The organism is Sphingomonas phyllosphaerae, assembly GCF_036946485.1.
Lineage (GTDB): Bacteria > Pseudomonadota > Alphaproteobacteria > Sphingomonadales > Sphingomonadaceae > Sphingomonas > Sphingomonas phyllosphaerae_E.
Genome location: NZ_JAQIJA010000005.1, coordinates 1032672 through 1087401 on the forward strand (window position 1 = coordinate 1032672; position 54730 = coordinate 1087401).

Below are 54730 nucleotides of genomic sequence, written 5' to 3' on the forward strand. Positions count from 1 at the left end.
GCAACGACACCTATATCGTCGACAACATCGGCGACCGCGTGATCGAATATAACAGCAACGGGCAGGGGGGCGTGGACACCGTCCTGTCGTCGATCGACTATACGCTGGGCGCAAACGTCGAGAACCTGACGCTGACGGGTACGGCGCTGAATGCGACCGGCAATGCGCTGGACAATATCATCCGCGGCAATGCCAAGGACAATGTCATCACCGGCGGCGCGGGCAACGACACGCTGTACGGCGGTGGCGGTGCGGACCATTTCGTGTTCGCCAAGGGTTCGGGCAAGGACGTGATCGCCGACTTCGGCACGGGCGACCATATCGACCTCGGCGCCTATAACTTCTCGGGTGCGCCCACCGTCACCGACGTGCAGGGCGGGGCGCTGATCGATCTGGGCGGCGGCGACACGATCCTGGTGTCCGGCGTCACCGCCAACCATCTGGTGTTCGCCGACGGCAGCTTCGGCTTCATCTAAGCGGACGGACCATCCGGGCGGGCGGCAATAACCGTCGTCCGCACGGGTGGTTCCCATCGTGAAACACATCGCCGAAAAGCGTCCCGATGTCGGGCAACGTTAACAATAAGCGTTTCTTGTCTATGATATAGCGCCTCTCCATTCTGTTCGCGCAGGTAGCGTAACAGGGATGTAGTGTATGAAGAGGGTCTGGGTGGGCGCCGTCGCGGCGTTGACGATGGCGGCACCGGCCGCGGCGGCACCGACGACGGTGACGGTCACCGGCACGGTGATGAGCGGTATCGATGCCGGCGGTCAGTTCGGCATGGCGGGAGCCAGCCTGGCGGGGCAGCCTTTCAGCGCGATCTTCACGATCGATCAGGCGACCGGCAGCACCGTGATCGAGACGGCCACGTCTTCCTATCTGGCGGGCATGGGTGCGGCCTCGCCGATCAGCGCCGTGCTGACGATCGGTTCGGGCAGCTACCGGTTCGCGGGAACGCACAACGGCCTGGTGCGGACCACCGATGCCGCCGGCAATGGCGGAACGGACTCGACGCAATTCTTCGTCGACGACACCGACCTTTCGCAGAAGCCGAACGACAACACGTTGCTGAGCCTCGGCTTCGATACGTTGCGCAACGTGCTCGCCAGCGCTGAGGTCGGGGCGGTCACGGTCGCCGATCTGTCGCTGGCCGACAACGCCAAGGGCGTGCTGAAGATCGCCAATCGCGACGGCACCAGCGGCGCGTTCGGCACGCCGACCGTGGCCGATCTGTCGATCAATACGATCCGCGCGAGCGTGATGTCGCCGGTGCCGGAGCCGGCGACCTGGGCGATGATGGTAGCGGGCTTCGCGATGGCAGGCGTCGCGCTGCGCCGCCGCCGCGTGGACGCGCGGGTGCGCTTCGCCTAAGTCCGTTCGGGCTTAGGAAAGGTCGTCGGTGCGGTTGTTCGTCTTCGGGCTGGGTTATGCGGCGCGCGCGGTCGTGGAAGCGGCGGGCGCGCCGTTCCTCGCCACGACACGCGACGGGCGCGAGGGCACGATCCGCTTCGACGACGAAGGCGCGGTATTGGCGGGGCTGGCGGCGAGCACGCATGTGCTGTCGTCGGTACCGCCCGACGACGATGGCGATCCGGTATTGGATCGTTACCGCGCGGCGCTCGCCGGGCGATGGCTCGGCTATCTTTCCTCGACCGGCGTCTATGGCGACACCGGTGGCGCATGGGTGGACGAGACGGCCGCCGCCGATCGGGGGCGTCGACTGCGGCGGAACGTCGCCGATGCGGCATGGTGCGCGCTGGACGCGCGGGTGTTCCGGTTGCCGGGCATCTATGGCCCCGGCCGGTCGCCGCTGGAGCGCGTCGCGCGCGGCGAGGCGCATCGCACCGGAATCGCGGGGCAGGTGTTCAGCCGCGTGCATGTCGCGGATCTGGCAGACGGCGTCGTGGCGGGCTTCGACGCGCCCGCGGGCATCTATAATCTGTCGGACGATGAACCCGCCGCGCAGGACGCGGTCGTCAGCTATGCCGCGCAGTTGCTGGGTGTCGCGCCGCCGCCGATCGTGCCGCTGGCGGCACTGTCGCCCGCGGCGCGCGGCTTTCACGCCGAAAACCGGCGGGTGGCGAACGGCAAGGCCCGGCGCGTGCTCGGCTGGCAGCCGCGCTATCCCGATTATCGCGCCGGCCTGCGCGCGCTGAGCGCCACGACCAGCCCGACCGCCGCGAGCCCGGCGCCGGCCGCGGCAAGCGTCGTCCAGCGGTAACCCTCGAACACCGTCGACAGCAGCATCGCGATCACCGGCACGATCACGCCGTTATAGGCCGCCTTCGCCGGCCCAATCGTGCGGATGATGCGGAAATAGAGCGTGAAGGCGAGCGCCGAGGCGACGATGCCGAGGTACAGCACCCCCGCGACGTAACCCGGGCGTCCGTCGAAGACCGGCGCGCCGGTGGTGAACCACGCCCAGCCTGCGTCGATCGCCGCGCCGATCAGCATCGCGGTGGCGAGCGTCGGGATCATCGGATAGCGCGTCGCGGCCTTGGTCGCCTGCATCACGTTGGCGGTGGAGGCGGACAGGATCGCGCAGAGCGTGAACGCGATACCGATCAGCGACTCGGTCGGCCCGCCGGGATCGCTGCGTGCCTCCTTGATGAACAGCAGCGCCACCCCGCTCATCGCGATCGCCGACCCGATCAGCAATTGTCGTCCGAGCCGCTGCCCGAGGAAGATGCGCGCGAACAAGGCATTGGGGACGAGCAACAAGGCGAAGATCACCGCCACCAGCCCGGAGGTGATATGCTCCTCTGCGCGGTAGACGAAGTTGAAGTTGAGCACGAACTGGAACACGCCCAGCAAGCCGGCGAAGCGCCAGAAGCCCGGTTGCGCGAACAAGGCGCGGGTGCCGGGCGCGCGCTGCCACGCCGCCACCGCCGCCAGCGTGAGGCCGGCGACGAGGAAGCGATAGCTGACCGACCAGCTGGCGGGCACCGCGACCGCGCCGCCGTGGAGCTGATCGCGGATCACGATCCAGGTCGAGCCCCAGATCAGGACGACCAGCGCGAACGGCACCAGCACTGCGGCGCGCGTGCTGTTGGGGGGATCGGCGGGGCTCATCCGAGCGCGGCGATCGCGTCGGCGAGCGGACGGATGTCGTCGGCGCGCTGGTTCCAGCTCACCACCAGCCGCGCTTCGCCCGCCCCCCAGTCGTAGAAATCGAACCCGGCGGCGCGCAGGCGGGCGGCCTCTTCGGCGGTGACGCGCAGGAACACCTCGTTCGCCTCGACCGGGTGGAGCAGCCGCTCGCCCGCCGCCTGCGCGAGCAAGGCCGCCCCGGCGTTGGCGCCGCGCGCGCAATCGAGCCACACGTCGTCGTCGAGCATCGCGAGCAACTGCGCGGCGAGATAGCGCCCCTTTGACAGCAAATGCCCGGCACGCTTGCGGCGATAGAGCGTCGCGTCAGCGAGGTCGTGGTCGAAGAACACCAATGCCTCGGCGTTCATCCCGCCGTTCTTGACGAAGCCGAAGCTGAGCGCATCGGCCCCGCCGCGCCACGTCAGGTCGGCGGGCGACGCGCCGGTCGCCACAACGGCATTGGCGAAGCGCGCGCCGTCGATGTGGAAGCCGAGCTTGCGCTCCTTGGCCAGCGCCCCGAGCGCCGCGACCTCCGCGGGCGTGTAGACGCGGCCATATTCGGTGGCGTTGGTGATCGATAGCGCGTGCGGGCGCTGTTGGTGGACGTCGTAGCGCTGCCGATCGAGCACCGCCGCGGCGGTCGCGGGGGTCAGCTTCGCGCCCTCGCCCTCGGCGAGCAACAGCTTGGCGCCATGCGTGTAGAATTCCGGCGCGCCGCATTCGTCGTTCTGGATATGCGCCTCGCGGTGGCAGACCACCGAGCCGTGCGGCGGGCACAAGGCGGCGAGCGCGAGGCAATTGGCGGCGGTGCCGCTCGGCACCCACAGCACGCGCACCGCGGTTTCGAACAAGGTCGAGAAACGCTCATCGAGCGCCTTCGACCAGCGATCGCCGTCATAGGCGGTGTCGAGCGTGTCGGCCGCGGCGATCGCGCGCAGCACGGCGGGGTGGACGGGGGCGGCGTTGTCGGAAAAGAAGCGCATGGTCCGTGCCTTCGGACAGCGACGCGGGTGGGTCAATATCCCGTTCGGCGCCCGCGGCCAGGTCCGGGAGTTGCGGGCCGGCAAGCGGACGACCGGCTGATGTCGATCATCCATTTTGCGTTCGCGGCGCGAATATGGCGGAGCGTTGCCAGACGGCAAAAACCCCACCGATCCGGGAAGGATGGTGGGGTTTTAGATGGTGGGCGTGGCAAGGATTGAACTTGCGACCCCTGCGATGTCAACACAGTGCTCTACCACTGAGCTACACGCCCTCCGTAGGGGTGCGCCTCTAACGACTGGGTCGGAGGGGCGCAAGCGGCTTTTTACGCTTTTGTTGCCGCGGCGGTCAGATCAGCTCGTTCGCGGTGCCGGTATCGAACAGCCGGTCGACCTCCAGCACCAGATCGCGCAGGTGGAACGGCTTCGACAGGACGCGTGCCTGCGGCATTGCATTGCCGGCCTTCAGCGTGACCGCCGCGAAGCCGGTGATGAACATCACGCGCATCCCCGGCGCCAGTTCCTGCGCCTTTTGCGCCAGCTCGATCCCGTCCATCTCGGGCATGACGATATCGGTGAGCAGCAGATCGAACCGCTCGCTTTCCAGCAGCGGCAGCGCGGCGGTGCCGCGATCGACCGATGTGACGTGATAGCCCGAACGCTCGAGCGCGCGCCCGAGATATTCGCGCATCACCGCATCGTCTTCGGCCAGCAGAATCCGTATCATCGCAACCACAACTCCCAATCGCGAGATAATATGCCCGAGGGACGTTGATTTTTCCACCAGCGGAGATGGTGAACGACTGCACCACGACGACACGTTGCGGTGGCGCGACGGCTTCCATAGGGTAGGCGGGAATGACGCGCTCCTTCCGCATGTTCGGCGAAATGCTGCCCGAGAGCCCGGTGGTGCTGTCGGTGCCGCATGCCGGGCGCGACTATCCCGCGACACTGCGGATGGCATTGCGCGCGCCACTCGCCAGTCTGGCGGCGCTGGAGGACCGGCATGTCGATGCGATCGCGCTGGCGGCGCGCGCGCACGAGACGCTGTTGCTCCAGACGCTGCCGCGGGCATGGATCGACCTGAACCGCGCCGAGCATGAGCGCGATCCGTTGCTCGACGAAGGCGCGTGCCGCGGTGCCGGGGCATCTGCCAAGGTGCGCGCCGGCATCGGCCTGGTGCCGCGGCGGACCGCGGCGGCGGGGGAGCTGTGGCGATGCCGGCTGAGCGCTGCCGAAGTGGAAGCGCGAATCGCCGCCGATCATCGGCCGTACCACGAGACGCTGGCGCAGGTGCTGGCGGCGGCGCGCGCGCGGTTCGGGTGCGCGGTGCTGCTCGACGTCCATTCGATGCCGCCGATCGCGGGCGGGCGCGCGCGGTTGGTGATCGGCGACCGGTTCGGGCGCGCGGCGGCCGCACGGTTCGTCGCGCGGGTCGAGGAGGCGCTGGGCCGCGAGGGGTTGCACCACCTGCTCAACACGCCGTACGCGGGCGGACATATCCTGGAGCGCCATGCCGCGCCGCAGATCGGCATCCATGCGATCCAGCTCGAGATCGATCGCGCGCTCTATCTCGACCGGCGGCTCGACCAGCCGGGTGCGGGCGCGGCGGCAACGGTGCGGATGCTGCGCGCGGTGATCGACGCCTTGACCGAGCAGGCGCTGAGCGAGGGCGCGGAAGCGCCGCCGATCGCGGACGCCGCCGAATAAGCGCGGCACACAAAAAACCACCGGATGCACGCACCCGGTGGCCAAGGTTCAGGGAGGAGACACGCCGAAGCGTGTCATACGGGCCCGCGAAAGGGGGGACACGAGCGCCGTACATGCTTAACTTAGGCAGTCCGCTTTTGGTTGCAAGGGGCGGGCTGTAAAAGGTTGGCGCGGTGCGATGAATTGACGCGCGGTGCGGCGCTGGACTCGGCGGCGGCCGCATCGAGGCGGCGGTGTCGGCGAAATCGGCAGACATGGCCCCTGCCTGCGCAGGGACGACGGTGACTTAGCGGGCGCCGCGAGGGAGCATTCGCAGCAGCACCGAATCGCGCAGGATCAGGTGATGGCGCAACGCGGCGGCGACGTGGAGCACGACCAGCGCGAGCATCAGCCAGCCGAGGATCTCATGCACCTCGTGACCCGCGCTCGCCCCGGTGGCGTCGACGGGGAGATAGGGCAGATCGGCGATGCCGAACCAGCTGAGCGGACGACGGCCTTCGGGGCCGGAGACCATCGCCCAGCCCGACAGCGGCATCAGCAGCAGGAGCGCATAGAGCGTCCAGTGCGTCGCATGGGCGACCCCGCGCTCCCAGGCGGGTGTGAAGGCGGGCAGCGGCGGCGGGCGGTGCAGCAGCCGCCAGGCGACCCGCAGCACGGTGAGCGCGAGCACGGTGATGCCGATCGCCTTGTGCCCCGGCATCCATGCGCGAAGCGCCGGGATCGGTTCATGGCCGATCCCGACGATCAGGTTGACGATCACGAGCACGGCGATCGTCCAGTGGAAGGCGATGGCGACCGCGGAATACCGCTCGTTCACGGGCAGTCGGGTGGCCATCGCGTTCCCTTTCGTCAGGCGTTCAGCTGCGGCTGCGGCATCTTGCCGAGCTTGACCTGCCGCGCGAAGATCTCGCGCATCAGCGCCAGCGAGAACAGGTGCGCGTAGAGCAGCGGGAGCATCCCCGACTGCGAGATCTTGCGCAACTGGTCGCCGCGCAGTTCCGACAGCTTCTTCTCGTCGATCATCTGGAAGCCGCGGTACACGAACGGCTGCTCGATCCCGTCCTGCTGGATGGTGACCTCACCCTCCATGAGCAGGTCGAGTTCCTTGATCTCCTTCATGAACTGACCGGTGCGGGCGGCGGCCTGTTCGAAGTTCTCGTTGAACTTGAGGATGTTCTGGGTCAGCTCCGACGGCTGGCCATCGGTGAACAGCGCATCGCCCTCGTCGAACGCGCCGATCGTCGGCGACGACGGGTCGAAGCATAGCGACAGTTCGTCGGCGTCGGGGCGCAGGCGGGCCAGCATATACGGGTAGCGGCGGATATAGGCGGGGACGTAGATCGTTTCGTCGATCAGCCGGCCTTCGTCGGAGATGAAGACGTTGACGCCCTCGTTCAGGCCCATCAGCGCGATCGGGATCGCATCCTCGCCCGACGAGAAGACGATCGGCATATGCCGCTGGATCAGCGGGAATTCCTCGACCGTGACGGGGATCGCATGCTGGTTGACCAGGAACGGCGCGGTGTCGGACGGCTTCACCTTGAAGTTGGCGTGAACCTCGCTCGAAAGCGGTTCGAGGCCGTTGTAGAAGAGCGGAAGTTGCGGCGCGCTGGCCATGGGAATCTCCAGAACGGACGGTATCGTGTGCATTCGCGCAAGGGGACGTCACGTCCTGCCGTCCCCCCGGACCGCGCCGGTGCTATTGAATGGGCGCGTCGGGCGCAAGCGTGACGAGCTTTCCGGGGTTGAACAGCTCGTCGGGATCGAACGCGCGCTTGATCGCGCGCAGCGCCCACAGCCGCGCCGGCGGGCCGAGCCGTTCCAGCTCGCGGCGCTTCATCTGCCCAATGCCATGCTCTGCCGAGATCGATCCGCCCGCCGCGACGACGAGGTCGTGGACGAACGCGGAGACGACCGGCACCTGCTCGGCATACCAATGCGCCGGATCGGCGCCGGGCGCGGCGCGGACGTGGAAATGGACGTTGCCATCGCCGAGATGCCCGAACCCGGAGGCGCGCGTGCCGGGGAAGCGCGCGTGGCACGCCGCCGCCGCCTCGACCATGAAGCGCGGCATCGCCTCTACGGGCACCGAGATGTCGTGCTGCGCGGCCGGGCCGGTCGCGCGCTCGGCATCGGAGATCGATTCGCGGATTCGCCAGAACGCCTCGGCCTGCGCCTCGCTGGCGGCGAGCGTCGCGTCCGCGGCGACGCCGTCCGCGAACGCGGCGGCGAGCACCCGTTCGACCAGCGCGGCAGGGTCGTCGTCCGGCGTGTCGGCGGTGACCTCCAGCAGGACGTGCCACGGGTGGCCGCCCGACAGCGGCGCGCGCGTGCCGGGGATGTGGGTGAGCACCGCACCGAGCGATTCGGCGGGGAGCAGCTCGAAACTCTCCAGCGCCGGGGTGGCGCGCTGGAAGCGGCGCAGCAGCGTCAGCGCGGCGTCGGGCGAGGCGACCCCGACCCATGCCACGCAGCGCGCCGCGACCGCCGGCACCAGCCGCAAGGTCGCGGCGGTGACCACGCCGAGCGTGCCCTCTGCGCCGACCAGCAACTGGTCGAGGTCGTAACCGCGATTGTCCTTCTTCAGTGCGGACAGGCCGTCGTACAGCGAGCCGTCGGGCAGTACCGCCTCGACCCCCGCGACCAAAGCGCGCATCGTCCCGAAGCGTAGCACCTGCGTGCCGCCGGCATTGGTCGAGACCAGCCCGCCGACCGTCGCCACGCCCTTCGCGCCGAGCGACAGCGGGAAACGGCGGCCCTGTGCGAGCGCGGCGCTGTGGAGATCCGACAGGATCACGCCCGCCTCGGCGACTGCCAGCCCGGCATCGGCGTCGAGTGCGCGGAGGCGGTTGAGCCGGCGCAGCGACAGGATCGCGGCACGGCCGTCGCCGGGCGGGGTCGCGCCGCCGACCATCGAACTGTTGCCGCCCTGCGGGACCAACGGCACGCGCTCCGCGCGCGCGGCGACGACGATCGCCTGCACCTCCGCGACCGAGGCGGGGGCGAGCAGCAACGTCGCCGCGCCGTGGAAGCGCCTTCGCCAGTCGGTGAGCAGCGGCGCGATCGTATCCGGGTCGGTGACGATCGTGCGCGCCTCCACCAAAGGCGCGAGGCGGTCGGCGAGGCGGCGAAGCGCAGCGGGATCGGTGGCGGGAGCGGGAGCGGGGGTCATGCGATTTCTCTTGGCTGCCGCGCGATGTGCGTCCAATTCATCAGGTGTTCAACCGTCGATGGTCAGTGCTGCTGCCCCAAGATGACCTTGCGTGACTCGTCCATCCTGCTGCTCGCATCGGCGGCGCCTTTCGTGCTGTCGGCGAGCCCGCCGCAGCTCGATGGCGTCGAATATGCGCAGCTGACGATCCACGAACGCCTCATCATCCGCGTGCCGCGCGTCTCGCCTGCGCCGATGCGCGCGCGCGGCGCGCCGCCGGTCCCGCAGGTGCGCTGGGACGAGAAGAAGGGGCCGGAGTGCGTGGCGATGAACACGCTGACCGGCGCGGCGGTGGAGCGCGAGGGGGAGGTCGATCTGGTTGTGGGCGGCGCGCGGCGCATTCGCGCCAAGCTGGACGACGATTGCCCGACGCTGGATTTCTATCGGGGCTTCTACCTGAAGCCGACCGCCGATGGGCAGTTGTGCGCGCGACGCGACGGCATCCGCTCGCGATCGGGCGCCTATTGCGCGGTGACCCGCTTTCGTGCGCTGACCCCCCGGAAGACCAAGAAATAGTGCTTCGCCGGGCGGCGCGGGTGCAAATTCCTTGACTTTGCGCCGTGGATCGGGAAGCGCGGAGGGCGATGGGAACCGCCACGCCGCGCCACCCGACAGCCCGGACATCCGCATGAGCTTTGCCGACCTCGGCCTTTCCGACGAACTCCTTCGCGCCGTCGGCGACACCGGCTATACCGAGCCGACGCCGATCCAGGCGAGCGCGATCCCGCCGGTGTTGATGATGCGCGACATCATCGGCATCGCGCAGACCGGCACCGGCAAGACCGCCAGCTTCGTGCTGCCGATGATCGACATCCTCGCGCACGGGCGCAGCCGCGCGCGGATGCCGCGCAGCCTGATCCTGGAGCCGACGCGCGAACTGGCCGCGCAGGTCGCCGAGAATTTCGAGACCTATGGCAAATATCACAAGCTGAGCATGGCGCTGCTGATCGGCGGCGTGCAGATGGGCGATCAGGTCAAGGCGCTGGAAAAGGGCGTCGACGTGCTGATCGCCACGCCGGGTCGCCTCATGGACCTGTTCGGGCGCGGCAAGATCCTGCTGACCGGCTGTTCGATGCTGGTGATCGACGAGGCGGACCGGATGCTCGACATGGGGTTCATCCCCGATATCGAGGAAATCTGCACCAAGCTGCCCGCGCAGCGCCAGACGTTGCTGTTCAGCGCGACGATGCCCGCGCCGATCAAGAAGCTGGCCGACCGGTTCCTCAACAATCCCAAGACGATCGAGGTGGCGCGTCCGGCGTCGACCAACATCAACATCACCCAGTGGGTGGTGCCGGTGAAGGGGCCGTCGTTCGAGAAGCGCAAGGCGCTGCGCGCGCTGCTGGGGCAGGAGGAGGTGCGCACCGCGATCATCTTCTGCAACCGCAAGACGACGGTGCGCGAGCTGAACAAGAGCCTGAAGCAACACGGCTTCGCCAGCGGCGAGATCCATGGCGACATGGACCAGCCGGCGCGGCTGGCCGAGCTGGAGCGGTTCAAGAAGGGCGACGTCAACATCCTGGTCGCCAGCGACGTCGCGGCGCGGGGGCTGGACGTGAAGGGCGTGAGCCACGTCTTCAACTATGACGCGCCGTGGCATCCCGACGACTACGTCCACCGCATCGGGCGTACCGGACGCGGCGGCGCGACCGGGGTCGCCTATACGTTCGTCGGGCCGGACGACGCCGAGAATATCGAGAATATCGAGAAGCTGACCGGGCAGAAGATCGCGCGGATCGCCGAGGTGCCCGAGGCGCCGGCCACCGAAGCGCCGCGCCGCGAGCGTGGCGGGCGGCGTCGCGAGCGGAGCGCCGAGGAGACACCGCGGGTCGAAGCGCGCGAGGAAGCGCCGCGGCGTGAACGGCCGCGGCGGGAACGTGACGACCGCCCACGCGAGCGGGTCCGCGAACGCGCCCCGGTGGTGGTCGAGGCGGCAGACGACGGCGGCTGGAACGGGCCGGTGCCGGACTTCCTGCACGTCGGGCTGCGTTATTGATCCGAACGGTCGTCGTATTGTCAGTAGCTTAGCTGTCGGCTGCAAAACGGTTTCGGGTCATTCCGTTGCCGCTTGGTGTTCCGCAATCCGGCGGGCCATTAGGGCTTGAACGAACGGTGCCAACGTCGAAGCCGGATGAGCTATAAATGGGACCTTGCGCGGGCGTGCTGCGGGGTGCTTCCATCATCTGTAAGGAACGACGCGGTTGTTTCGCGCGCCCGATTAATTTTTACAGATTTGCGTTAAAGCGATTTATTTTTTGTAACAGAATGACTTAATGCCTCCGTCGCTTTGGGGGAGGGTGTATGAACAACGAGCATCAGAATGTAAGTGCTGGGTCGCTGACTGTCTACGTGATTGCGGTCGCTGCCGGTCTCGGCGCCGCCGCCGCTAGCTTGGGCTTCATGGTGCGCGTGGGCTGGCAGGCCGCTGGGTCTCTGTTCGGGTAAGCTCACGCTATGGGTGCGGGCACGACGTCAATGTCCCGCATTCAGCCCGCGCAATCGCATGTCGCCGATCCGTGGCAAGCTACGGCAAATCTGCGCAACTCTGGCGATTGCGAAGTGACGGAGTATCCGCTGCCGCTCTCTTCATCGGCGATCGTGCGCGACGCGGAGAAGGGTGCAGCAATGAAGCACGGGTTAGCCGGTCATCCCTGTCACCCGATCCACTCCATCCGCCAGCCGGATTGACCACCCTGCGGCGCTGCGCTATTCGCTGCGACTGCAAAACGGGATTGCAAAGCAATCTTGAGTCACGGCCAGAAAAGCCTGCTTTTCTGCGGTGTTCGCGGGTATAGCACAATGGTAGTGCAGCAGCCTTCCAAGCTGAATACACGGGTTCGATTCCCGTTACCCGCTCCACCTTCGAGCCGCCTTCGTTGGGCGATCCCGATCGATCCTGTTGCTTCGGCGGTTGCTGACCGACCGGCGAAGATCGTCCGTGCGTGGCTCCGGAATGACGTTCAGGGGTGACGACGCCGCTGCGCGGCATGCCGCGGGCAGCTCATGATCGAGCCTCTCTGCCTTGTAAGGGCTTCGCAACGCGGGCAGATGCGCGACATTATCTGATGGATGCGAAAAGGGGGAACGGCGTTGAAGCAGCGGTATCTCGGCAACGTACAAATTCTGCGCGGTGTCGCTGCAGTGATGGTCCTTGTCGCCCATGCGCTGGATCAATTCACCAACCACCCCATCGCCGGAATGACGCCATTGCGCAATCTTCCCGGGATCGTGTGGGGCAATGGGGTGGATATATTCTTCATCGTCAGCGGCTTCATCATGCTGTATCTGGCCAACGGGCATTTCGCCGAGGCTGGCTATCCCGCCGAATTCATGAAACGGCGCATCATCCGGGTCGTGCCGCCCTATTGGGTGATAACGAGCCTGATGGTTATGGCTGCGCTATTCGCATCGGGCGCCGTCAATCATGGCATCCCAAGCTGGGGCTATGTCGTAGCCTCCTACCTGTTCTTTCCCATGGCACGGGCCGACGGGGTGATCCACCCGATCATGAGCCTGGGGTGGACGCTGAACTATGAGTTCTTCTTCTACGCGCTTTTCACCGCCGCGCTGTTCTTCCCGCAACGGAAGGCGCTGATCGGCTTGAGTGCGGTGTTCATCGCGCTGGTGCTCGTCCATCCCTTCATGCCGCACGGCGCGCTGTCGTTCTGGACGAATCCGATCATTCTGAACTTCCTGGTCGGTCTGGGGCTGGCGCAGCTGTTCATCAGGAACGTCGAGATCCCGACGCCGGTCGCGATCCTGTTCGTCGTGCTGTGCGTCGTCTTCTTCGTGACCGATCCGTTCGCTCCGCTGTTCGGCGCGCGATCGGTCATCGTTCCGGCCACGCTGCTGGCGGCGGCGGGTATCCTCGGGAAGTCGGTGAACTGGCCGCGGGTCGCGCTGGCGATCGGCGACGCCTCCTATTCGATCTATCTCACCCATCCCTTCACGCTCAACATCTTGACGATGGTCTGGCGCAAGGCGGGCCTGCCGCTTTCCAGCGTGTTGTATTTCCTTTGCCTGATGCTCGGCTCGCTCGCCGTCGGCTATGTCGCCTTCCTGTGGATGGAGAAGCCGCTGATCAACGGGCTGCGCGCGTGGTTCGAGCCGCGCCGCGAGACGCTCGCCGCCTGACGCGGCGATGGGCGTTGCTGCCCGACGAGGCGAGGGAGAGGCGCCGCAACGACGCCCCCCGACGATGGCGGCCTAGCTGAACCGCTCGGACACGCGGCGTGCGGTGGCGCGCATCGCCGCCTTCGTGCGGCTGTTGGCCAGCCTCGACTCCCACAACAGGAAGACACCCACCAGGAAGTAGATTACCGCGATCAGCCCGAAGGTGTTCCACATATAGCCGGTGGTATAGGTCGCGTAGATCATGCTCATCACCCGGCCGAACAGCAGCGCCGCAAGCCAGCTGGCCTCAGCCAGCGCCGACGCAAGCAGGCGCATGACAAGCGCGTGATATGCCGCGACGATCGAACCGACGATCAGCAGGCCGATCACGCCCATCGAGCGCAGGAAATACGGATAGAGGGAGAACACGAAGCCGGTGCCGCCCTCCTGCGTCCATCCCAGAAGTCGCGAGGCGGTGAACGGCTGCATGACGTAATACAGCCCGAACCGCGTGCCGGCCGTGTCGGTCTTCTGCGCCGCCGGGTTGATCCAGGAGGCCATGTCGGCGCCGATCGCATTCTCTTCCAGATGGAAGAGCCTCAGGTAGTGAAGGTCGGTCTGGTACCAGAGCTGGCCCTGCAGCGCGGCGCGATTGCCGTACCGCTGGACGGCGCCGTCGAAGTCCCGCAGCGCGCCATAGACGATCAGGATGGCGGGGACGGTGACGACGACAAGCGCCGCGCTGATCCCTGCGATGACCCCCACGGGAATCGGGCGTTCGTTGGCGATATGGACCAGACCCGCCGGAATCGCGAAAAGGCTGATGATCATGACGAGCGAGGTGAACTTCTCACCGAAGATGACCGACGTCATGATCAGCCAGACGATGTAGCCGAGTGCGCGGGCGCGATAGCCGGGGGTGGCGAAAAGCGCGCCGACGAACGGGATCAGGACGATCCGGTTGTACATGAATCCGCGATAGATCGGTGAATCGATGAGATCGAGATAGGCAAAGCGATCGATGCCGCTGAACAACGGTGTGCCGTTGTTAATGCCAAGGCGAAGAAGGTACGCACTGATCGCGACGGCGAACGCCACGAGCACGATCCAGATGAATTTCGCCTGCGTCTGCCACCTGGCCGGCGCCACTATGAACTTCTGTCGGAGCCGGGGCCAGCTGGATTCCACGACGGCCGTCGCCACCGCGAAGAAGACGAGATAGATCAGGAGCAGGCGACAAAAGCCCCCCGTCGGGTGCCCGTAGGTGGTGGTTTCCACCATGTACGCGCCGTTCTCGATCGCTGCGCCCGAAAGGAATTCGGTGAGGCGGAGGGCGAGAAGCGGCACGAACAGCAGGAAGGTCGCCGGCGCGACGCGCAGCAGCCCCAGGGCGAACGTCCCGAACAGCAACGTCGCGATATAGGCCCACGCTCCGCTCGGAAAGGCCGCAGCGCCGTACGTGGCGGCGGCCGCCGCGACGAAGTGGAAGGCGAACATCCCCACCACGGAACGCGTTTTCGGGCGTGACGGCCTGGCAGCGCCACCGCCGGGTTGCCGGGATTGCAATGGTCGCGAGCCTACGAGTGCCATACCAAAAATCCTTACGTGCGGCCGGATCCCAGGCGTTGCCCGAGCTTGAGCGCTCCTTACAGGCAACCCGTCGGCTTTAGAAAGGGCACGTTGACGAGTCGAGCGAACCATCGGCCTGGCAGGCAAGATGCGCTTGCGCCTTCGGCGGGTCGCACGGTCGAAGGCGCTTGACAGCGTCACGCTCTTTGTGTACAAAACAGGAACATCGAGATGGTGTGAACGGGCCGGGCGGCTCGGGGCTGCAAGCCCCGGTCGCGCGGCCCGTCTGCGTTTCGGGATGGCGGGGGAATGCGATGCACGGGATCGAGAATGTGGCGGCGAATGAGGCGGAGGGCGCGGCCCGAGCGATACGCGCGCGATCGACGCCGACGGTGCGCTGGACGCGCGACGTGCGCAACCGGTTCTTCGACCTGCTGGCGGTCTCCGGCGACGTGGCGCGCGCGGCGGAGGCGGTGGGGAAGACCGCGCAGTCGGCCTATGCGCTGCGGCGGCGAAGCGCGAGTTTCGCCGCGACGTGGCGCGCGGTGCTGGATGACACGTACGAGCGGCTGGAAGCGGCGCTGGTGCGGCAGGTGCTGGGCGACACCGACACGAAGGTCGACGTCGCGGCGGCGCTGTTGTTGCTGGAGCGTCGTCCGCGCGCGGGACGCAGCGCGCCGACGACGAAGGCGAAGGTGACGGATGAGGCCACGCTGCGCGCGCGAGCGGAGCGGGAATTGCTGCGCAAGCTGAAGGCGCTGTCGCGGCAGCCCGGCGTCAGGGACGGCGCATGAGCGGCGCGGGGACGGAGGCGATCCGCCGGTTGGCAGGGCTGGACGATGCCGCGCGTCAGAAGTTGGTCGGAACGTTGAGTCATTCGGCGGTGATCGAGCTGGAGCGCGCCTGGGAGTGGTGGGCGCATGGCGGACAGATCGCACCACCGGGAGATTGGCGGGTGTGGTTGTTGCAGGCCGGGCGCGGCTTCGGGAAGACGCGCGCGGGCGCCGAATGGGTACGCGCGATGGCGCGGGCGGTGCCCGAGGCGCGGATCGCGCTGGTCGGCGCGACGATCGAGGATGCGCGCAAGGTGATGGTCGAAGGACCGAGCGGGATCGTTGCCGTGACCGACGGCGATGACGGCGTGGTCTGGCGCCCGACGAGCGGCGAGGTGCACTTTGGCAACGGTGCGGTCGCGATCGTCTATTCGGCCGCCGCCCCCGAGAAGCTGCGCGGGCCGGAACATCATTTCGCCTGGGCGGACGAACTGGCGAAGTGGAGCCATGCCTCGGCGTGGGACAATCTGACGCTGGGCTTGCGGCTGGGCGGGTGGCCACGCGTGCTGGCGACGACCACGCCGCGCACGACGCCGTTGATGCGACAGGTGCGAGGCGAGGCGGGCACGGTGGTGACGGGCGGGCGGACGCGCGACAATCAAGCGCTGCCGGCCGCCTTCGTGGCGGCGATGGAGGCGAGCTACGGTGGAACGCGGCTGGGGCGGCAGGAGCTGGACGGCGAGTTGATCGAGGACGTCGCGGGAGCTTTGTGGTCGCGTGCGCTGATCGAGCGGCAACGCGCGGCGATCGTTCCCGAGCTGACGCGTGTCGTGGTGGGGGTCGATCCGCCGGCGGGCATCGGGGGCGATGCATGCGGGATCGTCGCCGCCGGACTGGGGCGCGACGGGCATGGCTATGTGATCGAGGACGCCAGCGTGACCGGCGCGAGCCCCGAGCGCTGGGCGCAGGCGGTGGTGGCGTGCGCGACGCGCGTGTCGGCGGAGCGCGTCGTGGCGGAGGCGAACCAGGGCGGGGCGATGGTCGAGCAGGTGTTGCGCGCGGCGCAGGCGTCGCTGCCGATCCGGCTGGTCCATGCGTCGCGCGGGAAGGCGGCGCGCGCCGAGCCGGTGGCGGCGCTCTATGAGCGCGGGCGGGTGTGGCACGCGCGGGCGTTTCCGGCGCTCGAGGATGAGCTGGCCGGATTGGTCGCAGGCGGCGGGTATGAGGGGCCGGGGCGGTCGCCGGACCGGGCGGATGCGTGCGTGTGGGCGCTGACTGCGCTGATGCTCGACCGGCAGGGTGAGGTGCGGGTGCGCTCGGTTTAGCGGGGCGCGGCTTCGGGGCGTGTGTCGCGCAGTTGTTCGTCATTGCGAGCGTAGCGAAGCAATCCAGGGCGTCCTGGTCCGGCCTTGGATTGCTTCGCTACGCTCGCAATGACGGCGGGGTAGCGGGCGATCGTTGCGCGCCATCAGGTGCTTCGAGACGATGATCGGGTCGGATCGTCCCCCGGACGATCCTGAACATGCCGGGGGCATGTTCACCCGATCATCTCGACTTCGCTCGATGCCTCCTCAGCACGAACGGCATTCTTGAGATATCGGAGAATTCACATGGCTTGGTTCGGATGGAAGTCCGGGCGCGCGGTGGCGCGGCCGGCGTTGGGGCGTGTCGCGGGGGTGGCGCGGCCCATCGGGGAATGGCCGCAAGGGTATGAGGCGCAGGTGCGCGCCGGTTATTGCGCGAATGCGATCGCGCAGCGCGCGGTGAAGCTGGTCGCCGAGGGCGTCGAAGGGGCGCCGCTCGACGCCGACGACGCGCGGCTGCGCGCGCTGGCGGGTGGGCGCGGGTTGCTGGAGTCGGTCACGGCGCAATTGCTGCTGCATGGCAATGCCTTCGTGCAGGTGCTGCGCGATGGCGAGGGGCAGGTGGTGGAGCTGTTCGCGCTGCGCCCCGAGCGGGTGAGCGTCGAGCTGGGCGCGGATGGCTGGCCCGGGGCGTATCTGTACCGCGTCGGGGTGCGGACGACGCGGCTCGACCCGGCCAGCGTGATCCATGTCCGGCGCTTCAATCCGGTCGACGATCATTACGGGCTGGGGTGCCTGAATGCGGCGTCGGCGGCGATCGCGATCCACAATGCGGCGGGCGCGTGGAGCAAGGCGTTGCTCGACAATGCCGCGCGACCCTCGGGGGCGCTGGTCTATGATGCCGGCGACGGATCGGTGCTGAGCCCCGATCAGTTCCGGCGGCTGCGCGAGGAGATGGAACAGGGCTTCGCCGGCGCGGCCAATGCCGGGCGGCCGATGCTGCTGGAGGGCGGGCTGAAGTGGCAGGCGATGAGCCTGACGCCCGCCGACATGGACTTCGCCGGCACCAAGGCGGCGGCGGCGCGCGAGATCGCGCTGGCGTTCGGGGTGCCGCCGATGCTGCTCGGGCTGCCGGGCGACAGCACCCACGCCAATTACAAGGAAGCGAACCGCGCCTTGTGGCGGCTGACGGTGCTGCCGCTGGCGGGCGCGATCCTGTCGGCGCTGCGCGACGGGCTGGCGGCGGACTTCCCGGACGCACGGTTGCAGGTCGATCTCGACCGGGTGCCGGCGCTGGTCGAGGATCGGGCGCAATTGTGGCGGATGGTCGCGGAGGCCGATTTCCTGTCGGCCGACGAGAAGCGGCAGATGGTGGACTGGTCGTGAGCGCAGCAGGGGACAGCGTGCTGGCGCAATTGCTGGCGCAGGGTTGCGACGAGGGCGCGGAGATCGCGACCTTGCGCGCGATCGTCGAGGAGGCGGGCGAGCTGGGCGCGGTGCGCGCGCTGACGCGGCTCGGGCTCGCCGACGCGGGCGCGGCGGGCGATGTCGCGGAATTGCGCGAGCTGTTGCGGGCGTGGCGGGATGCCAAACGCTCGGCGTGGCGCGCGCTGGCGGCGTGGATGGCGCGCGTCGTGCTGGCGTTGCTGCTTGCGGGGATCGCCGTGCGGCTGGGGCTCGACGGGCTGCTGAAGCCGGGGGCGCTCAAGTGAGGATCGCGGGCTATGCCGCGGTGTTCGATGCGGTCGATCGGGCCGGGGATGTCATCCGGCGCGGTGCCTTTGCGAACGCCGGACCGGTGCCGTTGCTGGTGCAGCATCGCGGCGTGCCGGTCGGCACGATCGTGGCGATCGGCGAGGACGCGCGGGGCTTACGCGTCGCGGCGCAGGTCGCGGACGACGAGGTGGCGCGGCTGGTGCGGGCGCGCGCGTTGCCGGGGCTGTCGGTCGGCTATCGGGCGCGGGTGGTGCAGCAGGGTGCGTGGCGCGCGATCCTGCGCGCCGATCTGGTCGAGGTGAGCCTGGTGGCGGTGCCGATGCAGCCCGCCGCGCGGGTCGAGACGATCGGCGACCTTTGAGTTTTGCGGGGCCCGCGGGGGGCCTCTTTCATGGAGAAGAGCATGAGCGATACGGTGGTGGCACGCCCGGTGCTGGATGGCGCGCGCGTGGGTGGCGGCGCGGCGTTCGACGGCTTCGTGCGGTCGGGGATCGTGGTCGAGCAGAAGGCGTTCACCGGCACGACCGGCGATCAGGGCGGCTATGCGATCCCCAAGGAGATCGACGCGCAGATCGATGCGGTGCTCAAGAGCGCCAGCCCGATCCGCAGCATCGCGAACGTCGTGCAGGTCGGTACGGCGGGGTATCGCAAGCTGGTGACGACCGGGGGCACGCCGTCGGGCTGGGCGGCGGAGACCGACGCGCGGCCGGTGACCGCGACGCCGAGCTTCGTCGAGATCGCGCCGCCGATGGGCGAGCTGTACGCGAACCCCTCTGCGAGCCAGGCGATGCTCGACGACGTGCTGTTCGATGTCGAGGGCTGGCTGGCCGGGGAGATCGCCGCGGAGTTCGCCAAGGCGGAGGGCGCGGCGTTCGTCAACGGCAACGGCGTCAATCGCCCGCGCGGCTTCCTGCAGGCGCCGACCGCGGTCACCGGGGATGCGACGCGCGCGTTCGGGACGCTGCAATATGTGCCGACCGGCACCGCCGGCGACTTCGGCGCGAACGGGGCGGAGCGGCTGATTGATCTGGTGCAGGCGTTGCGCGCGCCCTACCGGCAGGGGGCGACGTTCGTGATGAACGCGGCGACCGCGGCGCGCATCCGCAAGTTCAAGACCAGTGACGGGCAGTTCCTGTGGCAGCCGGGCATGGCGGCGGGGCAGCCGGCGAGCCTGCTCGGCTATCCGGTGGTCGAGGCCGAGGACATGCCCGACATCGCGGCGGGGGCACATGCGGTGGCGTTCGGCAATTTCCAGCGCGGCTATCTGATCGCCGAGCGCAGCGAGACCAACGTGCTGCGCGATCCGTACAGCAACAAGCCGTTCGTGACCTTCTATGCGACCAAGCGGGTCGGCGGGTGTGTGTCGAACAGCGAGGCGATCAAGGTTCTTAGATTCGCCGCAAGCTGAGGCTGAACGGCTTTGTGACGGGGCGCAAATCCGTCCTTCGTCGCCCCGGACTTGATCCGGGCCCCGCTTCTTCTGGCGATCGAGGAAGAAGAAGCGGGGCCCGGATCAAGTCCGGGGCGACGAAGAGGGGTGTGCGCAGGGAGGTGGACCCCGGCCGGCGCCGGGGTGACGGGAGTTTCATATGACATTGGTGACGGGAGCGCCCGGCGTGGTGACGCTGGGGGCGGGGGATCGTGCGCTCGCGCTGGCGGCGGTGCGCGCGGAATTGCGGGCGGCGGCGATCGACGACGATGCGCTGGCGCTGGCATTCGTCGAGGCGGCGCTGGGGCTGGCGGAGCAGTTCACCGGCCGCGTGCTGATCGTGCGCGAGCTGGTCGCGGAGTTGGGTGCGGCATCCGGGTGGCAGGCGCTGCCCGCCGCGCCGGTGCGCGCGATCGTCTCGGACGGCGTCGCGGTCGACATCGATGCGCAGGGCGTCGGATGGGTGAAGGGCGAGGGGCCGTTGCGCGTCAGCTTCACTGCGGGGCTGGCGAGCGGCTGGGCGGGGTTGCCCGCCCCGCTGCGGCAGGGCGTGGCGATGCTGGCCGCGCATCTGTTCAGCGGCCGTGCGGGGAGCGCGCCGGTGCCAGCGGCGGTCAGCGCCTTGTGGCGACCGTTCCGCAGCGTCGCGCTCGCGCAGCCGGTGCACGCATGAAGCGCGCGGTGGAGCGACTGCGCGCGCGGGTGGTGACGCGGCTGCGCGACGTGCTGCCCGAGGCGGAGATCGTCGCGCGGGACGAGGGCGTCGAGGTCGGCGCGCGCGGGCTGAAGCGGCGCTGGGTCGAGGACCCGTCACTGGCGTGGTGGCGGCACTGATGCGCGCCGCGGTGCTGGCGCAGCTGCGTGAGCGGGTGGCGGTGACGCGGGTGTTCGAGAGCGCGGCGGAGAAAGGGACGGTGCCGTTCCTGACGCTGCGCGAATGGAGCGAGAGCGACTGGGGAACCAAGGACCGTGCCGGGCGCGAGCTGCGCATCGGCGTGGCGGTGCGCGACGCGGGCGAGAGCGGGGCGCGCGCTGTGGCGCTGGCGGCGGAGGCGCAGGCCGCGCTGCTGTCGCTGCCCGGCGTCGCAGGGTGGCGGGTGGTGACGGCGGTGCCGGTGCGCAGCGTGCTGGTGAGCGAGAGCGCGGGGCGCTGGACGGCGCTGGTCGACGTGCGGGTGCGGATCATGGCGGAGGATTGAGATGGCGGCGGAAAAGGGCAGTGCGTTCCTGCTGAAGGTCGGCGATGGCGCGACCCCGGTGACGTACCGGACGGTGGCGGGGCTGCGCACGACGCAGCTGAGCGTCAACGGCGAGGCGGTGGCGATCACCAGCAAGGATTCGGGCGGGTGGCGCGACCTGCTGTCGGGCGCGGGCGTGCGCTCGGTGAGCGTCGCCGCCGCTGGGGTGTTCACCGGATCGGCGGCGGAGCAGCGCGTTAGGGCGAGCGCGCTGGCGGGGACGCTCGACGATTACCGGCTGACGTTCGAGAGCGGCGAGATGATGACCGGGCGGTTCCTCGTCACGCGGCTCGACTATGCCGGCGATTACAACGGCGAGCGCAGCTACACGCTCGCGCTGGAAAGCTCCGGCGCGGTGGTGAGCGCGTGAACCCGGTGCGGGGCGAGGCGGCGCTGCGCGTCGCGGGGGAGATGCTGGTGCTGCGCCCGACCTTCGCGGCGCTGGTGGCGGCCGAGCAGGAACTGGGGCCGCTGTTCGCATTGGTCGAGCGGGCGGCGGAGGGGCTGCTGCGGTTGGAGGAGCTGGTGGGGTTGTTCTGGCATTGCCGGCACGACGCACCACCGGCGCTGACGCGCGAGGCGCTGGGCGAGGCGGTGGTCGCGGCGGGCGTGAGCGCGTCGACCCCGGCGCTGAAGGTGCTGTTGACGCAGATCCTGGCGGGGCGATGACGACCTTCGCCGAAGCGGCGCGGCGGCTGGCCGGGCTGGCGGGGGCGGTGTTCGGGTGGCGGCCCGACGATTTCTGGCGCGCGACGCCCGAGGAACTGGCGGCGCTGGTGCGCGCGTGTGCGCCTGAGGCGGCGACGCCCCCCGATGCCGCGACGATCGCGGCGATGCAGGAGGCTTTTCCCGATGGATGACGAGATCGAGCGGCTGGTGATCGGCGTGCGCGCCGACACCGGCGGGTTCGCGCGCGACGTGGCGGCGATGCGCGCCACGCTGGAAGGCGGGCTGGGCAACGGGGCCGAGCGCGCCGGGCGTGCGGTGGAGACCGCGCTGGCGCGCGCGGTGCGCACCGGCAAACTGGGGTTCGACGATCTCAAGTCCGTGGCGCTGCACGCGCTGGGCGAGATCGCGACCGCGGCGCTCAAGAGGGGACTTACCAGCGTGCTCGGCAATGGCGGGGGCGGGCTGGCGGGCGTGTTGACGGGATTGTTGGGGCTGCCGGGGCGCGCGACGGGCGGGCCGGTGAGCCCGGGACGTGCCTATCTGGTCGGCGAGCGCGGCCCGGAGGTGTTCGTGCCGACGTCCAGCGGGCAGGTGGCGGTGCCTGGCGGTGGCGGCGCGCGCGACGTGCGGGTGGCGATCACGATCAATGCCGGTGCGACGGCGGCGCCCGAGGCGATGGCGCGATCGAGCCGGCAGGTGGCGCGCGCGGTGCGCGCCGCGCTGATGGAGGCGGAGTGATGGGGCATTGGCTGACCGCGGCGCGCGCCGGGCAGGCGACGGGCCTGATGACGCGCTTCGACCCGGTGTACTGGACGGTCGATTTCCCGCGGCCGATGATGGCGGCGGTGACGACGATCGCGGCGGATGCGCTGCGCGTCGATGCGGTGTTCTACAATCGTGACGATCTGGCGGGGCTGATCTGGGAGAGTGCGGACCGGCACGACCATCCGCTGCTGGGGTACGAGACGGCGCGCGATTATCGCGGATGCCGCCTGTCGTTCCGCTGGCGGTCGGCGGGGGTGCTGGCGCTCGACGCGGTGAACGGCCCGGTGCTGACGATCGAGGGGCGCGACGAAGCGGGGCGGGCGCGATCGTGGTACGTGCGGCTGTGGAATTACGCGCGCGGGACGCCCGGGGATGCGGAGGTCTCGATCGACTTCGCCGCGGTGGACGGCGGGTTCCTGCTGCCGGCCGAACGCGATCCCGTCTGGGCGGGCGATGTCGACCGGATGTTCGTGTCGCTGGTCGCGCCGGGCTATGACGTGGCGGGCGGGGCGCTGGCAGCGCCGGTCGAGGCGTGGGTCGAGCTGAGCGCGATCGCGTGCGACGGCGTGGGGGCGGCGATCGCCATCGGCGACGCGGTGCTGCCCGAACACGACCTGCGCATCGCGAGCGGATACGATGACAGCTATCACCTGACGCCGGCGCGATTGCTGCGCAATGTGCTGCAGCTCGGCTATCGTGGCGGGATCGTCCATTACGTTGGCATGAGCCACTATTTCCGCCTGCGAGGCGGGATGGTGGACAGCGGGCTGAACGTCGCGTGCGCGGCGTGGCATCGCGACTTTGCCGAGCGCGCGAAAGTGCTGGGCTTCGATGTCATCTGGTCGCTGTCCTACGAATTGTTCGATGCGCACTGCCCGGCGGCGTGGAAGCAGCGCGCCGCGGATGGATCGCCCGCACTGACCGGCTGGGTGCCGCCCTCGAGCTTGCTGTCGCCGAGCAACGCGGCGGCGATGGCGCATCTGCGCGGGGTGGCGCTGGCGTTCGTCGGGATCGGGACCGCGGCGGGGCTGGCGCCGCACTTCCAGATCGGCGAGCCGTGGTGGTGGGTGATGCCGGACGGGCGGCCGTGCCTCTACGACGACAGTGCGACGGCGGCGTTCGCGCCGGTGGCGATCGCGAGCGTGCGCGGTGCCTTGAGCGAGGCGCAGCGCGCGACGCTGGATCGTGCGGGTGCGGCGCTGGCGGGGTCGACCAGCGCTCTGGCGGCGGCGGTGAAGGCGGCGGCACCGGGGTGCACGACGTATCTGCTCGCCTATCTGCCGACGGTGCTGGATGCCGCCGCGCCCGAGGTGATGCGGATGAACCTGCCGCCCGGCTGGGCGATGCCGGCGTTCGATGTGCTGCAGCTCGAGGATTACGACTGGGTGACCGGCGATGACGCGGCGGCGAGCGCGCGCGGCGCGGCGCTGGCGGGGGCGCGGCTCGGCTATCCCGCGGCGGCGCAGGAGTATCTTTCCGGTTTCGTGCTGCGCAGTGCGGATCGTGGGCAATGGCCGGCGATCGTGGCGGCGGCGGGTGCGGCGCAGGCGCGCGGGGTGGCGCGCGTCTACCTGTGGGCGTTGCCGCAGGTGCTGCGTGACGGGCTGGTCTATTGGCAGGAGGAGGACGCGGTGGAGGCGTTCGACGACGTGATGTTCCCGCTGGCGCTGGGGCGCGAGGCGGAGGTGACGCCGACTTTCTCGACCGGCGTGACGACGAGCGCGGGCGGGCGCGAGACGCGCAGCGCCGGCTGGGCGGAGGCACGCACGCGTTACGACGTCGGGCCGGGGGTGCGCAGCGAGGCCGATGTCGCGACGCTGCTCGCGTTCTTCCGTGCACGGATGGGCGCCGCCCGCGGGTTCCGTTTGCGCGATCCGTTCGACTGGCGTGCGACGAACGAGACGATCGGTACCGGCGACGGCGCGACGCGGCAGTTCGCGCTGCTGCGGCGCTATGGCGCGGCGACGCGACGGATCACGCGACCGGTGGCGGGCAGCGTCCGCGTGACGGTAGATGGAAATGCAACCTCGGCCTTCACGTTGGGCGCGCGCGGCGTGGTCCTGCTGGATGCCGCACCGTCGCAGGGCGCGGTGGTGGCGGCGTCGTTCGACTTCGACGTGCCGGTCCGTTTCGCGGAGGACCGGCTGACCGTGACGCGGGCGACGCATCTCGCCGGGGCGGCGCCGTCGGTGCCGTTGATCGAGGTGCGCGAGGCATGAGCGACCGGCTGGTGACGCAGGCATTGTGCTGGCGGGTAGAGCGGCGCGACGGGGTGATGCTGGCGCTGACCGATCACGACCGCGATCTGGTGGTGGGCGGCGTCACCTATCGCGCCGCGCCGGGGATGACGCCGTCCGCGATCGTCCGCGCAGAAGGGCTGGATGCCGACACGATGGAGGTGGCCGGGGCGCTGGGAACCGGCGCTTTCCGCCGCGACGACCTGCTGGCCGGACGCTGGGACGGGGCGCGGGTGGTGATCGGCGCGGTCGACTGGAGCGACCCTGCGCGCACGGCGATCCCGCTTGGCGAGGGGCGGATCGGCCAGGTCGAGCTGGACGAGCAGGGCTTCACCGCCGAACTTCGCGGGACGCAGGCGCAGTTGGAACGACCGGCGAGCGAGGCGACGTCGCCCGCCTGTCGCGCCACGCTGGGCGATGCGCGCTGTCGGGTGGCAATGGCGTCGCGGCGGCGGTTCGCGCGCGTGACGGCATGGGCCGGGGCGAAGGTGACGCTGGACGCGGGCGAGCCGGTCGCCGACGCCTATGGCGAAGGCATGCTGCGCTGGTTCGGTGGCGCGAACGCCGGGCTGACGAGCGCGATCGAGCGGTCCGCCGGGGTGGAGGTGGTGCTGCGCGCGCCGCCGGTGTTCGCGGTTGCCGAGGGGGTGCTGGTCGAGCTGATCGAGGGATGCGATCGACGGCTGGCGACCTGTGCGGCGCGGTTCGGCAATGTCGCGAATTTCCGCGGCGAGCCGCATCTGCCGGGGATCGACCTGCTGACGCGCTATCCCGGCGGGTGACGGGGGGTGAACGGGTGCTCGCCGCCGCGCGAACGCTGGTAGGGGCGCGGTTTCGCTTGCAGGGGCGCGATCCCGCATCGGGGCTGGATTGCGTGGGATTGGTGGCGGTCGCGCTCCGTCGGGCGGGCGCGGACGTGGCGTTGCCGCGCGACTATGCGGTGGCGCGCGGGCGGATGCCGGCGATCGTGATCCCGCCCGGGCTGGTGGCGTGCGACGGCGCGGTGCCCGGCGACGTCCTGCTCTGCCGCGTGGCGGCGACGCAATTGCATCTGGCGATCCGCGCCGCCGACGGGATCATCCATGCCGATGCGCTCGCGCGGCGCGTGGTCGCGCGGCCGGGGGCGGTGCCGTGGCCGATCGAGGGTGCGTGGCGGTGGATGCCGCAAGGAGGGTGACATGGCGACATTGGTGCTGACCGCGGTCGGCAATGCGGTCGGCGGGCCGGTGGGCGGTGCGGTCGGCGCGGTGCTGGGGCAGGTGATCGATCGCCGCGTGCTGGGGCCGGCGCTGACGCGGACGCGCGCGGGGGTGCGGCTGACCGACCTGAAGGTGCAGACCTCCGCTTACGGCACGCCGCTGCCGCGCATCTTCGGCACGATGCGCGTCTCGGGCTGCGTGATCTGGGCGACCGATCTGATCGAGACGCGCAGCGTGATGCGGGGCGGGAAGGGGCGGCCAGGCGTCGAGGGCTATCGCTATGCGGCGTCGTTCGCGGTCGCCTTGTCGGCGCGGCCGATCGCGGGGATCGGCCGGATCTGGGCGGAGGGCAAGCTGCTGCGCGGGGCGGCGGGCGACTGGAAGCAACCGGTGACGATGCGATGGTATCGCGGCGACGAGGCGCAGGTCGCCGATCCGCTGATCGCCGCGCTGGAGGACCACGCGCCGGCCTATCGCGGCACGGCTTATGCCGTGTTCGAGAATTTGTCGCTCGAGGCGTTCGGCAATCGCATTCCGTCGCTCAGTTTCGAGGTGATCGGGGACGCCGCGCCGCCGACGATCGGCGCGGTCGCGCTGGCGCTGGGCGGGGGTGCCGTGGCGGGCGCGGGACCGTCGGCGACGCTGCCCGGCTACGCCACCGGCGCGGAGAGCGTCGCTGCCGCGCTCGAGATGCTGGCGACGATCGCCGGTGGCTGGTGGATCCCTGCGGGCGATACGCTGCGGCTGTCGGAGGCGGGCGGCGCGCCGGAAGCGATCCCGGCCGATGCGGCGATCGGCGAACAACGTCAGACGATCGAGACCGTGCCGCAGCGCGTGCGCGTCTCCTGCTACGACCCGGCGCGCGACTATCAGATCGGGGTGCAGCAGGCGGCGCGGCCCGGTGGCGGATGGCGCGAGGAAGCGCAGGAACTGCCCGCCGCATTGGAGGCGGCGCAGGCGCGCGGGCTGGCGCAGGCGGTGCTGAAGCGTGCCGAGCGGGCACGGGTGACGCGTCGCGTGACGCTGGATGCAAGCGCGATCGGGATCGCGCCCGGCGCGGTGGTGCGCTGCGCGGGCGAAACGGCGACGTGGCGGGTGACGCGTGCCGAAGTGAGCGGGCACGGCGTGACGCTGTCGCTGGCGGCACCTGCGGAGGGATCGCCCGCGCTGCCGGCGGACGCCGGTCGCGTGCTGGCTGCACCGGATCTCGCGACGGCGGCGACGGTGTTGGTCGCCGCCGAACTGCCCGCGCTGGACGACGGTCGCGGCGAGACCTTGCGCATCGCCGTGCTGGCGAACGGCGACGCCCCGGGCTGGAGCGGTGCCGCGCTGATGACGAGCGACGACGACGGCGCGACGTGGGAAGAGGCGGGTAGCACCGCCGCGCCCGCGATCGTCGGACGGCTGGCGATGCCGGTCGCAGCGGGAACGGCGTGGCTGATCGACCGTGCGACGACGCTGGAGGTGATGCTGGCGCATGACGCGCTGACGCTGATGTCGATCGACGATGCGGCGCTGGATCGCGGCGGCAATCTCGCGCTGCTCGGCGAGGAACTGATCCAGTTCCGCGACGCGGAGCAGATCGCGCCGCGTCGCTGGCGACTGTCGACGGTTTTGCGCGGGCGGCGCGGGAGTGTGGCGCAGGCGCAGGCGGCGGGCGTGGCCTTCGCGCTGGTCGAGCGGGGCTGCGTGACCACGATCGCCCTGCCCCGCGCGCGACCGGGCGACACGATCCGTCTGCTGGCGAGCGGTCGTGGCGACGCGGCGCCGGTCGCCACCTCGCTCGTGCCGACCGGTCTGTCGATCGCGCCGCCCGCGCCGGTCCGGCTGCGCGCGACGCGGCGCGCGGATGGCGGCGCGGATGTGCGCTGGGTGCGGCGGAGCCGGCTGGGCTGGCGGTGGGGCGACGATGGCGACGTTCCGCTCGGCGAGGAGCGCGAACGTTACCGCATGACCATCGGCACAGGTGCCGGGGCGCGGGTGATCGAAAGCGACCTGCCCGCCGTCTCGGTACCGGCCGCGCTGATGCCGGCGGGCCAGGTGCGGGTGGAGGTGCGTCAGCTAGGGACGCTGGCTGGCTCCGCCGCCACCATCGGTTGGATCGAAGGAGAATGACGATGACCGACGAGGATAGTGCCCGGCTGGCGCTTCCGCTGCTGGCGGCGGGGCAGGCGCAGAAGGAATTGTGGCATAACGAGGCGCTCGCGCTGCTCGACATCGCGGTGCAGGCGAGCGTCGAGGAGATCGGTCGCGACGCGCCGCCCGCCTCGCCCCAGCCGGGCCAATGCTGGATCGTCGGCACGGCGCCGAGCGGGGCGTGGAGCGGGCAGGCGGGGGCGATCGCCGGGTGGACGGCGGGAGGCTGGCGCTTCGTCGCGCCACGCGCAGGGTTGCGTGCGCAGCACCTGCCGAGCGGGCAGATGGCGTCATGTGACGGAAAGACCTGGCGCATCGGCGAGGTCCGGGCCGCGCGCCTGCTGGTGGACGGCACGCAGGTGGTCGGCGCCCGGGCCGCGGCGATCACCGTGCCGACAAGCGGCGCGACGATTGATGCAGAACTTCGTGCCTGTGTCGAAACGATCTTGATTATGCTGCAAACGCATGGGCTTATCGACGCCTGACCGGCTGAAGCGCGCCGGCTTTGGTGTGGCAATTGCGTCACACTCCCCGGTATTTGTCAGCTTGTTACGAAACCATCCTTCCGATAGTGAGTTTGCGCTGTCCGTAGTGACACCATGGAAAGGGGATTATGATGCGTAAGCTTGCCATGATCATGGCGCTTGCCTCCACCGCCCTCGCCACGCCAGCGCTTGCGCGCGACAAGGCGTGGTATGTCGGCGTTGAAGGCGGTGCGATGATCGTCGAGGACATCGACTGGAGCGTCGTTGGTACCGCGACGAGCCGTAGCGGCACCGCCACTGTCGATCACGACTATGGCTGGGACGTCGACGGCGTCGTTGGTTACGATTTCGGTGCGTTCCGCCTCGAAACCGAAGCCGGCTATCGTCGTGCGACCATCGACAGCCTCCGCACCACCGCGGCCGTTCCGACCAGCGGCACGACGCAGGCGAACCCGGGCACCTATGATGGCGTCGGCGGCCGTACCTCGGCGCTGAGCTTCATGGTCAACGGCCTGCTCGACTTCGGTGAAGACGACGGCCTGCAGGGCTTCGTCGGCGGCGGTGCGGGTGTCGCCCGCGTCCAGGCGCGCGCCTCGGCGCCGAACGCCTATCGCTTCCTCGACGATTCGGACACCGTCTTCGCCTGGCAGGCGCTGGCCGGTATCCGTGCGCCGCTGAGCGAGAACGTCGACGTTTCGCTGAAGTATCGCTTCTTCAACGCCGACAACGTCAAGCTGTTCGATGCGCGTGGCAGCTCGTACGACGGTCGTTTCCGTTCGCACAGCCTGCTGGGTGGCGTGACGTACAACTTCGGTGCGCCGGAAGAAGCGGCTCCGCCGCCGCCGCCCCCGCCGCCCCCGCCGCCTCCGCCCCCGCCGCCGCCGCCTCCGCCGCCGGAAGTGGTCTGCTCGCCGGGTCCGTTCATCGTGTTCTTCGAGTGGAACAAGTCGGACGTCACCCCGGAAGCGGCGTCGATCCTCGACAACGCGGTCACCCAGTACCAGAGCTGCAACAACGCGCAGGTCATGCTGGCTGGCTACACCGACACCTCGGGTTCGGCGAAGTACAACGTGGGCCTGTCCCAGCGTCGTGCGGACTCGGTGAAGGCGTACCTCGCGTCGAAGGGTATCCCGGACGGCGTGATGACGACCGAAGCGTTCGGCGAGACCAAGCTGCGCGTCGAGACCGCCGATGGCGTCCGCGAAGTGCAGAACCGTCGCGTCGAGATCACCTACGGCCCGGGTTCGGGTCAGTAAGGTCGATCACTTCGGTGACCGGAAAGAGGGAGGTCGGCGCAAGCCGGCCTCCTTTTTTGTTGAGCGGTTGGTTGCGGCATATCGGCGGTGGGACTTCGTCGTTGACCTCCGCCGATCTGTCGCCGGGTAGCGGCTTCTATTCCGTCATTGCGAGCATAGCGAAGCAATCCAGAGCCGGATCAAGACGCCCTGTATTTCTTCGCTACGCTCGCAATGACGAGCAGCGGACCCGTTGCTACCTGGCTCCGTCCGCGTCGGCACCGATCGCCGCGGCCAGCCACTCCGGCACGCGCGCCTCGCCGAGCGCATCGACGCGGCGCAGCGTCACCATCAGGCCCAGATCGGGGTAGGTCGACCGCTTGCGCGTGTCGGCCTCGTCGATCGGCGCGACGACCAGACGGCGGCGGACCTTGTCGCGATGGTGCATCCGCGCGGTATTCTCCTGCCCGACGTAGCAACCCTTGGTGAAGCTGACCCCGTGCAACTCGCGGGCGTTCGCCTCCAGCCAGAGCGTCTCGCCCGATCCGAGATCGGCGACCCCCTCCGCGACCCCCAACGTCAGGCGATGCGCGTGCCAGCCGGTCGCCGCAAGGGCGGGGGGCGCGAGCCAGCGTGCGCCGAGCGCCGGCAGCCGCGGGTCGGGAGCATGTTCGTCGCCGTCGCGCGCCCAGTGCACCGCCAAACCTTCCTCCGGTGCGATCGTGATCGCGCGGCGCAGCCGGTACATGGTCAGCCGGCGCGCGATCGCGTCGCGCTGCTCCCGCTCGACATCGAGCAGCACGTCGTCGCCGTCCGCCCAGACGATCATGTCGAACAGCGCCTTGCCCTGCGGTGTCAGCAGCCCGGCCCAAACTGGGAGCGCGCCCGCGACATCGTTGGTCAGCAGGCCCTGAAGGAAGCCGCGCACATCCTCGCCGGACAGCCGCAACAGCGCGCGGTCGGCCAGCATCGTCGCCGGGGTGGTATCGTCCATGACGCCAAGGTAGGGAGAGCGGCGACCCCGCGAAAGAGCCAGAAAGGGCTGACGATGGCGACCTATGATCTCCTGCTGACCGGTGGCACGGTGCACACCCCGGGCGGTCCCGTCGCCGCCGATGTCGGCGTGCGCGACGGGCGGATCGTTGCCATCGGCGCGCGCGGCGACGCCGGGCGGACGATCGACTGCACCGGGCTCGACGTCCTGCCCGGCGTCATCGACACGCAGGTGCATTTCCGCGAGCCGGGGCTGGTCCACAAGGAAGATCTCGCCACCGGTAGCGAGGCGGCGGTGATGGGCGGCGTGGTCGCGGTGTTCGAGATGCCGAACACCAAGCCCAATACCGATTCCGCCGAAGCGATCGAGGACAAGCTGACCCGCGCCAAGGGGCGGATGTGGTGCGATCATGCCTTCTACGTCGGTGCGACCAACCACAATGCGCGCGATCTGGCGGAGCTGGAGCGGCTGCCGGGCACCGCGGGGGTGAAGATCTTCATGGGCGCGTCGACCGGCGACCTGCTGGTCAGCGAGGATGCGCGGCTCGCCGAGGTGCTGGCGAGTGGTCATCGCCGCGTCGCGATCCACGCCGAGGACGAGGACCGGATGAACGCGCGCGCCGGCGAGCGCGTCGAGGGCGATCCGTCGTCGCATCCGGTGTGGCGCGACGATGAGAGCGCGCTGCTCGCGACGACGCGCATCCTGCGGCTGGCGCGCGCGGCGCGGCGGCGGATCCACGTCCTGCACGTCACCACCCCGGCGGAGCTGGAATTGCTCGGGCAGAACAAGGACATCGCGACCTGCGAGGTGACGCCGCAGCATCTGACGCTGGCCGGCGAAGAGGCTTATCCGCGGATCGGCACGCTGGCGCAGATGAACCCGCCGATCCGCTCCGGCGCGCATCGCGACGGGCTGTGGCACTGGCTCAACCAGGGCGTGCCCGACGTGATCGGGTCCGACCACGCACCGCACACGCTGGAAGAGAAGAACAAGCCCTATCCGGCGAGCCCGAGCGGGATGCCGGGGGTGCAGACGTTGCTGCCGCTGCTGCTCGACCATGCAGCGCACGGCCGACTGACGCTCCAGCGCGTGATCGAGCTGACCAGCGCGGGGGCGCAGCGGATCTTCGGGTTGACCGGCAAGGGCCGGATCGCGGCGGGCTATGACGCCGACTTCACGATCGTCGACCTGAAGAAGCGCTGGACGGTCGAGGAGCGCTGGCTGCGCTCGCGTGCCGGCTGGTCGCCGTTCACCGGGATGGAACTGACCGGCAAGCCGATCGGCACGATCGTGCGCGGGCAGGTGGCGATGTGGGAGGATCAGCTCGGCGATGCGCCGCAAGGCGCGCCGATCCGCTTCGAGACGACCGGCTTCCCCGGTGGGCGCTGACGCCCGCCGTCAGGCGCGCGTCAGAAGGGGAGCCACTTCGAGGTTTCGGTGAACTTCATATAGCCGACGTTCACCCCCGCGCGCCAACCGACCCCGAGCCGGACCGGGATCAGCACGACATTGCCCTTGCGCAAATAGGTCGCGGCGAACCCGCCGACGAAATACAGCCGCCCCTCCGCGCCGGGGAAGCGCGTGAACAATTCGTGTGAATCGTACAGGTTGTAGACGAGCACGAACACCTTGTTGGCGTCGCCACCGACGTCGAAGCCGACCGACGGCCCGGTCCAGTAGACCGGGCGCTGTCCCTCGACCTTGTGGGTCATGATCCCCGAGCCATAGCGGACGCCGAGGATGAACGCGCCCGACGCCTCGCGCCCGGCGATATAGGCGTTGGGTTCGCCCTGGTCCTTCAGAATGTTCTCGATGATCTGCGCGAAGCCTTCCGCGCCCTTGCCGAACACGCCCTCGCCGGCGGCGATCAGATCGTCGCGCTTGTAGGTCGAGGCGGCGGTGGTGGTCGCGTCGGCGCGCACTTCCGATCCGGTGGTGGGGGACACCGTCTGCGGCACCGGTGCGGGTTCCTGCGGGGGGGTCGCAGGGAGCGGCCGCGCCGGCGCGGGGGCCGTCGGGGTGCGGACGGTGCGCGGCGGGGCGGTAGTCACGTCGCCGTCGATCGCCGCATTGGGGTCGATCGTCCGCACCTGCGCGGTCGCGCCGAGCGGTGCGCCGACGAGCGCGACGATCAGCAGCGCTGCCCTGATGCTGCGTTGTGCGGTCCGCTTCATGCCTGCCCCCTCGATCATCGCGCCGTTATAGGCCGGACGGTGCTGTCGCGGCAATGAACGGCACGACGACCGGAGTCGCCGGTGCGATGTGCGGAAATGTTGCGCACCCGGTTGATCGTCGCGATCCCCCTCGCTATAGCCGCGCCCTACGCCAACCCGGAGACGTGGGTGAGTGGCTGAAACCAACGCTTTGCTAAAGCGTCGTACGGGAAACCGTACCGAGGGTTCGAATCCCTCCGTCTCCGCCATTTACCTCGGAAAATAGCAAAAAACGGCAGTTTTCCGCGCTTTCGTTGTTTTGCTATGTAAACGAAAGTACACCCACAGCCAGCCACCGTGAGTGGGTAATTCGTGGGTAAGGAATCAGGCTGTGGGTAAACTGACCACGCGAGGGGTCGACGCGCTCAAGGAACCCGGCCGCTATTCTGACGGCGACGGATCGGGCTTCCATCTCCGAATTGACCCCCAAGGGCGAAAATATTGGGTGCTCAGGGTCAACGATGCGTCGGGCAAGCGCCGGGACGTGTCGTTAGGCTCAGCGAAGCGGATGACGCTGGCGGCCGCGCGCGAGAATGCTCGGCAGGTCCGCGATCGAATCGCACAGGGCGACGGGGCTGCCGTAGTGACGCCGACGTTCCGCGAGGCTGCTAGGCTTGCCCATGAAGCGCGCACGGCGGGGTATCGGAACGACAAGCACGTTGCGCAATGGCTTTCGACGCTAGAGCGCCACGCCTATCCGACGATCGGCGACAAGCCGGTAAGCGACATCACGCGGGCTGATGCGGTGCAGGTGCTAAGTCCGATATGGCTGGCGACGCCAGAGACCGCGCGACGGGTGTTGCAGCGCCTAGATCGCGTCATGCGGTGGGCGGTTGGACACAATCACCGCGACGAACGGATTGACATGAGCCTAGTCCGCGACGCCCTGCCAAAGCAGAAAGGCAAGCGTGCCGCCGTGCGCCGGATGCCAGCTGTGCCGTGGCGTGAGGCGGCGGAGTTCTGGCGTTCTATCCAGATGAGCACGAGCGCGCCGCAAGTGCGGTTTGCATTGATGCTGCTGATGCTGACCGCGGTGCGGCCGGGCAACGTCCGACTAGCCAAGCGCAGCCAGATGGACTTGGAAGCCGGCGTGTGGGTGATCCCGGCGGAAGAGATGAAGGCCGGTGAGCGCCACCGAGTCCCGCTGTCAGCTGAGGCCGTGACGATCATCCGCAGCGCGATGGCGTTGCACGATCACGACCAGTTGTTCACGGTCGGCGGGGAGCCGCTGTCGCTAGATACCTTGCGCATGATGATGCGGCGGATGGGGCGTACCGAGACGCCGCACGGCTTCCGATCGACGTTTAAGGAGTGGTCGCTGCAGGCCGGATGGTCGGACCATTTGAGCGAAGCTGCCCTCGCACATCAGGACCCGAACGAGGTACGCGCCGCATACGCTCGTTCGGACCTTCTAGAAGAGCGCGCGCCTATGATGGCTGCGTGGGGATCATATCTGGCAGCGCCTCCCCAAATTCCTTGAGGGACGACACGAGGATCTTTGTGCGACCGCCGTCGCGCTTGGCCATGATGCGACCCTCGCGCATATGCTTGTAGAGGGTCGGACGGCTACACGAGACCATGGCGCACGCGTCTTTGACGCTGACGAGGATGGGTTCGCTTGCACTCATGCTGATGGGACTCCTTCTGCTGAAGTTCTAGGACGCGGCTAAGCATCCCCTCAAGGGCTGCAAGGCTGTCGGAGTCCGCTTTGGCGAGCGGTCGCGACTGAGCATTTAGGATGTCGATGGCTGCCTCGGTGCGGCAGCGCAATGAAAATAGAAAAAACTCGCGGATCGTCATCTTTTTCGCCATCGGTGGGACCTCCTTAGCTGCCCGGCATTGATGGCACATTTTGTAAACAGGTGGAATATCCCATTAATTGCGCAGGGTCTGACACATTAATATAGCGCCTAGAACATTGGAGAGGGCGCTATCGCAATGCTCTCTAACTTGCTCTATGCTTTTGCCATGTGTCCCCATCTTCAACATAATAGTGAAACTCCACTGCAGAGTGGCGTTCCGGTCTCCCCACTTAGCCTTGAGGATGTCGAGCGTATTTTGACGCCCGCTGCCCACTGGCTGCGCTGCGAACTGTATCGCCGCCAGCTACGATGCGATCTAAGCGCCGTCGCTGCCATCAAAGGCGCTGCACAATTGCTGCTCGGGCATGATGGCATAACCCGTCAAATGGTCAGTGCCGGGAGCGGGCTTGATGGTGACAGCGTAGAAGGGACGACCGCCCGCCGGATCGCACGAGATATCATCATTCTCACAGGTTGGGCGCACCCGATGGCGGATCTACGCGCCGTCGTAAGCAGGGTGCTCACTGCGAAGAGTGCGCCGTTTGAAAGACTATGCAATGATGTGCTGCCGGGCGTCCGCATTCTGCCTGAGGGCATTATTCGTAGCATCATACGCGATAGTCGCCTGCTCATTGCGCTGCAATTCTATGATGCGTGTGAGAGTGGAATAGCGTTAGCAAATCCAATTCCTTTTCTGACGATGGCTTTGTGTTGCAATCCGCTCATGAAAAGAGCCATTGTTGCCCATGGATCAAATCTTAAAGCTAACGAGATTCGAGCGCTGAGTGACGAAGCCGTTGCTACGGCATGTTTATGTGAAGTGCTGCCAGTGACGCTGCGCCATTATTCGGCTGATGATCTAACCGCAATCATTGTCGACGAACTCAGCGCATTTATGCCCGGCTTTGAGGAGGTGCGATAATGGCCACCCGCAATTCAGACGTAAACCTTGTCATTCGTGCCCAAAACGATGCTGGCCGCGCGATCAACTCGGTTGCCGACTCCCTCGAAGCGTTGTTCGGCGACGCGAAGGATGCGAACGGCGGTCTTGGCGACCTTGGCCGCACGCTGGCATCGCTCGACAAGGCGTTCGCCGCGATCAACAGCAAGGCGGATGCCGCCGCCTCCGCGTTCCAACGTCAGCAATCTGCCATTGGCGAAAGCCGCCAGCAACTCGCCGCGGTCGAAGGGCAGGCGGAGGCGGCGGCTCGTGCCCTAGAGAAGCTGCGCACCGCTGTTGTCGATGAGGTGCTGGCAGGTCGCGATCAATCGCCGCTGTTGCGTCAGATCGAGCAGGTAGAGCAGGCACAGGCGGCGTTGAACGCTCGTGCCGCCACGCTGACCAGCACCATTGATGTACAGGCGAGCAGCCTCCACAAGTCTGAAACTGGCCTTTTGGGTCTCAGTTCGACGCTGTTCGCCGTGCGAGATGGTCAGGCCGAGGCCGAGGCGCGCATCGAACTGACGAACCAGGCGCTGCGCGAGCAGGCGGCCGCCGCAGAGCGCGTGAGCGAAGTTCAGCAGCGGATCAACAACCTGACGGGCGTCAACCGTCCGGACGCCACTGGCAGCGCCGCGCGCGCCGCCGACATCCTGTTGGCAGCTGATGCCGAGTTCCGCCTTGCCGAGGCCCGCCGGGAAGGCAATAGCCGGCTTGCTGAGCGGGCAGCCCTGGAGGCCACGCTTGAGCGTACGACGGGTGCCGGCCGGGTTCGTGCGACTGATGCGGGTGCTACTTTCTCCGCCCTCGCGGAGCGGGAGAGGCTGGCGGAGGATGTCGAGCGCACAGCCAAGGCAGAGCGCGACCTAGCGGCGGCGGCGAACGCCACGAACAGCGCCCTCGCGGAGCGTGCGCAGATCGAAGCGGCCCTTGAGCGGAACACAGGTATCGGGCGGGGTCGCGCGATCGACAACGGCGCGACGGTCACCGCGCTTACCGAACTGATCGATAAGGAGCACCAGGCTGCGCTGGCGGCAGCCCGGATGGACCTTGAAGTCGAGCAGTTGCGGGCGACCCTTGATCCGCTTGCTGCTATCCAGAGTCGCTACAACGACACGCTTGCCCGCTTCCGTGAATTGGCTGCCGCCGGTAAAATCGGAGCCGACGAACTTGCGGGCGCGGAGCAGCACCTGGCCGAGCAGGCAAATCGTGCTCGCGCTGCGCTGGAGCGAGGTGAGCACGTTGGTAAGGCCGGCCTATTCGGGCTTCGACCGCACGAGCTGCAGAACCTATCGTACCAAGTGAACGACGTTTTCACCCAGCTAGCCAGTGGTACGTCTCTAACTCAAACTTTGGGGCAACAGGGCGGCCAGATCCTCCAGTTGTTCCCGCGGCTGACCAGTGCGATTGTGGGCGCATTCACTAACCCGGCGTTCCTCGCCGCCGCTGGCGTCTTCGCTGCCATTGCAGTGGGATTGAAGCAGGCGGGCGACGAAGCCGAGCGTCTACGGAAATTCAGCGGACTTGTTGCAGGTCGGGGCGACTTAGGGGCGTACGATCCGAAAAAGCTGACTGATCAGGCTAAGGCCCTACAGCGACTTGGCGCTGCTGCTGCTGACGCGGACAAGGCTGTCACGTCGTTTATCGAACAAGGGCTGTCTTCCGACGCGATCGAGGGCCTTGGGCGCGCCGCACAGGAAACAGCCGAGCGCCTTGGGCAATCGCTACCCGATGCGGCGCAGGCGGCCGCTGAGGCTTTCTCCGCTGGCTTCGATGCCATCGCCAAGTTCGACGAAAAGCTGTCGTTCCTGACCGCATCCGAGCGCGAGCACATCCAGGCGCTGTTCGACAGCGGCAACGCGGAGGCGGCGCGAACGGAAGCGCGCCTTGCATATCAGCGGATGGAAGATGGCATCGCCGCCAAGCAGCGCGGGCCGTGGGCGGATGCAAGCCGGTCGCTCGGTAAGGCGTGGCATGAGTTGGTCGACAGCATCGGCGACAGCCTCCCGATCAAAGCCACGGTCACGGTACTAAACGAACTGGCTGGCGCGGTGAAGGGCGTGGGCGACGCGATTGCCGATGCGCTCGGCAACGATAAGGCCCCGACCGGTGCCGCCGCGGCGTCGTCGAAGATCAGTGCGGTGCAGGCTCAGATACGAAAACTGCGCGAGGAGATCGACGGCTACGAGTCCGCGATCGAGAAGGGCTCACCGATCAGCGGCACCCTCAATAATCTGCTCACGTACTCCCGACGTCAGCTGTCTAGCGCAGAAGCGGAACTCGCGCGGCTGGAGAAGGGTGCTCCCGACACGGTAACCGACGATCCGAACGGCGTCGCAGCGAAGAAGCGAGCCGAGCGCCTGGACGAGATCAACGACGAAGAGCGTCTGCAATCGCTGCGGTCGCGCGGACAGAAGGGCCTGAGCGCCGCCGACTCCGCGCGCCGTGTCCAGCTGGCCGGTGATGCCGCGTTCCAGAATGAAATGGCCGCGACCGGCGACGCGATCGTCGCGACCCGCCTGCGCGAACTCGCCGTCGCCAAGGAACAGCGCGAGGTCGACAAGCAGAACGAGGCGGCTCGGAAGACCGCCCGGCAGGAGCGCGAGCGCGAAATCCGCCAGTTCCAGAGCCGCGTTGTCGGCGCGGAGGGCGGCACGGGCAAGAACCCGTATTCGACGGCGAAGGGCTACGGCCAGTTCACCGAAAGCACGTTCCTCAGCCAGTTCAACAAGGTGTTTCCTGACCGCGCGAGCACGATGTCGCGCGACCAGATCCTCGCGCTGCGCCAGAACGAGCAGGTCGCGCGGGCGATCATCGACAACTACTCGCGCGAGAACGCCCGTTTCCTCGAAAGCTTCGGGGCGAAGGTCACCGCCGGGAATCTGTACCTCGCGCACTTCCTCGGTGCGGGCGGCGCCAAGGCGGTGCTCACGGCGCCCGGCAATCGTCCGGTCGACCAGATCATCCAGCGTCTGCCCAACGCGGGCGCGGTGCTGTCCGGCAATCAGGGCTATCTGCGCACGAACGGCGGGAAGGGGCGTTACCGCACCGCGTCCGAGTTGCAGGCGTTCATTGGCAACCGCGTGGGCGACACCGGGGCGCCGCAGTCGCAGGGGCAAGCTGCGATCAGCGACTTGATCGAGGACAATCAGCGGCGGCAGGAACAGTTCAATCTTGCGATCCGCCACGGCAACGAGGAACGCCAGCGTGGTGTTGATGCGTTGCGCGCGGAGGCGGGGCTGTACGACGAAGCCCTGCTCGCCGAGCGCCGCCGGCAGGCCGTGGCAGATGCCGAACTTGATCTGCGTCAAAAGGTCGAGGACGCCAACAAGAACCTGAAACCCGGCGAGACGGCAGTGATCGTCACGCCGGAGCAGGTCGCGCAGGCGAAGGAACTTGCCGGTGCACTGTTCGATGCCCAGCACGCCCGCGAGGCGCTGGATGGGCGGCTCGACGCGGCGCAGCGCCCGCTGAACAATCTGGAGGAACAGCGCGACCTGTTGATCCAGCAGCGAGACCTGCTCGAATCCATGGGCGAGTTTGAGGCCGCGGATGATGTGCGCGACCAGATCACGGCTCTCGGCGGCAGCATCGACGAAGCCTACGAGAAGCTGATCGCGTTCTACCAGGCGTTGAGCCCGACCGAGCGCGTGCAGCTGGGCATTGTGGATCAGGCGCAGCTGGACAACCTGATCACTAAGCTGGACCTCGCCCGCGAGAAGTCGAAGGAATGGGGTCGCATACTAGGCATCTCCGCTCGGGATTGGGCCTCTGCGATCAGCGGAAATGCCACTCGTGCCCTCACGTCGTTCATCGAGCGCGTCGCCAGCGGTCGCAACGTCTTTGGAGCCCTCGGGCAGAGCGTCCGCGAATTCGCCGCGGGCTTCATCAGCTCCATTGCGCAGATGATCATCCAGCTGGCGGCATTTGCGGCCGCCGTGGCGATCCTACGCGCGCTTGGGGTGCCGATACCTGCGTCTACCTTCGGAGGTGTCGGCGGAGGTTCGGTCAAGGCTGGCGTCAACCACACGGGCGGCATCGCGGGCTCGGCTGGCGGCGTGCAACGGATGGTTCCCGCGGCAGCCTTCGCTAGGGCCATGCGCTACCACACGGGCGGCATCGCAGGATTTAAGCCGAACGAGGTGCCCGCGATCCTTGAGGAGGGTGAGGAGGTGCTGACCAAGGGCGACCCGCGGCACCGCGCCAATGGCGGGGCAGGCGGCGGCCGTGAGCAGCCTATCAGCGTCAAGAACATAAATCTCTTTGATCGAGCGGAACTCGCAGCGGAGATGCTCTCCAGCAAGGAAGGGCAGCGGGCTGTCCTAAACATCGTCTCTAAGAATAAACGCGCGCTGCAAGGTGGCTAAAACAGCCGTTTGGATTGTGCGTAATTGATGCAGAAGTTGAAGAGCATTCAACATTTTCTTGACGGGAAAGGCGGCGGGGAGGGGCTATTCGGCGCAGGGGGTGACAGAACGACGCCCCTAGCGTATAGCGGGGCTTCCGATACTTGTCCCCGGTTGGAGAATCGCTGATGCCCAAAGAACTCGTCTTCGTAAGTGTTGGGGTGACCGACGCCGCACGCATGGTTGGCCTTTCTCGCCATACCCTGACGAGGCTGCGCAAGCGCGGTGCCGACAGCTCTCCGCCTTGGTTCAAGCCGAGCGCAGGCCGCATCCTCTACCCGGTGCAGGGTCTCCACGATTGGGTGGCAGCTCGCAGCCAGGAGGCCGCACGATGAGCGCCGCCGCCGCGAAGCTGATGCGCGAAACATCGGCAACCGCCATCGCATCCCACGAAAAGGTCCGGAGCGCCACTCAGCGCATCTCGGATTACGATAAGGGAATCGTCAGCACGCAAGCATGGCTTGCTGGCGCTCAGCAGAAACATGCCGACAACGCCGTCGCTGTCGTTTCGGGGCTCCCGGAACATCAGGACTTGCCCGACGTGCGAGCAATGGAAAAGGCTCGCGTCGAGATCGAGGTAGCCGACACGGTTCGTCAGCAGCTCGAAGTGCAGAAGAAGAACGCGGAACTCGCGATGCTCCGTGACGATCGTGCCGCGGCGAGCGCAAAGGAAAACTACCTTTTCGAGGTGGTGCTACAACCGGCGTTGCGGGATTTCCACGAGGCGTTCGCGGGAGTGGGCGAGGCTGCCGTGCGCCTGATGGCGGCTCATCGTGCAGTTTATCCTGATGATAGGAGTCTAGGTTCTTATGTCGCCATGCATGGGCCAGCCGCCGAACTTATCCAGAGCCTTCAGGGCTTGAGCTGGCCAAACACCTACCGCTACAATGTTCGGCCAAGTTGGATTCCGAGGCAATTCCCGCAGCACATGCCGCCGGGCTTCATGGAGGCGCACAGCGAAATTCTTGCCCTCGTCAAAGAGGAGTTGGCAGCATGACGCTCCTCATCGCTCGCAAGAACATCCTCCATTGGGACGCCGACAGGGCGTCCTACCCGATCGACCCCAGCGACCCTTGGTTCGGCGGTCAGGTTATCGAACCCGGCAGCCGGTTCAGCGTGCCGGAGCCTGCGGAGGTGGCGCGGCTCGTGGTCGCTGGCGCCGCGCGCCTCGCTGCCGGTGGCATGGAGCGCATGTTGTGACCCGGCGGCGCATCAGTTGGGCGCAGCATCGGCGCTACTATCAGCAATCCTTGCTGGCCGGGGGACTCTCTGCGGACATCGCCCATCGCATGTCCGCCGGGGAGATCAACGCCCGTGAGCGCGTAAGTCGTGCGATCGGGGCAGCTCATGGCCTCAACGCGACGCTCCTGCGCGTTTTCGACGGTAGGGGTGGGATGCGGGTCTTCCTCGCGGGATCGCGCGACGGTTTGACCGAGGAACAGGCGGAAGCGATCGAGGCACTGAACCGCAAACAAGCCGCATAAACAAACAGCGCCCGCGAGGTCCCCACCGCGGGCGCTGTCAGCAACTTCCTGGATGACCGAGACGATTGGTCAAGAACCACATAACGTCATCCGGGGTTGGCCACAAGGACTAAATGCCCCGTGACAAATGAATTTCAACAAATTGTTGAAGAGTTTCGTCCATCCGGTTTCGCGCTGCACTATTTGCATCCACGTGAAAAGCGCCCGATCGGCGACCGATGGTCCGAAGCCCCTGTGCTCAGCGTTTGCGAGCTGCTGGCCTCCTACCGCCAAGGCAACAATATCGGTGTCCGTCTAGGTGAACCGTCCGCGGTAGCTGGCGGCTACCTCCACGTGCTCGACATCGACATTCGCGATAAGAATGCCTCGGAGGACGCCTGGACGGCGCTGCGCTCGTTGTTGCCGGATGTGGACGTTGCTGACCTGCCGGTTGTGCAGTCGGGCTCCGGCGGAGAGTCGCGCCACCTCTATTTCATCACCGACAAGCCATTCCGCTCGAAGCGGCTGTGGACGTCGCCCGGCAAGCACCGGCAGACCAAGGGCGGCAAGGACGTCTGGTCCTACGACGCCGAGATCGAATTGTTCGGCACCGGCAAGCAGGTTGCCATGCCTCCGTCGATCCATCCGGAGAGCGGCAAGCCCTATATCTGGCTGCGCGAGTTCGACTTCGCGGTGCTCAATCTGGGCATCGGACCTTTCGTCCCGTCGTCGGTGATCGAGAAGCTGGCGGTCGCCGAGCACGCCACCTACGAGTTCGAGACCCGAGAGCCCCTGACGTTCACCGATGGTCAGCTGGAGCGCCATCTCGACGCGATCCCGGTCAGCGACCTGCACTACGACGACTGGATCAAGCTGGGGCAGGCGCTCCACCACCAGTTCGGTGGGTCCGACGCGGGCTTCGATCTGTGGGTGCTCCACACGAAGCGGTCGAGCAAGTTCGGCGTCAAGGAAACCCCCGCTCAGCAGCTGCGCGAGATGCGCCGTGTGAAGTGGAAGTCGTTCGGGCGCTACCGCGGCAAGCCGGTGACCATGGCGTCGGTGATCGAATGGGCGAAGGACGCCCGGATCGCCGAACTGCGCGCGTCGTTTGACGACGAGGACGACGATTACACCCCGGCCGGCTCGGCAGAGGAAATCGACGACATTGACGCAATCGGCGGCGACACCCCGGTGCCATCGGAACCCACATCGGACATGTTCGACGACATCCTAGGTGGTGACGAAGCGGAGCCCGAAGAAGCGGTCGACGACATTGACGCGATTGGTGAGGCGGCGGCGGCCGTGGCACCGCGAAAGGACCACCATTGGACGTCGTTGCTACAGGTCAGTGACAAGGGCTTCGCCAAAAACCTCCACAACATCGAACTGATTGTAAAGAACGATCCGCGCTTGATTGGCCTTCCCCGTCTCAATGAGTTCACCGGCGAGACGGTGCAGCGCTCGGCACCGGGTCATCGTCCGAACAAGCGGAAGAACCAAGCAAAGGACGCCAAACAGCTCGGCGGAAAAATCTGGCAGGTGCGGGATAGCGTGAATGGCGACCCTTGGTCGTCAGCTCGCGACCATGCGGTTCGCTCAATCTTGGAAGCGCCCCAAACCCAGGGAGGGTATGGCATCACGGTCACAGATCGTGACCTTAATGCGGCAACCGTTCTTTCGGCATGGGACAATGCCTTTCATCCCGTTCGCGAGTACCTGCACGCAGCAACGTGGGACGGCACCCCCCGCGTTGAGAGGCTGTTCATCGACTATCTAGGGGCGCCCGATAACCCTTATTACCGCGACGTGGCGCGGCTGATGATGGTTGCTGCCGTGGCTCGGGTGTTTAAGCCCGGCTGCAAGTGGGACACTGCTGTCATTCTAGAAGGCGCACAAGGTCGCCGAAAGTCGACGTTCATTCGCACGTTAGGGCGGCGCTGGTTTTCGGAACTCGACGGAAACTTCCACGACAGCAAAGAGATGGTCGAAAAGATGCAGGGCTCGTGGATCTTGGAGATGCCCGAGCTGAACGGCTTTGTTAAGTCGGAGGTGCAGTCGATCAAAGCCTTCATCAGCCGCCAGACCGATAAGGTGCGGCTTGCGTACGAAAGGCGCGCTACTGACTTCCCCCGTCAAAGCATTCTAATCGGTTCGACTAACGATCGCGAGTACCTAAAGGACAACACAGGTGGCCGCCGCTTCCTGCCTGTCGAATGTCGCGTTGAATCGATCGACATAGATGGGCTGCGCGCCGTCGTAGATCAGTTGTGGGGGGAGGCATACGCCGTCTACCAGAGCATGATGCGGATGCACGCCGCTGGCGAGGATCTACCGCTTTACCTCACCGACGAGTTCAGCGTCGCCTACGCGGCCAAGCTGCAGGAGTCACGACGCGTCGAGAGCCCGGACGATGTGCTGGCCGGCCGCATTGAGGAATGGCTTGAGAAGCCCATCAATACCGGTTCGATCGATGACGATGGTGCCGACCCCGCGGCAGGGCCGGCCTTCTACAACGAAGTCTGTACGCAGATGATATGGGTCGAATGTTTGGGCGGAGACATACGCTCGTTCAAGCCTGCCGAGCAGGGTCAGGTAAATCGCGCGATGGGTCGAATGGTCAGTTGGGGTGCCAATGGCGACCAGAAGCGTTTTCCGAAGTACGGAAAGCAGAGGGTTTTCTACAGAGGCGGTGAAGCCGGTAAGCTAAAAAGAATGGGGCTTTCGAACCTCCTCTGAAACCTCTGGAAACCTCCTCCGAATGGCCTTCGAATCCTATGGTTCGAAGGCCATTTCTGTATTTTGAGCACCCTCGTTCCAATCTCGTTCCAATCTCGTTCCGGCACAATAGCCCAGATTTCTGCGGGTTTGAAGGTGAGTTGGAACGAAAGGTCGGGTGGAACGAGGTTTTCCCATAAAGCGCCATCGCGTTACATCGTTGACGAGTGTCTACCACGGGGGCTGATCGGTGCGGGATTGTGCATGATCCGATGAATCTATGTCTATACTCCCTGTTCCATCGTTCCACTGTTCCAAGCCGACTGAAAAGCGCGGAAATCCGCCATTTGCGCCACTGGGCGACCCGGAACGAGATTTTCAGGCGTCGTTCCGCCGTTCCGGGCCAATCGAGAAGGCCATTTAGCCCATTTGTCCTTACGGCACCTCCGGAAACGCTTGAAAGCCGGGGCTCAGCGCCCGCCGCCTCGGCCGCAAAGTCGTGGTTGGGGCCCGTAGCCAACGGGGGTCCGCGCTGAGCCGGTGCTGATTACGCACAATCATTCCTCAGTTGCGCCGCGCTGCTGCACCACATTCGCGATTGTGCGATTGACACGACCCTTGATCGCGGCGGCGCATACGCATATTGATCAGCGCGCTGGCACCTAGTGCCCCGGCCCCTCACACTGCCACACGTGAGGCATCTGGATCGCAGCAACGCAACGGTGGCGCTTGTCGATGGGCAAGCATGGACTGTTGCGACTGGAGATCAGAGATGAACAGCATGGCGATCGAAGCACGTGAGGACCGAGCCCGTCGCGCTATCAGGCGGAAGGGCGACGGATGTTTCCGACTGCAAAAGACGCCTGCGCGGGCTTGGCAACGCGCGGAGTATGGCCCCGGCTACCAAGTGATTGACAGCTACGGAAACACAGTGGTGTTCGGTTACTGGCATCGACCGTGGCAGGCGACGCTGCAGCAGATCGAGGAGTGGTCGGCCAGCTCCTGACGGCGGAGTGGGCGGCGGTAGTGGTCAAGCTGGCCGCCGCCCTTGTTAACCTCTTGCGAAGTTAGCACCAAAGCCCCGTGGGTAGGGCCTTCGATATATCAACGTCGTAGGGTCAGGGCTAGCGCGACGCGGGCTTCAGCTTGTTGCCCGATATGCCCAACTCGAAGCAGCCGTTCGCCATGCTCTTAGATGTGGTCTCCATCACGGGCCACATCGTAAGGATGCGAGCGGCTTGGCGATGTAGTGGCAGATCAAGCACCGCGGGCATCAGGAAGAAGCCGATGAGGTTGGACCTGAGGAACAGCTCACGAGACGGCCGCTTCGTGGCGATGCGTCTATCCCCGGACAGGACGCACCATCCACCTTCCCGCCCTAAGCGCTCAATCCATTCTTCATCGGGCAGGCTGCCAGTGTTAAATAGATCTTTGATGTGCACTACTTCATGGCGGCCTACGAACAACGCCCCAAGACCTCTTGCGAGGACTGGAGGTAGCATGTTGTCCACCATCAGCTTCACGCGGCTTTTCGCATTCCTAGCTGCTGTTCGTAAGCAAGGGCATCGCGGATGAGGCGCGGTTTTATCTCGTAGATTGCCGCGACCTTCGCGACTGAGCCTTCGGCTTCCACCGCTTGGGCAACGCGCGCTGTCGTGATACCATGGTCTGCAATTATCGGCTGACCAAAAGCACGATCGGGGTCCGCGACGATGGTTTTGCGGCCGTGTAGCAGCCACCATCGTTCCGCGCCCTCCGGGCCGAAATCGAGATCTTCAAGGCTGGGTGCCACGACGCGATTGAACACGCCTTGGCTGCGCTTCAGGTCGATCAATAGCGGTTCATCAAGGCCGCGCGATATCTCGACGAAGATGGTTTTCCCGTCCGTCTTAAACTGCGTGGTCGAGAACGGGCGATCCTGCCCGACGATATCGCGAGCCCGATCTAGGCAAGTGCGGATGGTCTGCAAACCGATGTTCCGCCGCCGCAGTGCGTTCACGATCCGGGCTTCTACCAGGTCGCGGAAGCCTAGAAGGACTCCGTCGTCGTCGTTTGGCTCGTATTGGGGGCGCCAAAGGGGTGCCTCACGCTTCGCATCGTGATCGTAGCCGGTTAGCCAGCGGCGGAGGGTTTGCACGTTCATGCCGACCATCCGCGCCGCTTCCGGGGCGCTGTAGATGCCAATTCCGAACGATGCGGGGTCCATAGAATGTTCTATAGCCATAACCGGGGCTGGCTTCCCATACCCTTTCGGCGTTCCGAGTCGCCATCGCGTTCGACGGGCTAAGGGAAGGTGCTAAGCACGAAACATGCCATTGCAGCCCCGCGACTCAAGTGGGTGAAATTGTGGGTTAACCTGAAATCTCTGCACCCTGTTCGAATCCCTCCGTCTCCGCCAGGCCATCGTCCAACACCGTCCATTAGCGTCCAGCGTCGCTTGTTAGGCGCGGAAATCCGCGCGATTCTTCTCCATCACCGTCCAACGGCCTCCATTACCTTCCGAGCAAGTTCGGGGGCACCGCGGGGGCATGTGATCCGGAGAATGGGGGCACGATGCTAACCGACACGGTAGTCCAACAGCTGCGCGCTGAGGAGAAGGACTACAAGCGCGGCGATTCCGGGGGCCTCTACATCTTCGTCGCCACCTCGGGTCGGAAGACCTGGCGGCTGAAGTACAGGCACGCCGGCAAGGAGAAGCGGCTGGTCCTAGGCACCTATCCGGAGATGAAGCTCAAGGCCGCCCGCGCACGTCGCGACGAGGTCAAGATGCACCTCCGGGAGGGGAAGGATCCCATGCTCGAGGCGAAGCGCCAGCGGATCGTCAACGAGTCGCTCGCGACGGAGACGTTCGAGAAGTTCGCGCGCGCATGGTTCGAGGCCCAGAAGCCGCGGTGGAAGCCGGTCCATGCGAACGATGTGATCACCTCGCTGGAGAACGACCTCTTTCCCGCGATCGGCCGCTATCCGATCCACCAGATCGACGAGCCGCTCCTGCTCGCCGCGTTGAAGGAGGTCGAGGACCGCGGCGCCAAGGAGACGGCGCGCCGCCTCCGTCAGCGCGCCGAGCGCATCTTCAAGTATGCGCGCGCGCACGGCTCGGCGGCGAAGAGCAACCCGGCAATCGACGTGCGGGAGGCCATGGCCCCGTTGCCGAAGAAGCGCCGGTGGCCGGCGATCACGGAGATCGGGAAGCTAAGGACGCTGGTCCGGGACGTCGACCGCGCGGGCGCGTCGCCGGTCACGCGTCTGGCCAGCCGGTTCCTCGGTCTAACGGCGCAGCGTCCCGGCATGGTCCGAGGCCTCCCGTGGAGCGAGATCGAAGGCGTCGACTGGTCGAAACCCGACGCCCCGTGAGCCGCCTCTCGCCAACGCGATAACAGCCCGTGCAAGATGTTCGTCGCGGCGCGATGCGTTTCATCGTGGCGTCCTTTTCCGCGGCGCCAGACCCTGCCGAGATCGGCCTTTCCGATACGCCGGAGGCCGTGACTTGCGTCGAACCCTGCTCATCCCCGCCGTGGGGGCCCTCCTCCTCATGACCCAGCCGGTCGCCGCGCAGACGGCGGTCAGGGTGGGCCAGCCGCTCGCCCGCTTTGATCTGCTCAAGCCCGGCGTGCACCGTTACGCCCGCTATCGGATCGAAGCCGGAAAGCGGACGCTGGTGGACCTCTGGACACGCACGCTCAGCTTCGAGGCGCTGGACGGCAAGGCTTCGATGCGCGTCCACCAGCGCTGGGACGTGGCAGCGCCGAAACCCGGAGGCGTCAGGACGTTAGAGCAGGACAGCTGGTTCGAGCCCCACACGTTCCGGCCGCTGACGCACGTCCGCCGTGAGACGCGCGACGGGTCCGCGGTCGTGAAGGATTACCGCTTCCTTCCTGGCAGGACGATCGGCCTCGAGGACTTGGCGGGCAACGCGGCGAGTGACTTCGTGCTGGAGACCGCCGAACCGCCATTCAACTTCGAACACGACATGGAGCTGCTGCAGGCGCTGCCGCTCGCTGATGGCTACGCCGCCGACATCGTGTTCTATGACGCCGGCATCGATCCAAAGCCCGATCACTACGTGTTCAAGGTCGCGGGGTCGGAGGACATCGTCGGATGGGACGGCCGCCCGGTGCACTGCTGGGTCGTCACGGCGGACTACAACACCGGGGTGGTCAGGGCGCGCTTCTGGTTTGACAAGAAGAGCCAGATTTTGATTCGCGAGGCGACGGACCTCCCCGATGGCGCGCGGCTGATCAAGACGCTGCTGCCGCCGGAACCGGGTGACTGACGCTCGTCCGACAAGGGGCGGATGGCGCCGCCCTCAAGTCACTACGGCCAGCGCGGGTCGCCTCGCTCACCTTCGTGGCGACCTCCTCGAGCGTTGCCACCAGCCGGTTGATCTGCGTCCAGCTGCCGAGCAGCTCCGACCCGTAACGGGTGATCAGGTATTCGCGACGGCTGCTCAGCTCATGGAGGTGCGCGAGCGTCCTACGTCGTAGCCGCAAGCCGATCGTCTCAGCCAGATCCCCACGACCGGCAAGGTCGTGCTGCATCCCCCTCAGCGCCTCCGCGCTCACGCCGTGATGCAGCAGATAGGCGTTGAGCCACAGCTCAATGGCCTGCATCGCGAGCAAGCGGGCCGGCGCCCAAGTCACGGGATGCCCCCGGGCACCACGCGTTAGGAGTTGACGTGCCGCGCCCTGATACTCGGCTGCGAGCGTCGAGATCTGAGCGACGGTAGCCGTCTGTCCAGGATAGACGCGTTCCTCCATCGATCAGGTTTGCCACTGGCGACGCAAATTCTTCCTTAATCGCGACGCGAGCAGCCGCGGTCGCGTTGGCCCGCAACCGCCGCCACGCGCCTTCTCCACCTGGAGGAGGAGGTCGGACTAGGGCCGAGGGGCATAGTCCTTGTTCGCGAGCGCGGCTGCCGCACGCCTCCGTCGAAGGCTACCGTGTATTCCATGACGCCGTTGTGGCGCTTGGCCGCGTTTCAGAAGGACTTGAACGGCCGGTCGACCGGACGACTCGTCAAATCTCACAGTGCGACGATCGCCAGCTGCGGACGACGAACGACGTGCCGGGTGGCGTCGCCGACCGACATGGAGCGGAGCACCCCTTGTCTTGGGAACGACGCAGGTTCAGCCTCCGCAGCTGCACGGCGGCCGGGGGAAGCGGACGCCTAAGGGGGTACTCGGAGATGAACGCTGTACGTCTGATGCTAAGCCTTTCGCTCGCCGGCTCGCTGGTGACCACGCCCACGGCGGCGCTCGCCGAGGACGATACCGCCAAGACCGGCGTGATCGCCGCGCTCGGTGTCGAGGCCGCGGGTGGGAAGTCGACAATCGCCGGTGGCGCCGGCGCGATCGAGGCGGGCGTGCTCGCCAGCGACGCGATGCTCAGGGCGGGCGCTGTGGTCGCCAGCCTAGCCAACCGGGGCGCGGCCGGCGGACGCGTGCTCGTCGTGTCCCGCGATCAGCAGGTATCGCTCTCCATGGTGAGGGTCGTCCGGGACCGCATACAGGCGGTCCGCGACCTCGTCGCCCGGACGCCGTGCCCGAAGCCGCCGAAGACGCCGCCGCCAGCCGAGCCGAACGGCGTGACGTTCTACGGGCTGCGTATCACGCCCGGCCCGGTCACGCCCTTCCTCTCCGACATCGCCGGCGCCATCGCGACCGACACGACGATCAACCCCGTGGCGTTCGCCGCCGACGACCGCGTGCTGGTCAACGCGATCGTCATGGGTCGGACGGAGACGAGATACGCACTCTCGGGTGCCGAATGGATCTCTACGGACGCGGCGGGTGCGGCGGACCCGCCGGGGGACCGAACCGATTCCGGCGACTTGACGAGGTCCTCCTTCTTCGTCCCCGGCGAGATCGCTGACGTCGGAGACTCGACGCCGACGCGGACCGCCTACGACGCGATGCTGCGGGAGGTGGACGCGAAGCGTGGATGCTCGGGCGACGCGATCAAGGGAGCGGTCGCCACCGCCGACGCACTGGCTACCAGCCTCAACGCATCCGAGAAGGGCGCGACGTCCCCGCTCGTCACCGCGATGCAGCTCGACCAGCTGCTGGGCACGTCCGCCAGCGGCACCGGGTCGACCTACCTCCTGCGCGTGGCCGTCGAGCAGACCGGCGGCACCGCGATCTCGCGCGCGGGCATCGTCTACACGCTCGGGTTCCCGGGCGCGTCGGTCGTCAGCGCCGGAGTGCTCGTGAGCTTCAGGCTCATCCAGCCACGGACCGGCGCCATCGTCATGGCCGGCGTGGTCAGGTGCGCCGTCCCGCAGACGAGGTTCTCGAAGGTCCGGGACACGATCCTGCGCAACGCCGACCGGACGGCCTGCTCCTACCGCGCGGGATAGCGGAGGGCCGCTTCCTCTGGTTCTTCGTGCAAGTCCGAGGGGCGCGGCGATGCCGCTCCGGCGTTCGTCGCGCATCCAAGCCGCCGGTCGAGCGACCGTTGTGAACGCACCGCGCGTCGCCGACCGTCCTGATGGAGGTCGACGATGGGAAGACGGAGCTGCGTGGCACTGGCGCTACTGGCCGCCACGCTCACGGGTGGATGCACGACGGCGGAGCGCAACCAGGTCGCGCTCGATCTCTGCAGCCGGCAGAGCTGGTGCACCGCGACCGAGCAGCCGCCGGAACCTTCCGGACCGCCGCAGGTGCAGGCGATGGAAGGGCGCAAGCGCGAGCGAGTCATCAGCCCGAACAGATGACGATGGGCGGAGGCTTGGCATGAGCGACACTACGGCGGCCGCGGCACTTCCCTTCAAGCCCGATCCGAACGATCCGGGGTGGTTGAGCTGGGTGCCGCGAGACAGCACACGCTACAACGGGTTTCTCGAAAGGATCCTTGTAAGGCGCGACGGTCCGGTGGGTCACGTCCGGATGTTCCCCACCCACGAGCATTCGAACATCGCCGACATCGTGCACGGCGGGGTCACCTTAGGCTTCATCGATTGCGCCATGTTCGTCACGATGCGCCTTATTGGTGACGTCGGCACCGGGCCGGCGCTGACCCTCGAACTATCCACTCAATTCCTCGGGCCTGGTCATCTCGGGCGAGCGCTAGATGCCGAGGTCGAACTTCTGCGCGAGACCCGTCGTCTCGCCTCCCTACGCGGCATCGTGCACCAAGACGCCGATAAGGTCGCGGCGTTCTCGGGAACGATACGCATCCAGCGATAATGCTTAAGAGCGCCAAAGCGGTGGCCGTTTCGCGACGGGCGATCTAGGGTCGCCGCGAAGGAGGCGGCGGGATAGTGGCGGACAGGTTCGAAGACCTCAGGACTTACGTGACGGTCGTCTCGTGCGGCGGCATCAACGCGGCCGCCGCCGAGCTTGGGATCGCGAAGTCCGCCGTGAGCCGCCGGATCTCGGACCTCGAAGCCCGCCTCGGCGTGACGCTGCTCGACCGCTCCAACCGCCGTTTCGATGCGACGGCCGCGGGCCAGGCCTACTTCGACCGCGCGCGCGACCTCCTCGCGAAGCTCGAACAACTGGACGCCGACCCAGCCGCGCTCAACGCCAGCGCGCACGTCACTGTCGCGGCGGACCTGGCCGTGATGCGACATCTCCTCGCAAGCCCTCTGGCTGCCTTTTCGCGCGAGCGCGAGGGCGTCGTCCTGCACCTCGTGGGCCCAGACGAACCCGCAGAGGTGTCGATCGGCATGGACGAGAACGGCGGTCATCGTCTTGCGGACGTGAAGTACGTCCTGTGCGCGGCTCCCGATTATCTCGCCGAATACGACGCGCCGGCGACGACGTCCGACCTCGGCGGACATGCCGGGATCCTGCTCGTCGATCAGGATGAGTCCTGGCAGCTGTCGGGCGGCGGCGCGCGTTCCCCGCGCACGGTCGTCGAAGCGGCCGACGCAGACGTCGCCCTGGCGCTGACGCTCACCGGCCTCGGCATCGCGCAGCTGCCAGACTTCGTCGTCCAACGCGCACTGGCAGAGAAGTCGCTGGTCCAGCTGCTCGAGACGGCGACGCCGCCGCCGCGCCGGCTGGCTGCGTCCGTCTCAAGCGACGCGTCGACCGCGGCGCACGCGCTCGTCGACGCGCTCGCCGCAGGACTGGCGGACAGACGCTGACGCGCTGACGGACGGCCAGCCCGTCCGAATTCCATGGTGGTGAAGATGCTCCGGACCAGTTCCGGAGGAGGAAAAGACATGTCCAACACTTACAGTTTCGCCGCCATCCGCGGCGTACAGGCCGGCCGGGCCTTCTACGTCGCGATGGTGCCCATCAAGACGCTGGAGCGCCTGTTCAGCTTCGACGACGAGGAGCTGCCGACGGCGCTGCGCGCCCAACGCGCGCTGAACCGCGCGCGCGTCCCGGCCATCGCCCGCTACGTCGCCGACCATCCCAGGGACTACGTGCTGTCCGCCCTGTCGGCCACGATCGACGGGGCGTTCGCGTTCGAACCGGCGCCCGGCGAGCGCTCGGTCGGGACGCTCAACGTCGAGATGACCGCGACGCTGCTGATCAACGACGGGCAGCACCGCCGCGCGGGGTTGGTCGAGGCGCTTCGCGACCGACCGTCGCTCGGCGACGAGACGATCGCCGTGACGCTGTTCCCCGACGAGGGGCTGGCGCGCTCGCAGCAGATGTTCGTCGACCTCAACCAGCACGGCGTGCGGCCGGCACGCTCGCTGCGGCTCTTCTACGACGGGCGCGACGACGGTGCGCGCCTCAGCCGAGCGGTCGCGGACGCGATCCCGCTGCTGCGGGACATGACCGACTTCACGCGCTCGAACCTGGCGGCCGGCTCCCGCAAGCTGTTCGCGTTCAGCAGCATCCACACGGCCGTCACCACGCTTGTCGACGCGGCATCCCTGCCCGCGAGCCCGGACGACCCGTCGAGCGCGGTGGAGTTCTGGGAGTCGGTGATCGCCAACATGCCCGACTGGCTCGCCGCCGGGCGCCGCGAGGTCGCGCCGGCGGAGCTGCGGCGGGACACGGTGCACGCGCACGGCATCGCGCTGGAGGCGATCGCTGTCGCCGGCGCGCGCCTGCTCGTCGAGAGGCCGAAGGACTGGCGCGACGCGCTCGCCGGCCTTGCCCGCATCGACTGGTCGAGGTCGAACACCGGGCTATGGGAGGGGCGTGCCTTGGTCAGAGGCAGGGTGAACCGCTCACGGGCCAGCGTGCTGCTCACGGCCGAGCTGATTTCACGCGCGCTCGGGCAGGAAGCCGATGACGCGGGCGCCGGAACGCGCTAGGATTCCGAATGGAGCCAAGTCGATGAAGAAGACCCTAGACGACACCAATACTTTAGCCGCGATCCATCGGGATGTCCGCGAGATCTACCTCTCGGACAGCCGTCCTTGGGTGGTGGGATACTCGGGTGGGAAAGACTCCACGACCGCCCTGCAGCTGATCTGGACCGCCGTATCGGCGTTGCCGCCGGAGCAGCGGCAGAAGAAGATCTATGTGATCAGTTCCGACACGCTCGTCGAGACGCCGGTAGTCTCGCACTACATCGACGTGTCACTCGATCGCATCGCGGCGGCCGCGGTTGAGCAAGGTATGCCGATCATCACGCACAAGGTGGTGCCGGAGACCGACAAGAGCTTCTGGGTCAACCTGATCGGGCGCGGCTACCCCGCGCCGTCGCGGCGGTTCCGCTGGTGCACCGAGCGCCTGAAGATCGAGCCGGCAAACGACTTCATCAAGAGCCGCGTCGCCGAGTTCGGCGAGGTCGTGATGGTGCTGGGCGTGCGCCGGCAGGAATCCGCCACCCGCGCGCAGGTCATGTCGCTGCACAGCATCGAGGGCTCGCGCCTGTCGCGCCACTCGTCGCTGCTCAATGCGTTCGTCTACGCGCCGATCGCCGACTTCTCGACCGACGACGTCTGGACCTATCTCCTCCAGAACACCTCGCCTTGGGGCAACGACAACCGCGACCTCGTCGCCATGTACCGGAACGCCGCGTCGGGCGAGTGCCCGCTCGTCGTCGACACCTCGACGCCCTCGTGCGGGAACTCGCGCTTCGGCTGCTGGGTCTGCACCGTCGTCGAGCGCGACAAGGCGATGGAGGCGATGATCGACTCCGGCGAGGAATGGCTCACCCCGCTGCTCGAGTTCCGCGACAAGCTGTCCGAGACGCAGGATCCCGCGCGCAAGCTGGAGTTCCGCGACCACCGCCGCCGCTCGGGTCGGGTGTCCTTCATCGGCGAGACAGACCGCGTCATGCCGGGTCCCTACACCATGGAGTTCCGCCGCGAGCTCCTGAAGGGGCTGCTGGAGACGCAGCGCCAGGTCGCCAACGAGGCGCCCGCCGGAGAGGCGCCCATCCTCATCCACGAGGCCGAACTCCACGAGATCCGCCGTCTGTGGC

59 protein-coding genes and 3 tRNA genes (2 of these 62 only partly in view) are annotated in these 54730 nt (G+C 67.4%); 47 read left to right on the plus strand and 15 right to left on the minus strand.

What is annotated here, in order from left to right:
• The 3 genes from PGN16_RS13555 to PGN16_RS13565 all read left to right on the plus strand — a co-directional run.
• Positions 1-476, plus strand: partial view of a glycosyl hydrolase gene (locus PGN16_RS13555; RefSeq protein ID WP_335309907.1) — the end only. Its footprint begins 2128 nt before the window's first position; the window shows 476 of its 2604 coding nt (coding positions 2129-2604); its start codon lies beyond the left edge, outside the window; it ends in the stop codon at positions 474-476.
• Positions 477-654: 178 nt separating this feature from the next.
• Positions 655-1371 (plus strand): PEPxxWA-CTERM sorting domain-containing protein, encoded by a 717-nt coding sequence (locus tag PGN16_RS13560; protein WP_335309908.1) that lies wholly within the window; start codon positions 655-657, stop codon positions 1369-1371.
• A gap of 28 nt (positions 1372-1399) precedes the next feature.
• Positions 1400-2221, plus strand: coding sequence for an NAD(P)-dependent oxidoreductase (locus tag PGN16_RS13565; protein ID WP_335309909.1), 822 nt, complete (start codon positions 1400-1402; stop codon positions 2219-2221).
• Here the strand turns inward: PGN16_RS13565 and PGN16_RS13570 are convergent.
• The 4 genes from PGN16_RS13570 to cpdR all read right to left on the minus strand — a co-directional run bounded on the left by PGN16_RS13570 (position 2131) and on the right by cpdR (position 4797).
• Positions 2131-3072: a DMT family transporter gene (locus PGN16_RS13570; protein WP_335309910.1), complete on the minus strand. Its 942-nt coding sequence runs from the start codon at positions 3070-3072 to the stop codon at positions 2131-2133. The genes PGN16_RS13565 and PGN16_RS13570 overlap by 91 nt on opposite strands.
• Positions 3069-4073, minus strand: a complete 1005-nt coding sequence (locus tag PGN16_RS13575; protein WP_335309911.1) for a threonine aldolase family protein — start codon at positions 4071-4073, stop codon at positions 3069-3071. The genes PGN16_RS13570 and PGN16_RS13575 overlap by 4 nt, the downstream gene beginning before the upstream one ends.
• 197 nt (positions 4074-4270) lie before the next feature.
• A tRNA-Val gene (locus tag PGN16_RS13580) sits at positions 4271-4345 on the minus strand.
• A 74-nt stretch (positions 4346-4419) separates the two neighbouring features.
• On the minus strand, positions 4420-4797 hold the full coding sequence (gene cpdR / locus PGN16_RS13585) for a cell cycle two-component system response regulator CpdR (protein WP_028967597.1): 378 nt from the start codon (positions 4795-4797) through the stop codon (positions 4420-4422).
• A 131-nt stretch (positions 4798-4928) separates the two neighbouring features.
• Between cpdR and PGN16_RS13590 the strand changes: the two genes are divergently transcribed.
• A complete protein-coding gene (locus tag PGN16_RS13590; protein ID WP_335309912.1) occupies positions 4929-5780 on the plus strand; it encodes an N-formylglutamate amidohydrolase in 852 nt (283 codons plus the stop codon).
• Positions 5781-6066: 286 nt separating this feature from the next.
• Here PGN16_RS13590 and PGN16_RS13595 read toward each other — a convergent pair whose 3' ends face one another.
• The 3 genes from PGN16_RS13595 to PGN16_RS13605 form a co-directional block, all read right to left on the minus strand.
• On the minus strand, positions 6067-6615 hold the full coding sequence (locus PGN16_RS13595) for a cytochrome b (RefSeq protein ID WP_335309913.1): 549 nt from the start codon (positions 6613-6615) through the stop codon (positions 6067-6069).
• A gap of 14 nt (positions 6616-6629) precedes the next feature.
• Positions 6630-7397, minus strand: a complete 768-nt coding sequence (locus tag PGN16_RS13600; RefSeq protein WP_335309914.1) for a SapC family protein — start codon at positions 7395-7397, stop codon at positions 6630-6632.
• An 82-nt stretch (positions 7398-7479) separates the two neighbouring features.
• Positions 7480-8952: an FAD-binding oxidoreductase gene (locus PGN16_RS13605; protein WP_335309915.1), complete on the minus strand. Its 1473-nt coding sequence runs from the start codon at positions 8950-8952 to the stop codon at positions 7480-7482.
• Between the two features lie 81 nt (positions 8953-9033).
• Here PGN16_RS13605 and PGN16_RS13610 point away from each other — a divergent pair, with 81 nt between their 5' ends.
• From PGN16_RS13610 to PGN16_RS13635, 6 genes are all read left to right on the plus strand, one after another.
• The gene (locus PGN16_RS13610) at positions 9034-9507 is read left to right on the plus strand and encodes a hypothetical protein (RefSeq protein WP_335309916.1); all 474 of its coding nucleotides are present in this window, start codon (positions 9034-9036) and stop codon (positions 9505-9507) included.
• A 112-nt stretch (positions 9508-9619) separates the two neighbouring features.
• Complete coding sequence (locus PGN16_RS13615; RefSeq protein ID WP_335309917.1) at positions 9620-10987, plus strand: DEAD/DEAH box helicase; 1368 nt, start codon at positions 9620-9622, stop codon at positions 10985-10987.
• Between the two features lie 305 nt (positions 10988-11292).
• The gene (locus PGN16_RS13620) at positions 11293-11436 is read left to right on the plus strand and encodes a hypothetical protein (protein WP_335309918.1); all 144 of its coding nucleotides are present in this window, start codon (positions 11293-11295) and stop codon (positions 11434-11436) included.
• 30 nt (positions 11437-11466) lie between these two features.
• Positions 11467-11679: a hypothetical protein gene (locus tag PGN16_RS13625; protein ID WP_335309919.1), complete on the plus strand. Its 213-nt coding sequence runs from the start codon at positions 11467-11469 to the stop codon at positions 11677-11679.
• A gap of 97 nt (positions 11680-11776) precedes the next feature.
• Positions 11777-11850, plus strand: a tRNA-Gly gene (locus PGN16_RS13630).
• A gap of 210 nt (positions 11851-12060) precedes the next feature.
• Positions 12061-13125 carry an acyltransferase family protein gene (locus PGN16_RS13635; protein ID WP_335309920.1) on the plus strand — a complete coding sequence of 355 codons (1065 nt, stop codon included), beginning with the start codon at positions 12061-12063 and terminating at the stop codon, positions 13123-13125.
• Positions 13126-13197: 72 nt separating this feature from the next.
• On the opposite strand, the gene PGN16_RS13640 is transcribed toward PGN16_RS13635, so the two are convergent.
• Positions 13198-14601 carry a DUF6418 domain-containing protein gene (locus PGN16_RS13640; RefSeq protein WP_335310340.1) on the minus strand — a complete coding sequence of 468 codons (1404 nt, stop codon included), beginning with the start codon at positions 14599-14601 and terminating at the stop codon, positions 13198-13200.
• 386 nt (positions 14602-14987) lie between these two features.
• On the opposite strand from PGN16_RS13640, the gene PGN16_RS13645 reads away from it, so the two are divergent.
• The 19 genes from PGN16_RS13645 (at position 14988) to PGN16_RS13735 (ending at position 29880) form a co-directional block, all read left to right on the plus strand.
• Positions 14988-15467, plus strand: coding sequence for a hypothetical protein (locus tag PGN16_RS13645; protein ID WP_335309921.1), 480 nt, complete (start codon positions 14988-14990; stop codon positions 15465-15467).
• Positions 15464-16771 (plus strand): DNA-packaging protein, encoded by a 1308-nt coding sequence (locus PGN16_RS13650; RefSeq protein ID WP_335309922.1) that lies wholly within the window; start codon positions 15464-15466, stop codon positions 16769-16771. Before PGN16_RS13645 ends, PGN16_RS13650 begins: the two co-directional genes overlap by 4 nt.
• Before the next feature lie 285 nt (positions 16772-17056).
• Positions 17057-18136, plus strand: a complete 1080-nt coding sequence (locus tag PGN16_RS13655) for a phage portal protein (protein WP_335309923.1) — start codon at positions 17057-17059, stop codon at positions 18134-18136.
• A complete protein-coding gene (locus tag PGN16_RS13660; protein WP_335309924.1) occupies positions 18133-18462 on the plus strand; it encodes a DUF6127 family protein in 330 nt (109 codons plus the stop codon). Before PGN16_RS13655 ends, PGN16_RS13660 begins: the two co-directional genes overlap by 4 nt.
• Entirely contained in the window at positions 18459-18827 is a 369-nt protein-coding gene (locus tag PGN16_RS13665) for an HK97 family phage prohead protease (RefSeq protein WP_335309925.1), read from the plus strand. The genes PGN16_RS13660 and PGN16_RS13665 overlap by 4 nt, the downstream gene beginning before the upstream one ends.
• A 42-nt stretch (positions 18828-18869) precedes the next feature.
• Positions 18870-19874, plus strand: a complete 1005-nt coding sequence (locus PGN16_RS13670; protein WP_335309926.1) for a phage major capsid protein — start codon at positions 18870-18872, stop codon at positions 19872-19874.
• Between the two features lie 181 nt (positions 19875-20055).
• Positions 20056-20568: a hypothetical protein gene (locus tag PGN16_RS13675; RefSeq protein WP_335309927.1), complete on the plus strand. Its 513-nt coding sequence runs from the start codon at positions 20056-20058 to the stop codon at positions 20566-20568.
• Complete coding sequence (locus PGN16_RS13680; RefSeq protein ID WP_335309928.1) at positions 20565-20729, plus strand: hypothetical protein; 165 nt, start codon at positions 20565-20567, stop codon at positions 20727-20729. The genes PGN16_RS13675 and PGN16_RS13680 overlap by 4 nt, the downstream gene beginning before the upstream one ends.
• Positions 20714-21094 (plus strand): tail completion protein gp17, encoded by a 381-nt coding sequence (gp17, locus tag PGN16_RS13685; RefSeq protein ID WP_335309929.1) that lies wholly within the window; start codon positions 20714-20716, stop codon positions 21092-21094. The genes PGN16_RS13680 and gp17 overlap by 16 nt, the downstream gene beginning before the upstream one ends.
• 1 nt (position 21095) lies before the next feature.
• A complete protein-coding gene (locus PGN16_RS13690) occupies positions 21096-21503 on the plus strand; it encodes a phage major tail protein, TP901-1 family (protein ID WP_335309930.1) in 408 nt (135 codons plus the stop codon).
• On the plus strand, positions 21500-21802 hold the full coding sequence (locus PGN16_RS13695) for a gene transfer agent family protein (protein ID WP_335309931.1): 303 nt from the start codon (positions 21500-21502) through the stop codon (positions 21800-21802). Before PGN16_RS13690 ends, PGN16_RS13695 begins: the two co-directional genes overlap by 4 nt.
• On the plus strand, positions 21799-21993 hold the full coding sequence (locus PGN16_RS13700) for a phage tail assembly chaperone (protein WP_335309932.1): 195 nt from the start codon (positions 21799-21801) through the stop codon (positions 21991-21993). Before PGN16_RS13695 ends, PGN16_RS13700 begins: the two co-directional genes overlap by 4 nt.
• The gene (locus PGN16_RS13705; protein WP_335309933.1) at positions 21986-22540 is read left to right on the plus strand and encodes a tail tape measure protein; all 555 of its coding nucleotides are present in this window, start codon (positions 21986-21988) and stop codon (positions 22538-22540) included. Before PGN16_RS13700 ends, PGN16_RS13705 begins: the two co-directional genes overlap by 8 nt.
• On the plus strand, positions 22540-24786 hold the full coding sequence (locus PGN16_RS13710; protein ID WP_335309934.1) for a DUF2460 domain-containing protein: 2247 nt from the start codon (positions 22540-22542) through the stop codon (positions 24784-24786). The genes PGN16_RS13705 and PGN16_RS13710 overlap by 1 nt, the downstream gene beginning before the upstream one ends.
• Complete coding sequence (locus PGN16_RS13715; protein ID WP_335309935.1) at positions 24783-25586, plus strand: DUF2163 domain-containing protein; 804 nt, start codon at positions 24783-24785, stop codon at positions 25584-25586. The genes PGN16_RS13710 and PGN16_RS13715 overlap by 4 nt, the downstream gene beginning before the upstream one ends.
• A complete protein-coding gene (locus PGN16_RS13720) occupies positions 25583-25981 on the plus strand; it encodes a peptidoglycan endopeptidase (RefSeq protein WP_335309936.1) in 399 nt (132 codons plus the stop codon). Before PGN16_RS13715 ends, PGN16_RS13720 begins: the two co-directional genes overlap by 4 nt.
• Before the next feature lies 1 nt (position 25982).
• Positions 25983-28118: a phage tail protein gene (locus PGN16_RS13725; protein ID WP_335309937.1), complete on the plus strand. Its 2136-nt coding sequence runs from the start codon at positions 25983-25985 to the stop codon at positions 28116-28118.
• Between the two features lie 2 nt (positions 28119-28120).
• Positions 28121-28624 carry a DUF2793 domain-containing protein gene (locus tag PGN16_RS13730; protein ID WP_335309938.1) on the plus strand — a complete coding sequence of 168 codons (504 nt, stop codon included), beginning with the start codon at positions 28121-28123 and terminating at the stop codon, positions 28622-28624.
• 131 nt (positions 28625-28755) lie between these two features.
• Positions 28756-29880, plus strand: coding sequence for an OmpA family protein (locus PGN16_RS13735; protein ID WP_335309939.1), 1125 nt, complete (start codon positions 28756-28758; stop codon positions 29878-29880).
• A 235-nt stretch (positions 29881-30115) separates the two neighbouring features.
• Here the strand turns inward: PGN16_RS13735 and ygfZ are convergent, their stop codons facing one another.
• Positions 30116-30853, minus strand: a complete 738-nt coding sequence (gene ygfZ, locus PGN16_RS13740; protein ID WP_335309940.1) for a CAF17-like 4Fe-4S cluster assembly/insertion protein YgfZ — start codon at positions 30851-30853, stop codon at positions 30116-30118.
• A 54-nt stretch (positions 30854-30907) separates the two neighbouring features.
• Here ygfZ and PGN16_RS13745 point away from each other — a divergent pair, with 54 nt between their 5' ends.
• The gene (locus tag PGN16_RS13745) at positions 30908-32242 is read left to right on the plus strand and encodes a dihydroorotase (protein WP_335309941.1); all 1335 of its coding nucleotides are present in this window, start codon (positions 30908-30910) and stop codon (positions 32240-32242) included.
• A 20-nt stretch (positions 32243-32262) separates the two neighbouring features.
• Here PGN16_RS13745 and PGN16_RS13750 read toward each other — a convergent pair whose 3' ends face one another.
• Positions 32263-33045 (minus strand): DUF1134 domain-containing protein, encoded by a 783-nt coding sequence (locus tag PGN16_RS13750; RefSeq protein ID WP_335309942.1) that lies wholly within the window; start codon positions 33043-33045, stop codon positions 32263-32265.
• Positions 33046-33185: 140 nt separating this feature from the next.
• On the opposite strand from PGN16_RS13750, the gene PGN16_RS13755 reads away from it, so the two are divergent.
• Positions 33186-33275, plus strand: a tRNA-Ser gene (locus PGN16_RS13755).
• Positions 33276-33397: 122 nt separating this feature from the next.
• Positions 33398-34546, plus strand: a complete 1149-nt coding sequence (locus tag PGN16_RS13760) for a tyrosine-type recombinase/integrase (RefSeq protein WP_335309943.1) — start codon at positions 33398-33400, stop codon at positions 34544-34546.
• Here the strand turns inward: PGN16_RS13760 and PGN16_RS20265 are convergent.
• Positions 34494-34694, minus strand: coding sequence for a helix-turn-helix domain-containing protein (locus PGN16_RS20265; protein ID WP_443019639.1), 201 nt, complete (start codon positions 34692-34694; stop codon positions 34494-34496). The two genes, PGN16_RS13760 and PGN16_RS20265, sit on opposite strands and share 53 nt — an antisense overlap.
• On the minus strand, positions 34633-34878 hold the full coding sequence (locus PGN16_RS13765) for a hypothetical protein (protein ID WP_335309944.1): 246 nt from the start codon (positions 34876-34878) through the stop codon (positions 34633-34635). The genes PGN16_RS20265 and PGN16_RS13765 overlap by 62 nt, the downstream gene beginning before the upstream one ends.
• Before the next feature lie 126 nt (positions 34879-35004).
• Here PGN16_RS13765 and PGN16_RS13770 point away from each other — a divergent pair, with 126 nt between their 5' ends.
• The 7 genes from PGN16_RS13770 (at position 35005) to PGN16_RS13800 (ending at position 45398) form a co-directional block, all read left to right on the plus strand.
• The gene (locus PGN16_RS13770; RefSeq protein WP_335309945.1) at positions 35005-35790 is read left to right on the plus strand and encodes a hypothetical protein; all 786 of its coding nucleotides are present in this window, start codon (positions 35005-35007) and stop codon (positions 35788-35790) included.
• Complete coding sequence (locus tag PGN16_RS13775) at positions 35790-40175, plus strand: phage tail length tape measure family protein (protein WP_335309946.1); 4386 nt, start codon at positions 35790-35792, stop codon at positions 40173-40175. Before PGN16_RS13770 ends, PGN16_RS13775 begins: the two co-directional genes overlap by 1 nt.
• Before the next feature lie 370 nt (positions 40176-40545).
• Positions 40546-41211: a hypothetical protein gene (locus tag PGN16_RS13780; RefSeq protein WP_335309947.1), complete on the plus strand. Its 666-nt coding sequence runs from the start codon at positions 40546-40548 to the stop codon at positions 41209-41211.
• Positions 41208-41414, plus strand: coding sequence for a hypothetical protein (locus PGN16_RS13785; RefSeq protein ID WP_335309948.1), 207 nt, complete (start codon positions 41208-41210; stop codon positions 41412-41414). The genes PGN16_RS13780 and PGN16_RS13785 overlap by 4 nt, the downstream gene beginning before the upstream one ends.
• A complete protein-coding gene (locus tag PGN16_RS13790; protein WP_335309949.1) occupies positions 41411-41698 on the plus strand; it encodes a hypothetical protein in 288 nt (95 codons plus the stop codon). The genes PGN16_RS13785 and PGN16_RS13790 overlap by 4 nt, the downstream gene beginning before the upstream one ends.
• Before the next feature lie 120 nt (positions 41699-41818).
• Positions 41819-44413: a VapE domain-containing protein gene (locus tag PGN16_RS13795; RefSeq protein WP_335309950.1), complete on the plus strand. Its 2595-nt coding sequence runs from the start codon at positions 41819-41821 to the stop codon at positions 44411-44413.
• Positions 44414-45173: 760 nt separating this feature from the next.
• On the plus strand, positions 45174-45398 hold the full coding sequence (locus PGN16_RS13800; protein ID WP_335309951.1) for a hypothetical protein: 225 nt from the start codon (positions 45174-45176) through the stop codon (positions 45396-45398).
• A 118-nt stretch (positions 45399-45516) separates the two neighbouring features.
• On the opposite strand, the gene PGN16_RS13805 is transcribed toward PGN16_RS13800, so the two are convergent.
• On the minus strand, positions 45517-45906 hold the full coding sequence (locus tag PGN16_RS13805) for a hypothetical protein (protein WP_335310341.1): 390 nt from the start codon (positions 45904-45906) through the stop codon (positions 45517-45519).
• 5 nt (positions 45907-45911) lie between these two features.
• Positions 45912-46598: a DUF433 domain-containing protein gene (locus tag PGN16_RS13810; RefSeq protein WP_335309952.1), complete on the minus strand. Its 687-nt coding sequence runs from the start codon at positions 46596-46598 to the stop codon at positions 45912-45914.
• 347 nt (positions 46599-46945) lie between these two features.
• Between PGN16_RS13810 and PGN16_RS13815 the strand changes: the two genes are divergently transcribed.
• Positions 46946-47746, plus strand: coding sequence for a tyrosine-type recombinase/integrase (locus tag PGN16_RS13815; protein ID WP_335309953.1), 801 nt, complete (start codon positions 46946-46948; stop codon positions 47744-47746).
• A gap of 133 nt (positions 47747-47879) precedes the next feature.
• The gene (locus PGN16_RS13820; RefSeq protein WP_335309954.1) at positions 47880-48665 is read left to right on the plus strand and encodes a DUF3108 domain-containing protein; all 786 of its coding nucleotides are present in this window, start codon (positions 47880-47882) and stop codon (positions 48663-48665) included.
• On the opposite strand, the gene PGN16_RS13825 is transcribed toward PGN16_RS13820, so the two are convergent.
• On the minus strand, positions 48631-49011 hold the full coding sequence (locus PGN16_RS13825; protein WP_335309955.1) for a hypothetical protein: 381 nt from the start codon (positions 49009-49011) through the stop codon (positions 48631-48633). The two genes, PGN16_RS13820 and PGN16_RS13825, sit on opposite strands and share 35 nt — an antisense overlap.
• A 566-nt stretch (positions 49012-49577) precedes the next feature.
• Between PGN16_RS13825 and PGN16_RS13830 the strand changes: the two genes are divergently transcribed.
• The 6 genes from PGN16_RS13830 to dndC form a co-directional block, all read left to right on the plus strand.
• Positions 49578-50747, plus strand: coding sequence for a hypothetical protein (locus PGN16_RS13830; protein ID WP_335309956.1), 1170 nt, complete (start codon positions 49578-49580; stop codon positions 50745-50747).
• Between the two features lie 144 nt (positions 50748-50891).
• Positions 50892-51104: a hypothetical protein gene (locus tag PGN16_RS13835; protein WP_335309957.1), complete on the plus strand. Its 213-nt coding sequence runs from the start codon at positions 50892-50894 to the stop codon at positions 51102-51104.
• Between the two features lie 19 nt (positions 51105-51123).
• Positions 51124-51576 carry a PaaI family thioesterase gene (locus PGN16_RS13840; RefSeq protein WP_335309958.1) on the plus strand — a complete coding sequence of 151 codons (453 nt, stop codon included), beginning with the start codon at positions 51124-51126 and terminating at the stop codon, positions 51574-51576.
• A 74-nt stretch (positions 51577-51650) separates the two neighbouring features.
• Positions 51651-52481 (plus strand): LysR family transcriptional regulator, encoded by an 831-nt coding sequence (locus tag PGN16_RS13845; RefSeq protein WP_335309959.1) that lies wholly within the window; start codon positions 51651-51653, stop codon positions 52479-52481.
• Positions 52482-52559: 78 nt separating this feature from the next.
• Complete coding sequence (dndB, locus tag PGN16_RS13850) at positions 52560-53612, plus strand: DNA sulfur modification protein DndB (protein ID WP_335309960.1); 1053 nt, start codon at positions 52560-52562, stop codon at positions 53610-53612.
• Positions 53587-54730, plus strand: the 5' portion of a protein-coding gene (dndC, locus tag PGN16_RS13855; protein ID WP_335309961.1) for a DNA phosphorothioation system sulfurtransferase DndC. Its footprint extends 398 nt past the window's final position; only the first 1144 of its 1542 coding nucleotides appear in the window; it begins with the start codon at positions 53587-53589; its stop codon lies off the right edge, out of view. Before dndB ends, dndC begins: the two co-directional genes overlap by 26 nt.

Excerpts from the sequence above, each read along its gene's own strand:
- PGN16_RS13810 (WP_335309952.1), bottom strand. The coding sequence starts at position 46,598 with ATGGACCCCGCATCGTTCGGAATTGGCATCTACAGCGCCCCGGAAGCG.
- PGN16_RS13635 (WP_335309920.1), top strand. The coding sequence starts at position 12,061 with ATGCGAAAAGGGGGAACGGCGTTGAAGCAGCGGTATCTCGGCAACGTA.
- dndB (WP_335309960.1), top strand. The coding sequence starts at position 52,560 with ATGTCCAACACTTACAGTTTCGCCGCCATCCGCGGCGTACAGGCCGGC.
- PGN16_RS13570 (WP_335309910.1), bottom strand. The coding sequence starts at position 3,072 with ATGAGCCCCGCCGATCCCCCCAACAGCACGCGCGCCGCAGTGCTGGTG.
- PGN16_RS20265 (WP_443019639.1), bottom strand. The coding sequence starts at position 34,694 with ATGAGTGCAAGCGAACCCATCCTCGTCAGCGTCAAAGACGCGTGCGCC.
- PGN16_RS13625 (WP_335309919.1), top strand. The coding sequence starts at position 11,467 with ATGTCCCGCATTCAGCCCGCGCAATCGCATGTCGCCGATCCGTGGCAA.
- ygfZ (WP_335309940.1), bottom strand. The coding sequence starts at position 30,853 with ATGGACGATACCACCCCGGCGACGATGCTGGCCGACCGCGCGCTGTTG.
- PGN16_RS13610 (WP_335309916.1), top strand. The coding sequence starts at position 9,034 with ATGACCTTGCGTGACTCGTCCATCCTGCTGCTCGCATCGGCGGCGCCT.
- PGN16_RS13675 (WP_335309927.1), top strand. The coding sequence starts at position 20,056 with ATGACATTGGTGACGGGAGCGCCCGGCGTGGTGACGCTGGGGGCGGGG.
- PGN16_RS13690 (WP_335309930.1), top strand. The coding sequence starts at position 21,096 with ATGGCGGCGGAAAAGGGCAGTGCGTTCCTGCTGAAGGTCGGCGATGGC.
- PGN16_RS13590 (WP_335309912.1), top strand. The coding sequence starts at position 4,929 with ATGACGCGCTCCTTCCGCATGTTCGGCGAAATGCTGCCCGAGAGCCCG.
- PGN16_RS13715 (WP_335309935.1), top strand. The coding sequence starts at position 24,783 with ATGAGCGACCGGCTGGTGACGCAGGCATTGTGCTGGCGGGTAGAGCGG.
- PGN16_RS13670 (WP_335309926.1), top strand. The coding sequence starts at position 18,870 with ATGAGCGATACGGTGGTGGCACGCCCGGTGCTGGATGGCGCGCGCGTG.
- PGN16_RS13745 (WP_335309941.1), top strand. The coding sequence starts at position 30,908 with ATGGCGACCTATGATCTCCTGCTGACCGGTGGCACGGTGCACACCCCG.
- PGN16_RS13680 (WP_335309928.1), top strand. The coding sequence starts at position 20,565 with ATGAAGCGCGCGGTGGAGCGACTGCGCGCGCGGGTGGTGACGCGGCTG.
- PGN16_RS13605 (WP_335309915.1), bottom strand. The coding sequence starts at position 8,952 with ATGACCCCCGCTCCCGCTCCCGCCACCGATCCCGCTGCGCTTCGCCGC.
- PGN16_RS13620 (WP_335309918.1), top strand. The coding sequence starts at position 11,293 with ATGAACAACGAGCATCAGAATGTAAGTGCTGGGTCGCTGACTGTCTAC.
- PGN16_RS13785 (WP_335309948.1), top strand. The coding sequence starts at position 41,208 with ATGACGCTCCTCATCGCTCGCAAGAACATCCTCCATTGGGACGCCGAC.
- PGN16_RS13575 (WP_335309911.1), bottom strand. The coding sequence starts at position 4,073 with ATGCGCTTCTTTTCCGACAACGCCGCCCCCGTCCACCCCGCCGTGCTG.
- PGN16_RS13830 (WP_335309956.1), top strand. The coding sequence starts at position 49,578 with ATGAACGCTGTACGTCTGATGCTAAGCCTTTCGCTCGCCGGCTCGCTG.
- PGN16_RS13645 (WP_335309921.1), top strand. The coding sequence starts at position 14,988 with ATGCACGGGATCGAGAATGTGGCGGCGAATGAGGCGGAGGGCGCGGCC.
- PGN16_RS13750 (WP_335309942.1), bottom strand. The coding sequence starts at position 33,045 with ATGATCGAGGGGGCAGGCATGAAGCGGACCGCACAACGCAGCATCAGG.
- PGN16_RS13775 (WP_335309946.1), top strand. The coding sequence starts at position 35,790 with ATGGCCACCCGCAATTCAGACGTAAACCTTGTCATTCGTGCCCAAAAC.
- PGN16_RS13835 (WP_335309957.1), top strand. The coding sequence starts at position 50,892 with ATGGGAAGACGGAGCTGCGTGGCACTGGCGCTACTGGCCGCCACGCTC.
- PGN16_RS13840 (WP_335309958.1), top strand. The coding sequence starts at position 51,124 with ATGAGCGACACTACGGCGGCCGCGGCACTTCCCTTCAAGCCCGATCCG.
- PGN16_RS13655 (WP_335309923.1), top strand. The coding sequence starts at position 17,057 with ATGGCTTGGTTCGGATGGAAGTCCGGGCGCGCGGTGGCGCGGCCGGCG.
- PGN16_RS13595 (WP_335309913.1), bottom strand. The coding sequence starts at position 6,615 with ATGGCCACCCGACTGCCCGTGAACGAGCGGTATTCCGCGGTCGCCATC.
- PGN16_RS13640 (WP_335310340.1), bottom strand. The coding sequence starts at position 14,601 with ATGTTCGCCTTCCACTTCGTCGCGGCGGCCGCCGCCACGTACGGCGCT.
- PGN16_RS13700 (WP_335309932.1), top strand. The coding sequence starts at position 21,799 with ATGACGACCTTCGCCGAAGCGGCGCGGCGGCTGGCCGGGCTGGCGGGG.
- PGN16_RS13705 (WP_335309933.1), top strand. The coding sequence starts at position 21,986 with ATGGATGACGAGATCGAGCGGCTGGTGATCGGCGTGCGCGCCGACACC.
- PGN16_RS13735 (WP_335309939.1), top strand. The coding sequence starts at position 28,756 with ATGCGTAAGCTTGCCATGATCATGGCGCTTGCCTCCACCGCCCTCGCC.
- PGN16_RS13710 (WP_335309934.1), top strand. The coding sequence starts at position 22,540 with ATGGGGCATTGGCTGACCGCGGCGCGCGCCGGGCAGGCGACGGGCCTG.
- PGN16_RS13725 (WP_335309937.1), top strand. The coding sequence starts at position 25,983 with ATGGCGACATTGGTGCTGACCGCGGTCGGCAATGCGGTCGGCGGGCCG.
- PGN16_RS13730 (WP_335309938.1), top strand. The coding sequence starts at position 28,121 with ATGACCGACGAGGATAGTGCCCGGCTGGCGCTTCCGCTGCTGGCGGCG.
- PGN16_RS13560 (WP_335309908.1), top strand. The coding sequence starts at position 655 with ATGAAGAGGGTCTGGGTGGGCGCCGTCGCGGCGTTGACGATGGCGGCA.
- PGN16_RS13780 (WP_335309947.1), top strand. The coding sequence starts at position 40,546 with ATGAGCGCCGCCGCCGCGAAGCTGATGCGCGAAACATCGGCAACCGCC.
- PGN16_RS13765 (WP_335309944.1), bottom strand. The coding sequence starts at position 34,878 with ATGGCGAAAAAGATGACGATCCGCGAGTTTTTTCTATTTTCATTGCGC.
- PGN16_RS13800 (WP_335309951.1), top strand. The coding sequence starts at position 45,174 with ATGGCGATCGAAGCACGTGAGGACCGAGCCCGTCGCGCTATCAGGCGG.
- PGN16_RS13600 (WP_335309914.1), bottom strand. The coding sequence starts at position 7,397 with ATGGCCAGCGCGCCGCAACTTCCGCTCTTCTACAACGGCCTCGAACCG.
- PGN16_RS13815 (WP_335309953.1), top strand. The coding sequence starts at position 46,946 with ATGCTAACCGACACGGTAGTCCAACAGCTGCGCGCTGAGGAGAAGGAC.
- PGN16_RS13615 (WP_335309917.1), top strand. The coding sequence starts at position 9,620 with ATGAGCTTTGCCGACCTCGGCCTTTCCGACGAACTCCTTCGCGCCGTC.
- cpdR (WP_028967597.1), bottom strand. The coding sequence starts at position 4,797 with ATGATACGGATTCTGCTGGCCGAAGACGATGCGGTGATGCGCGAATAT.
- PGN16_RS13770 (WP_335309945.1), top strand. The coding sequence starts at position 35,005 with ATGCTCTCTAACTTGCTCTATGCTTTTGCCATGTGTCCCCATCTTCAA.
- PGN16_RS13805 (WP_335310341.1), bottom strand. The coding sequence starts at position 45,906 with ATGGTGGACAACATGCTACCTCCAGTCCTCGCAAGAGGTCTTGGGGCG.
- PGN16_RS13650 (WP_335309922.1), top strand. The coding sequence starts at position 15,464 with ATGAGCGGCGCGGGGACGGAGGCGATCCGCCGGTTGGCAGGGCTGGAC.